The sequence below is a fragment of the Paenibacillus montaniterrae genome, from assembly GCF_018403185.1.
GTDB lineage: Bacteria > Bacillota > Bacilli > Paenibacillales > Paenibacillaceae > Pristimantibacillus > Pristimantibacillus montaniterrae.
In genome coordinates, this window is record NZ_BOSE01000005.1 from 1 (window position 1) to 57671 (window position 57671).

Below are 57671 nucleotides of genomic sequence, written 5' to 3' on the forward strand. Positions count from 1 at the left end.
TTTAAAAAGGTATCCTTCACAATTATTTAGGCGATTTTTATTTGTCAAGTATTTTTTTGAATGATAACTGTTCATCTATTAAAGTCTTGCTCTTACAATTGTTGGGGCGAACTGCATAAGTCCTGTAACTAAGCACCGACACCCACTTCGATATTAGGATGTCTTAACCTCTCAACGCTCTCCCTCCAATCGCAACAAAAAAGCACCGCATTGCATGCTGTCAAAGGACAACATGTATACGGTGCTTCCGTCTCTTATATTTGTCACCCATTTTTTAGAGATAGTTCAAAAAGTTCGACTTTGATGACGATGCAATACTTCGTTGCTTAGTCGACAGCGAATCTTGAACGCTAGCGAAAAGATTATGCTTTATAAGCATGTTACCTGCGGAAATATTTGAGGTGCTCACGTAGCTTTGTTTTAATCTAGTTAGTTATGTGAATATATCATCTTACCGTATTCGTCGTATATTATGACATTTGAATAGGACGTAGAGTCTTGTTTATCATAAGGGATAATTATACCTTTATTTGAAATTTGATCTTTAATTGTCGTTTGACTCTCTAATACAACTTCAACTGAATGTGCTGATTCAAGTAGATCATTATCTTTAATGATTAACGAAACAAAGGGGATAGCAGAAGCTGTTGCATATATAATAACGGGTTTGGTACTATTTGAAAGTCCAAAAGCTAATTTATTTTTTAAGGTATTATCCTCGTTTTTGTAAAGTAAATAATAACCAGTTCTCACTTCATCTTCAAAAAGAATGATCGCAATATCTCCAACTAACTTGAAATCAAGTGCTTGCAAATAATTGTCGGCAATAAATTTATTTATCTCCTGATAAGTAACAGGCTGTATTTTTGTTTTTGCGCATCCAGATATAAGGATACAAATAAATAAAAAAATAAATATTTTTTTCATTGCAGACTCCTAATTTGATTATATTCAAATTAATAATTATGATTTAATGGTGAGATCCAATAAATTACATTTTCAATTATTACTAGAGTAGGAGCTGATTCTATTGATTCATCCAATTTTAAAAGAGATACATATTTTCACAGATATTGACACTAATTCAGATAATTTTTGTATTGCTTTAGTTTTAGATATTGGTATCTCTCATGAAAATGAAGCCATTGATCAGTTTTATTGTAGTGTCATGTCAACCAAAGCGTTAAAGGAGATATTAATCTCCGAGCTTCACTTCTCAGGTAGAGGTTGTATTTTTATGGAGAAATTTATTTTATCTGACATAAAGAAAGTAATTGAGGATATTTTATCAAATATAAAAGGTGAGACATGGGAACAAGTTGCACACAACATAAATAAGTATTTCCCATGGGAGTATGACAATTATAACATGACTAAAATGTGACTGTGCCAAATTCCCAAAATAAAAAGGATGGTCGAGAAAACGTAAGGTTTTCCAACCATCCTCTTTGCACGCAGCGAAAGAAATGTCTGTCACGTTTACTTTTAGCTGTAAAGAACGGGCCCCAGCGGAGGAGCAAAGCAATCCGAAAAACGCTAGTGCGTCGCCTTTAACATCGTAATGCTACCTTAAAATTTAAAATAAAGAGCATTACGATTTAAAAAGCGACTGGAGGCTGCTTTGCTCCGCAGCGCCGAAAAACGCAGTGCGTCGCCTTTAACATCGTAATGCCACCTTAAAATTTAAAATAAAGAGCATTACGATTTAAAAAGCGACTGAAGGTTGCTTTGCTCCGCAGCGCTGCAAAAGCTCAACTTCTTTGAGTACGCAACAATCGCTTCGTAGCATACTCAAAAAAAAATGCCCCAGCGGAGGAGCAAAGCATCCGAAAAACGCAGTGCGTCGCCTTTAACATCGTAATGCTACCCATAAAAATTTAAATAAGAGCATTACGATTTAAAAAGCGACTGAAGGTTGCTTTGCTCCGCAGCGCTGAAAAACGCAGTGGGTCGCCTTTAACATCGTAATGCTACCTTAAAAATTTAAATAAGAGCATCACGATTTAAAAAGCGACTGGAGGTTGCTTTGCTCCGTAGCGCTGACTAACCTACCCAAAAAAGCGTTCGATCTCGATCTCAGCGTTTTCTACCGAATCGGAGCCATGAATCACATTATAATCGACAATTAGCGCATAGTCGCCGCGGATCGTGCCTGCTGTCGCCTCAATCGGATTGGTGAAGCCGATTAGCGTGCGGGCATTGCGAACGGCCTCATGCCCCTCCAAAATCATAGCGAATACAGGTCCTGACGTAATATATTCAACAAGCTCGCCGAAAAACGGCTTGGATTGCAGATGCGCATAGTGTACGCTGGCAAGCTGCTCATCAATCGTCATCAGCCTGGCTTCCGCTATTTTAAATCCCTTTTCCTCGAAGCGTGTTACAATTTTACCGATCAAGCCGCGTCTTACGCCATCAGGCTTAATCATGACAAAGGTTCTTTCCATCATAATCTCCTCCTGTTTCATGATCTTTCATTGAGCTATTGCTCGGTTAATTCAAGGAAAAGCTTGACATCCTCGGCAACGAGCGAAGCCGCCTCCTCCCAAAAATGCGGCTTGGTCAAATCAACGCCAAGATGCTTGTGCGCCAACTCCTCCACCATCAAGCGTCCAGTATCCTGCAGTAAAGCATCATACGCCGCACGGAAGCTCTCTCCTTCCGCAAGCGCACGCTTGTAAATGCCTGCACTAAATAAATAGCCGAAGGTATACGGGAAATTATAAAACGGTACATCCGTCAAATAAAAATGAAGCTTTGCCGCCCAGAAATGAGGATGGTAATCGGACAGCAAATCAAGAAACGCCTGCTTCTGTGCACGCACCATCAGCTCGTTCAAGGACTCGGTAGTTAGCGGCGCTTCAGCGCGTCTCTCGTAGAAGCTGCATTCAAAAATAAATCTGGCATGAATATTCATGTAAAAGGCGATCGCCCGCTGGATTTTATCATCGACAAGCGCCAGCTTTTCCTCCTTGCTTGGCGCGCGCAGCAGCGCCTGATCAGATACGATCATTTCGGCAAATGTGGAGGCGGTCTCTGCTACATTCATCGCGTATTCCTGAGTCAGCGGCGGCATATCCTTCATCACATGCTGATGATAGGCATGGCCGAGCTCATGAGCCAGCGTCGATACGTTGGACGCGGAGCCGGAAAAGGTCATAAATATCCGTGTCTGCTTGCTTTTTGGCAATGAAGTGCAGAAGCCTCCTGGACGTTTGCCAGGGCGGTCCTCCGCTTCAATCCAGCTATTTTCAAAAGCCATTCGGGCAAAGTCGGCCAGCTCCTTGCTAAAGCTGCCAAATTGCTCAATTATAAAAGCAGCTGCCTCGTCAAAGCTCATCGTTGTGCTCGAAGCCGCGAGCGGCGCTTCTACATCATGCCATGCCAGCTTATTTACGCCAAGCAGCTTGGCTTTGCGCTCGAAGTACGGTATAAGCAGCTGCTTGCCTTTTTCTACAGCCTGCCACATCGCATCGAGCGTCTGCTTGCTCATGCGGTTCATTTGCAGCGGCTCGTCAAGATAAGAATGCCAGCTGCGGTTTTTGTACCATTTGAGGCGAAAACCGGACAGATGATTCAACGTATCGGCACACAGATCCGCCTGCTCGCTCCAGCCCTGCTCCCATTGCTGAAAGGCTGCCTCTCGCTTGCTGCGGTCGCTTTCATCCAGCCGATTCGCCATCTGGCCTGCCGAAAGCTCGCTGCCATCCTCAAGCTTAAAGCTCATGCGGGACACAACCGTATTATAAAAGTCGCCCCAGCCATGATAACCATCTATCGCCAAATCAGCTGCTAATGCTTCGAGTTCTGGCGCCATCTTATGCTTGGCCAGCTCTCTTCGCTCATTTAAATTATAAGCGACTGGCTCAAGCTCTGGCTGTGATAAAAATCTCTCCCATTGCTGATCGGCAATTTGACTAATGGTGTGATCGAACTGAGTCAACACTGAGGTATAGGCTGCACTCAGCTGCTTTAGTCGATCATTCAGTTGAACGGCGCGCTTGTCAAACATATTTTGCGCCATTAAACAGGAAACAAAGGACTCTGCTTCCCGCAACGTTGCGAGCACTGCTTGAACCAATGATACTTGCTCATGTAAAGACTCATATGTAATGCTGTCAGCTTGCAGTGATTGAGCGAGCTTCTGAATTTGCAGCTCGACATTCGCTAACTCTTCTGACAGCTGTGTGGAATCGGAGCCGCCGGCATAAATGCTTTCCAGCTCCCATTGCTGCGAATAGCTCATAGCTGATCCCTCTTTCTATAATAATTGTGAAAGGAAGGCAACCTGCTGCTTCCAGCAGCAAACAATTGCCATATCGCCTTGTAAAGTGTATAACAATAAGTATACCGATTTTGGAGGTGCAACACCATGCTAAAGCAATTGTCACCTGAAACTGCGATCAAGCTTGCCAAGGAGCTAGGCATTCCAATCGAACAGCTTGTGCACACGCCAAGACATATTGTGCTGGCTAAGCTTGCCGAGCTGGCCAAGCGGCAAACTGATGAGGCTGACCAGGAGAATACCGGCAAATCTGACCAGGAGCAAGCAAATAAGGCTGGTCAAGAGCAGACTGATGAGGCTGACCGCAAGCAAGCTGGCGACACAAGCAAAAAGGAGTCTGAATAGATGATTCCTTTTGAAAATACATTGCCTTATGACGTTATTATGAATGATTATTATGTACAGCAATGTCCATTTTGTAACGCTGAGCACGTATTATTGCCATTGAAGAAAAAAGAAATTCCCGATATCCAGAGCGGCAAGAAAAAACTGCTGGTGTTTCCCTGCTGCTATTCCAGGCTGACGATCGTCAACATTGATGATGATTACCTGCTGGCCGACAGCAGCGTGCGCAAGCAAGCCTAACGAGGTTAACAAGCAAGCATCGACTTGCTTCCTTTACAACCGATGGCTGCCCAGCTAAATGTAAGAAAAGCTACAGAGAATCGCGATCCCGTTTTGACGTCTCGATTCTCTATAGCTTTACTGCAATTTTATTGGGTATAACAAATATGAAGCTTTAACCAAGCAAATCCAAAGCAAACCAAGCCAGGCTGGCTTCTACATACTGCGCTTTTCACGCTCACGCGCTTCAGCCAGCTTCTCTGCAATTTCCTTCCACCGCTCACGGCTTTCCCTGATCATGCCTGCATCTACAATAGACTGATCATTGACAACACGCGAGAACCATTTCACCGCTTCATTATAATTGCCGATCCGGTTGTTCAGCTCGCCAATCATATATAGCAGCTTGGCGTTTTTATCGCTATTCGTTTCCAGCTCGTAAACGATAACGTATTGGTCAAGCGCGTGCTGTAGAAAACGCTGCTCGTTTTCCACATCCTTCATCTCGCGGTATAGCCATGCAATATGGTGGAGAAAGCCGGCAATAAGCCGCGGATCCTCTTTAATTAGCTGGGCAATCATCAACGCACGCTTGTACGTAACGAGCGCCTGCTGGACTGTTCGTTCGCCGTGAAAAAATTGCTCATTCCAATGCTTCCCGATTTCACTGAAATAAAGCTGCTTTTGCTCTTCTGTCAGCTGCTTTTTGCCATTTTCAGAAAAGGCGTAGCCGCATTGCGGGCATATACGGATTACATAATAATCCGGATTGACTCCATTTTTATAATGCCCGCAAAAATCAGTGTCCATCTTCGATGGATTTTTGAAGCTCGGACGAACTCTAGTAATTTTAAAAGTAGCTGCACAACAACGGCATTCAGCAGTTGAAAGATATAAAGGATCCACTTGGTTTCACTCCTATTCGGCTGTATTAATAAAATGATATGCAGGTCCTGCCAGCTTCTCCAATACAAGCGCCCGAAGTGGTTCAGACAATTCGATTTCCGCCAATGCTTCATTCATACAGCTTAGCCATGCCTTTGCTCTCGTTTCCGTAATTTCAAAAGGCAAATGGCGCGCACGCATCATCGGATGACCAAACGCATCGGTATAAAGCGCTGGTCCACCAAAAAATTGCGTCAAAAACATATACTGCTTCTCCATCACCGGAGTAATATCCTCTGGAAATAAATGCCCGATTTCTTGATTCCTCTGAACTTTAGGGTAAAAAGCTTCAACCAGCTTGCGAATTGTCTCTGCTCCCCCAATTAACTCATATGTACTCTGTTGGGCCATTCTGATCAACTCCTACCTGGGTATGACTTCTATTATAGCATAACAATTGCAGCACAATATGAGACTTGACCGTATTGTCACAATAGCGGCAAACAAAAAAGCTGCCTAGCATTAGCACTAAGCAGCGTTAAAAATGAGCTCTACTTGTAATCATAGTCTTTTGAATTGGCTGGGGTGGAAACCGCTTCTCTGATTACATAAACAAAGGCACATACAAGAATACCTGTTAGAATGCTCATCGTCATCACTCCATCATTTCATATAGGTATAGTATATCACAATACGCGGCTTTTAAGATTTAATTTTACACGCAGCTTCAATTTTTTTGTTGGTAATAAACGGTATGCTTGTACTTTTTATTTCATATACATGTAGCAGCAAGCAAAATAATGAGAATAGGACGTACAAGCATGTTCAAAAAAATACTCCAACCGTTGACAATTCTCGCCTTATTATCCTTTGTGCTAATGCTGCTTATGCTGTTGTTTCCGACACATGCATTGTCTGCAGCGCTGCGTGGTCTCGCGATATGGTGGGAAGTGCTGTTCCCTGCACTGTTCCCTTTTTTTGTAATTTCCGAGCTAATGCTTGGCTTTGGCGTTGTTCACTTCTTTGGAAAAATGCTCGATCCTTTAATGCGGCCTTTATTTCGCATTCCCGGCATTGGCGGCTTTGTTGTCACGCTCGGCTATATTTCAGGCTATCCCGTTGGCGCCAGGCTTACCGCACAATTGTATGAACAGCGACTGCTGAATCAGCGTGAAGGCGAGCGGCTTGTTGCATTCACAACTTCATCCGACCCTATTTTTCTAATTGGTGCGGTTTCGATCGGCTTTTTTGGCCAAGCCGAGCTGGCAGTTGTTCTGGCGGCTGCCCATTATATCGGCGCACTTATTGTTGGCATTCTTATGCGGTTTCATGATTGGCGACACGAGTCATCAGAGCAAGAGGCCAAGCTGCAAATTAAAAGCGTGGCAAGCGGCTATAAACGAAGCCTGCTGAATCAAGCTCTGCGCGCAATGCACGAAGCAAGACTGCTGGACGGGCGTTCCTTTTCGGTCATTTTTCATCAAGCGATCAGCACAGCAATCCGTCTCATGATTGTCGTAGGCGGGCTTGTCGTCTTTTTCTCCGTAACGCTACAGCTGTTATCCGACGCTCAAGTGTTGTCTACGCTTATTATTGGCTTAAAGGAGCTGTTTCAATGGCTGGGAATTTCTCCCTTAGTTGCCGAGGCCGTCATTCCTGGTGTTTTTGAGGTTACGCTTGGCACACAGCAGGCGAGCCAAGCTGCACTTCCGTTGCAACATCAAGCGGCAATAGCGGTTGCAATCTTATCGTGGGGCGGTCTATCCGTGCATGCCCAGGTAGCCAGCCTGCTTAGTCAAACAAGCATACGTTATGCGCCATTTCTTATCGCGAGACTCGCTCACACCATCATTTCCGTTGCACTGCTGTATGCGCTCTGGAATTGGCTGGGACCGCAATAAAGAAGTCGCAACAAGCTTGAACATTGCTTTCATTTCCGCTATGCTCATATAAGTACAAGGAAATTGCAAAGGAGCTTATGACATTGAAATATGCTGTAATTGACCGCGGAGATTCTCTATCAAAACAATTGTCGCAACGCTTTATCGAGTTAGCAGGAACAAAAGGTCTTCAGCATGATCAGCAAGAGCCTGATATCGTTCTATCCATCGGCGGTGACGGAACACTGCTGCAAGCGTACCATCATTACATTGACCAAATTGACTCGCTTTCCTTTGTTGGCGTCCATACGGGCCATCTCGGCTTCTACGCTGACTGGAAGCCAAATGAGCTGGAATTGCTGGTTGACAAAATGAGTACGATCGAGCCGACAATCGTTCGTTATCCGCTTGCCCACATTGAGCTTGTCACCAAATCCGGTACTTATAACTACTTTGCCTTAAATGAGTTTACGCTTAAAGGCGTTGACAATACGATGGTGGCGCAAGTCAATATTAATGGCGAGCAATTTGAAATGTTTCGCGGTGACGGCATCGTCATTTCCACTCCGACTGGCAGCACCGCATACAATAAAAGCTTGGGCGGCTCAATCGTGCATCCAACGATTGAATCGCTGCAAATAACAGAGATTGCCTCAATCAACAACATCGTCTACCGTACACTCGGCTCGTCCGTGCTGCTGCCAAAGCATCATTACTGCGATATTATTTGCATGAAGCAGCAGCGTATACAAATCCATGTTGATCATATCGGCAAAATGTTCGATGATGTTGTTTCCATTACGTGCAAGGTTGCTTCCAAAAAGGTCAGCTTTGCCCGCTATCGACCATTTCCTTTCTGGAACCGCGTACGCAATGCCTTTATTGGTGTCGATTCGTTAAAATAATCTAAGACAAAGAGGGATTGTCCAGAAAGTCAGTACAAACTGACAATTTGAACAATCCCTCTTCTTATATAGATTCAGGCTAGGATTTGCTTCCAGAGCTCATTTGCTCGGATTGATTCTTGTTTGCCTTTGCTTTTTTATCCTGATAACGATTGCCTTTACGGTAAAAATGATCTTTCCGCTTCGACTTGCCTTCCTTCTTATTGTCCTGCTTTCCTTCAGCAGCGGCATTATCGAGCTGGGATGTCTGCTGCTTGGCGGCGTTTTGCTTCTGACCATTGCGCTGACGCTGCTTCTCATTGCCAGCATCCTGTGCTTGATCGTTTTGCTTGTCACGTTGACCAGACCGCTTGCCGCGCGAGGAACTATCCTTTTGATTAGAAGCCGGAGCTTCTTCAGCTGCGCTAGCCGAAGCTGCTGATTTCGTTTTCGCTTCCTTAACTGCAGGCACAGGAATCGTTCTTGTATACTCAACTTCCTCTATATAAATGTCATCATCGCTTAGCTCAACGCTTTCATTGCCCTGCTTTTTTTCCAGCAAAAAATAAGCACACCCGAAATTGCAATACTCATTAATATAGTCGGTTATATAGGAGAAGGTTGAATCCTTCGTAGCCTTTTGATGGCCATCCTTGAAAAAGCCTTTCAAGCGAAGCTGATTGTAGCCCCAATCTCCTACAATATAATCATAACGCTCTAATACTTCACTGTATCGATTGCGAAAGGCTTCTACATTCCAGCCATTTCGATTTTCAATAATTAATTCATAGGTATTACCCGCAATATGAATTAATGCCATTACAGCACCTCTTCCCTGGCTTAGATCAACATACTGGAGCAAGCGCCAGTTGTAGGCGTTTCTGACTGTTCCGTTGCTTCCAGCGCTGATTTGCTTGAGGGATCAGCGGCGATAGAGGCATATGCGGAATCCGTTTGCTCATGCGCATGGTACGAGCTGCGAACAAGCGGGCCGGACTCAACATGTCTAAATCCACGCTTTAACCCTTCCTGCTTCAGCTGTGCAAATTCGTCAGGATGCACATAGCGTTCAATTGGCAAATGCTTCGGTGTTGGCTGCAAATATTGACCTAGTGTCAGGATATTGCAATCAACCGCCCGCAAGTCATCCATCGCTTGCAAAATCTCATCCCATTGCTCGCCAACTCCAAGCATAATGCTTGATTTGGTAGGAATTTTAGGCTTCATTTCTTTAGCGCGCTTCAGCAGCTCCAAAGAACGCTCATATTTCGCTTTGGCACGAACACGATCAGATAAGCGTCTAACCGTCTCAATGTTGTGGTTCAATATATCTGGATTAGCATCCATCACGATTTGAAGCGCATCCCAATTGCCCATAAAGTCAGGGATAAGCACTTCTACCCGACAAAACGGCAATCTTTTGCGAATCGCTTTAATAGTCGCAGCAAAAATCGAAGCTCCGCCATCTGAAAGATCATCGCGAGCAACGGAGGTTACGACACAATGTCTCAAATCCATCTGCTCTGCTGCTTCAGCTACACGCTCCGGCTCCTGCAGGTCAAGCTCAGTAGGCATTCCTGTATTAACTGCACAAAAACGGCAAGCACGAGTACATATATCTCCCAGGATCATGAACGTAGCTGTACGATTGGACCAGCATTCATAAATATTGGGGCAGCGCGCTTCCTCACAAACCGTATGTAATGTCTTGGAACGCATCATATCTTTGATTTCGGAATAATTTCCATCAGTAGTTAATTTAATTCTAAGCCAGTCTGGCTTTTGCAATTTTTCACGTTGTTTCATTGACTGTACCTGCTTTCAATTACTTTTGTTTAGAAAGACATTGACTTTTAAGGTGGACATTGACCTTATTATAACATAAATTCTGAAAATAGAAGTGCCTAATGCGCGAGAAGAAGGCATAGTTGGATATTTTTCAGCAATCGGAGAACAATAAGCTTAATGCTTTGTGAAAGGATGGATTACATGACGAGGCTTCGTTCAATCATGCTTATTGTAATCATACTGCTTCCAAGCTATGCCTTTGCAGCTACAATTGCTCACGCCGAAGAAAAAAAGCAGCGCAGCGCCGAGGAAATATTCGCAACTAGATTCGAGCTATACAACAGTTTATCGGTCATGACTGAGCTTCCCTGGCAATGGATAGCCGCAATTGATCAATACGAGCGAACGTTGTCCAAGGCAAAGCCCAAAGCTCGCCCGCAGCTCGGAGAACTGACGGGAATATTTGTTGACGAAAGAAAATGGTCAGGTCCGCTTAATCCTGACACTGCCGATGAGCAGCCTGCATCAATTACACTTTTTAATGGAATTGGTCGTGACGGGGATGGCGACGGGTTGGCGAGTCGGAGCAATGATATTGATTTGCTAAGCTCGGTGCTTCATTTGGTTGGTCAACACGGACACAATAAAGACAATATTTTGATCGGCTTGTGGGATTACTATCAAAATGCGCGCGCAGTCAAGCGCATCGAGCAATTCCATCAGCTATACGAGCATTACGGCAAGCTTGATCTATTCGAGCATGCCTTCCCACTGCCGCTTGGCTCAACTTATTCGTATCGCGATACTTGGGGGGCTCGGCGTGGCTGGGGCGGACGCCGTATTCATGAGGGAACTGATATTTTTGCCGGACATGGCACTCCGGTGCGCAGCACATGCTATGGCGTTATTGAGGTTAAAGGCTGGAACCGTTATGGCGGCTGGCGTGTCGGAATCCGTGATTTAAACAACCATTACCATTACTACGCCCATCTTTCTGGCTTTACGAAGGAGCTACAATCCGGCCAAATCGTCGAGCCTGGTCAAGTAATTGGCTGGGTTGGCAGCTCGGGCTATGGCAAGCCAGGCACATCTGGTAAATTTCCGCCGCATTTGCATTATGGCATGTATAGCGACCGCGGCTTGATCGAATGGGCATTTGATCCATATCCAAGCTTGAAGCGTTGGGAAAATGAAGAGCGCAGACGACTTCGCAAGTAGCGATCGTCTAAGGCGTGTCTGAGAACTCCAAAGAACAGCTCATTTTGCCGAATTTTCGTTCCATGCAAGGCGCGTTTGGGAAGGCGTAGCGGGCCTCGGCCTGCGCAAACGAAACGAAGCAGGACGAAAGGCATGAAAGTGGCTACTGATCGGGTTTTCAGACGCGCCCTGGCGCTCTTTTTGTTTGTATTCATTCTCAAAGCATAGATTGTCTCCAGTTGCTTTATACGAGATAGCTCTCTGAGGGCAATTGCCATTTGTTGTGCAGCCCTATGGCGTCATGAGCAAGCCCTTACCTTCTTGCTGCTTCTCCAGCTCATTAAACCCCTCTTCAGTTCCATGAGCTTCTTCCTTCTGCTCGGCTGATCCACTTGAAACTCCCTGGCCTTGCTGAAGCGGCACCGAGATATTCGGCGCCTGTGGCGCTGATTCGCCGATAGGCTGGCCTTTGCTGTCATAATAGTACATCGGCACATCTCCTACAACGAGCAAATACGAAATTGGAATTTCCGTTTCCACTATTTCAGGCTCCATATCAAATGGAATAATGATCGCAACCTCTGTAATGACTTTAATATATACCTCCACGAGCACCATATTGATCGCCGCATTTTTTTCTCTAGTGTTTAGCTCGACCTTGACGGCGCCAAGCGGCTCAAAGGAAACGGGAATTTTAGGTCCATAAGTCGAAATGATCGCACTGTCGAGTGCATGGCCTAACGGAATGCGCTCCGGCATATGCTGCAAATCGGTTAGCGTGCCCTGCACCGTTTCAATCGTTGAAGAGGTAATCCGCATATGCTCATTGTAATTAAGCATAAAGCCGGATATTTTTCCATTGCTGTCCATTTTCCAGTCAATCAATGATTCTGAAGCAACACGCTGGGCAACCTGTTCGGTTACCGCACCATTAATAGCTTGTGTTGCTACCTGCTTGACACGAATTTTCGCTACATGCATAAGCGGCTCGCGAATGTTTTTCTCCACGAAAACAAAGGCCGGTATAATAATCGCCAGCAAGCCAATGAGAAAGAGGATGACGACTCGCTTCCAGACGCTGCGCTTGCCAGTATTTGCGGGCTTGCTCAAGCGGTTGAGCTTGAAGCCTTGAACGGCATCCTTTCGCTCTGTTGAAAAGGCTACTGCTGAGCGGTTTCGAATGGGTCGAGTTGTTTTTTTAGCTTTAAACATGCCGTAGCTAGGCTTGCTTTTCCGAACGAGCGGCTTCGGCTGCTCCAGCCATTTACGCTTTGCCCAGCCAGTAGAAAACGGTGTTGGGCGCTGCTCCCTCCCGTCAAGCCATTGACTAATATACCAGCTCAGTCCTCTACGCCCCCATCTAGCCACAGTCTCACCTCCTTCACCTTGTTTGGCTCTGCTTGCTTCTACTCTGATCTTTACGCAGGGCAAGCTATAACCGTTCTTAATAATACGTATGCTTGCCCAAGCCGAAAAAGACGAGCAGCTTGAACTTAGCGTCGATATGAACTTGCGTGACCACCAAGAAGATGGCACGATACTAGAAGGCGAGGAGCGTAGCGTAGGCACTTGCTACGTGAGCACCGCAGCCTTCGGTAGCGTGACATATTCGCCGTCGAATCCACTACACCGCAATTACATCGTCATCAAAGTCGATCATTTTAAACTACCTCTTCCAATGAGGTTTAAAATGTTCGGCTTTCAGGACCAAGAAGATGGCACGATACTAGAAGGCGAGGAGCGCAGCGTAGGCACTTGCTACGTGAGCACCGAAGCCTTCGGTAGCGTGACATATTCGCCGTCGAATCCACCACGAAGCAACACATCGTCATCAAAGTCGGACATTTTAAACTACCTCTACCTCAATAAAAAAAGATGCAGGCTTTAGAGGTCCCCCCCAAAAACCTGCATCTTTGCCCTTCCTTTATTAATCCGCTCACACTTCAGTCACTAGAATTAATATCTACCACTCTGCTAAAGCAAGCTTTTCAAATACTCCATATGATGCTTCAGCGTCTCTTGCGTTGATTTTGACATGCTGAAATCCTCGATGCTGAGCCATCCGTCGTAGCCGATGGCATGCAGAGCTTCAATTACCTGCTTCCAGTCGGCCTGCCCTTCATCAATTGCACTCCATTGCACCTGCCAAGCAGGAGAGCCCTGCTCATTGTGACGAGGACGCGCGTTTTTAACATGCACATGCGCCAAATACTGGCCGAGAATTTCCAGGCCCATGCGATAGCTCTCATAGCCTTCATGCACCATATTGCCCGGATCGTAAATGATTCCGATATGTTCAGGATCAAAGCCCTCCACAAGTCGTCTAGCAGCGGAGGCGCTGCAGGCAATATTGCCGTGATGTGTTTCCACTGCACCTTTTACCCCATATTGCTTGCTCAGCTTCTCAACCTCGGCCAAATACTGTCTGCCTTCCTGCAAAGCCTGCCAATAGTTAGTATTCGCACGATAGCCTGGCACTGCAATTCTAATAGATGGCGCTTCCAAAATGACTGCTGCTTTCATCGCTCGTTCTGTTGCTTCAAGATCGCCTTCCGCAATGTAAGCAGCCAGATTAGGAACCTGCAAACGGTGCGCACGAGTTAGCTCGGCAACTGCCTGCAGTTGTTCATCCGAGCTGTTTGCTGGCACTGTGGATAAATTATTGCCCCAAAAGGATGGCGCTTCATTGGCACGTGCTGGATCAGGCGTCGTGAATCTCCACTCAACTCCGTCATAGCCTTCCTGCTGCAATAGCTGCACCGTTTGCTCCAGCGTACAGTCAGGCATCATAACGGTAAATACAGAAAATTTCATCAGCTTTATCCTCCTGCAATCTTTATGGATTGTAGCAAAGCTTTGCGAGAAGACATGCACCGGAAGCTTTTGCTAGCTTCAGCTTAACATAAGCTGCTGGTGAACCGCTTTTCTCATATTGTTCATATTTGCATGTTCATTGATTGTAATTGACGTTATAATACAAATAACAGCTAAGCCAGAACAATATTAACACAATTATTATTCAACTATGATGGCTGGAAGGAGGCACTATGTCTGTACTGCGCAAATTAAAAACGGATGCGGATTTTCAAGCCGCTGTCGATAAAGAAAGCTTGATTCGCGTATTTCTTCACAATCAAATCGTCGAGCATCGGGCAATCATTGTCCGCTTTGATGAGCAAAAAATTATTACACAAAGCAATATAAGCGATCTAATGTACCATGATCGCAGCGAGTGCGAGTTCTTTCTGCTAAAATCGTAGCCTAAGCCGCCAAATTATCGTAAAGAAATGCCTGACAGCGAAGCGTCTCCCGCTGCCAGGCATTATAAGCTAGGACTGATCTGTAATAAGCAAAGGACCGTCTGCTGTAATCGCAAGCGTATGCTCGTATTGCGCAGACAAGCTGCCATCAACTGTTCTTGCTGTCCAGCCGTCATCATCAAGCTTGGCATGATATTTGCCGACATTCAGCATCGGCTCGATTGTAATAACCATGCCTTCTTTCAAGCGCGTGCCGCGGCCAGCTGGTCCATAATGGGGAACCTGTGGCTCCTCATGCATTTTGGAGCCAATGCCATGTCCAACAAAATCGCGTACAACGGAAAAGCCTTCGGCTTCAGCATATTTTTGAATCGCATGAGAAATATCACCGATGCGATTGCCAATTACAGCTTGCTCAATTCCTTTATATAGCGACTCCTTAGTAACATCCAGCAGCTTTTGCGCCTGCGGCTCAAGTGTGCCCACCGCGTAGCTCCATGCTGAATCGGCAAGCCAGCCCTCCAAATTAACCACCATATCAATTGTTACGATATCGCCATCCTTAAGCACCATTTCCTTGCTCGGAAAGCCGTGGCATATAACATCATTGACTGAAGCGCATGTTGCAAACGGATAGCCATGATACCCTTTTTGCTCAGGTGTGGCTCCGTGATCGCGCATAAATTTCTCGGCAAAGGTATCGATTTCCATCGTCGTAATGCCTGGTTTAATCATTTTGGCGATCTCCTTATGACAAGCCGCCAAAATTTCACCAGCCTTTTTCATCTTCATAATCTCTTCCATCGTTTTGATGACGATCATTCTGTATCCCACATTTCATTCATAATCTATGTTGAGCTTCCTTAATACTATACTATATCATATTTACGCATTCACTCGCACCCGGCAGTTCACTTCGCACTCACTGACTACAAATTTTTTTGCATATAAGCAACATCGAGAAAGCGGTCAAATTTGTAGGCGACCTCGGACAATATTCCTTTAAGCTGGTAGCCTTGACCTGCAAACAAGCGCATGCTGGCTTCATTCTCAGTGCATATCACAGCAATTAGCGTATGAAAGCTTAGCTCAAGCGCACGAGCTTCAATAAATTGCAAAGCTTGTCTGCCGATGCCTTTCGCCTTATACTGCGGATGCAAATATATTGTAACCTCCGCTGTTCGCTGACAGCTATGCTTTTTAATAAATGGGCTTAGCAAAACATAGCCGACAATCTGATACTGATCCAGTATGACGTAAGTACAATAGCGCGCGTCATGATGCTGCGTCAGCTCCTTCATTTTTTCCAGGCTTGCAGGATCAAGATCAAAGGATACCGTGGTGTGCGCGACATATTCGTTGTAAATTTCTCGTACAGCCTGCAAATGCTTGGCTTCAAGCGGTATAAAGTTTATCATGTAAAGCAGCTCCTATCCATATCTTGTGCAAAATGACGCGGTATAGCGCGCAACCGCCACAGGGAATTGTAATCATATGACGATACAAAAGGTTGACCGTTGCCACCATCATGCCGCATAATTGAAATAGTATTCGTTAATAATGGGATTTTTTTCAAGGTACTGATGATCAGATTAGGTTATAATAAATGGTCAGTATCTACTGGAATACAATTATTCAACGGGAGCAAACAGACGTGAAACGTAAACACATTGGACTTATGGTCGGTACTTTTTTTATTGTAGCTTTTATTGCTATTATAGTTGCCACAGCCTTAATCGTGCAAAAGGTAATTAAGGATGAGCAGGATAAGGAATCCTATTATGCTGCACAATACGGGCTGAATAAAGAAGACACAAGTCAAGCGAATACACCGGTCAAATTTCCTTCTCAATCCTATACTGCTGAACCAGACTCGCCGCAATTTAAAGCGATACAGCAAATTCGCGAATTGCATGCAGAGGCTGACTTCTTTCTGCTTGGCAGCAAGTTTTCCAATTACAAGCAAGGAAGCGACGAAGGCTGGAGCGATATTTTGAAATCCGAGCTGCTTGACCCAGCGCCGTATAATCAAATTATCGAAGCGATGACTGAAGAAGAGGATATCGTCAAGGACATGAACAATTTGCTGGCGTTGCTTGACATTGCCGTTACGCAATATGAGCCTGATGCGCTGCGATTTATTCATCGTATATTGCATGATCTTGACCTCTATGGCTATCCGGAGCAAGGAAAGGCTGCTTATGACTACTGGGGTGCAACCAATGCTGTTGCTTCCAGCAACCCGATGCAGCTTGAAGAAATCAATGCTTACATTGCGGAAAAGCAGAAAACGGAGTAGCAACCAGCTTCACAATGAAAAAAGCTTGCGGGCAAGGCTAACAATCTTTACGGATTGATGCCTGCTCGCAAGCTTTTTCATTGTTGGTTAGATAAAGCGGGTAACGAGTTTGTGTTATTTATTTGCTTGCAGCTTGTGCCAGCTTTTGGCGAACAGCTGCCGTTGCTTCAATCATATTTTTCAGCGCTGCCAGCGTTTCAGGCTCTTGGCGCGTTTTTAATCCGCAGTCAGGATTAATCCAGAACAAGCCTGGCTCAAGCACTCTTAGTGCGCGTTCAATTAACGATTCCATCTCAGCAACAGCGGGAACACGCGGGCTGTGAATATCGTAAACACCCAAGCCAATGCCAAGATCATAGGTTTGCTGCTCAAAATTGGCAATCAACTCGCCATGGCTGCGTGACGTTTCGATAGAAATAACATCCGCATCCATATCTCGGATCGAGCTAATCATATCGCTAAAATCGCAGTAGCACATATGGGTATGAATTTGCGTTTCATTTTGAACTCCGCAAGTCGTTAATCTAAATGCGCGAATTGAGAAATCAAGATAAGGCTTCTGCTCATCCTGCTTTAGCGGCAAGCCTTCACGCACTGCAGGCTCGTCAACCTGAATGATCGAAATGCCTGACTTCTCCAAAGCCTCTACCTCCTGCTTTAATGCAAAAGCAAGCTGGTAAGCAATCGTTTCACGCGACAGATCTTGACGAACGAATGACCAGTTCATAATGGTAATCGGGCCAGTCAGCATTCCTTTTACCGGACGCTTGGTGCGGGACTGCGCATATACGGTTTCCTTCACCGTCATCGGCGCCTCATACGTAACATCGCCATAAATGACGGGCGGCTTTACACAGCGAGAGCCGTACGATTGTACCCAACCGTTGGCGGTAAAGCAAAATCCGCCCAGTTTCTCTCCAAAAAATTCAACCATATCAGTACGTTCAAATTCTCCATGCACAAGCACATCAAGCCCTAGCTGCTCCTGATAGGCAATCCAGCGATCAATCTCCTCCGCTACAAATGCGTCATATTGCTCCGATGTCCACTCGCCCTTTCTCCAGCGGCTGCGAGCTGCGCGGACCTCTTTCGTTTGCGGGAAGCTGCCAATTGTCGTAGTAGGCAGCAACGGAAGTTGAAGCTTATTGACCTGCAGCGGATAGCGTTCTGCAAAGCTTGCTGCACGCGTCAAGCCTTGCTGCAACAGCTTGTCAATGCTTTGCTGCAGCTTATCCTTATAATTACGCTGCTCAAGAGCATTGAACGCTGCATATGCCTGCTTGCCTGCCTGCACAGCCTGCTCCCAGCTCTCAGCCTGACCGTTAAGCTTATTCGTCAGCTGCACAACCTCTGTCAGCTTTTCATCCGCAAACGCTAATACATCCTTAATAACCTGCGGCAGTTTATCTTCATATTGCACGCTTACCGGCACATGCAGCAGACTGCAGGAAGGCTGGATAATTAGACGGTCTGCAGTAACCAGCTTTTGCAGCTGCTCCAGCTTCGTATAGCTTTCTTCCAGCTCAGCGCGCCAAATATTTCTGCCATCGACTAGTCCAATCGCAACCAGCTTGTTGGCAGGAACACCATGGGCAAGCAACTGCTCAATATTGCCCTGCCAGCCATGTACACCATCCAGTCCTAGTGCAGCAATTGGCAAATGAATCAGCTCTGAGTAGCGTTCCACGCTTTCGAAATACGTTTGCAAAATGACCTTCACATTCGGTGCTGCCTCAGCTAATGCTTCATAAATGCGACGAACCTGCACCATGTCTTGCTCGCTGAATGCTGTTACAAGCGCAGGCTCATCAAATTGCACCCATTGCACACCTTCTGCCTGCAGCTCCTGCAATACTTGATAATACAATGGCAGCAGCTTTTCAACCCAGGCGCCCTGCTCATGTTTAGCATAGCCTTTAGCCAGCTTCACAAAGCTGAAAAGGCCCAAAATGACCGGTTTCCCTTCAATACCCAGCTCCTGCTTCGCCTCGCGATAAGCTGCTAGCGGCGCATTATGCGTAAGCTGCGGAGTAATATTATTGAACTCTGGTACAATGTAATGATAATTGGTATTAAACCATTTTGTCATTTCGCTTGCTGGCTGATCGTTGGAGCCGCGGGCGATTTCGTAATACAGCTTGGTAGAAACCTTGCCGCCCTCATACGAAAATCTTGGCGGTACGATGCCAAGCATTGCGGAAGTGTCCAGCACCTGATCGTAATAGCTGAAATCATTGACAGGAATGAGATCAATTCCAGCTGCTTGCTGCTTGCGCAAATGCGACAAGCGAATTTCCTTTAATTGCGCATGCAGCTCGGCTTCCTCCAGCTTGCCTGCCCAATATTGCTCAATTGCCTTTTTCCACTGCCGCTGGCTTCCAATGCGCGGATAGCCCAGATTACTTGATAACGCCATGTATAATCTCTCCTTAACTATTTCATTTAGCTCGTTGCTTACGCATTTCCGATGTGGCAAAGCTTTGCAAGTATTCGCATTCGCTTCAGCAACATTTGCTATCAGCTTATCATGGCTGCTCCATTCTAACTAATCTCGATTTCCTATATTTAGCTATAGCTAAAAGCTATAACTAGTGCAGAACATTGCTGCTCGTTTAGGTTGACTGCTTCTGTTGAATATTCTGTTTGCTTTTAGGTTAAGCTTATTTGGTTGATGTTGAAGATTTAAGAGAGAAATGAATAGAGGGTGTACAAGATGAAGCTGAAGGATAAAATTGCAATCGTTACTGGCGCAGCCTCAGGTATGGGAAAAGCGATCGCCCTTGATTTTGCAGCGGAAGGTGCCAAAGTCGCAGTCTCTGATTTGAATTTGGAAGGCGCACAGGCTGTTGTCGAGCTAATCAAGTCGAGCGGTGGAGAAGCATTTGCCATTAAGACAAATGTTGCTGACGATTCTGATATTAACGCCTTATTTATGGAAACGATGACGCAATACGGCCGCCTCGATATCCTTGTAAACAACGCCGGAATTATGGATGGAATGGAGCCCGTTGGCGAGCTTGCGGATGAGCGCTGGGACAAGCTGTTTGCCGTAAATACAACAGCCGTAATGAAAAGCATGCGCAAGGCGGTCAATATCTTTCTTGAGCAAGGACAAGGCGTCATCGTCAACAATATCTCCGCAGGCGGGTTGATGGGCGCTCGCGCAGGTGCAGCCTATACCGCCTCCAAGCATGCTGTAGTCGGCCTGACGCGCAACACAGCATTTATGTATGCAGGAAAAAATATTCGCTGCAATGGCATTGCGCCCGGTGCAGTTATTACCAACATCGCATCAACGATGACCAATATGAGCGAATTCGGCGCCTCCAGACAAGCACTAGGCTTGCCGATCAACCCTCGCGCAGGGCAGCCGGAGGAAATCGCCAAGCTCGCCGTTTTCCTAGCTTCCGACGATGCAAGCTTTATTAACGGTCAAGTCGTAACAGCCGACGGCGGCTGGACTGCCTACTAGAAAAAGGACGCTAGTAGAAAACGAGGAGCGCAGCGTAGGCACAAGCTACGTGAGCACCGCAGTTTTCGCTAGCGTTCAAGATTCGCCGTCTACAGAGAAGTCGCATCGTCATCAAAGTCCTGCTTTTTGAACAACCCCTTCCAATAAGAGTTCAAAAAGCAGGGCTTTCAGGACCAAGAAGATGGCACGATACTAGAAGGCGAGGAGCGCAGCGTAGGCAAATTGCTACGTGAGCACCGCAGCCTTCGGTAGCGTGACATATTCGCCGTCGAATCCACTACGAAGCAATCACATCGTCATCAAAGTCCTGCTTTTTGAACAACCCCTTCCAATAAGAGTTCAAAAAGCAGGGCTTTCAGGACCAAGAAGCTTGGACGCTAGTAGAAAACGAGGAGCGCAGCGTAGGGCAATTGCTACGTGAGCACCGCAGTTTTCGCTAGCGTTCAAGATTCGCCGTCGAATCCGCTACAACGCAACGCAACCACATCGTCATCAAAGCCCTACTTTTTGAACAACCTCTAAAGTTTGAACTGGCTTACTGCTTGGTTCAGCTGCCCCACAATCCCCTGCAGGGAGCTGGCTGCTTCGTGAATGCTTTGCACCTGAGCGAGCTGACTGTTAGTAACATGTGCAACAGAATTGGCTGTGCTGGCTACCTCCTTCGCTGAGGCTGAAGCGTGCGACATGCTGGCCGACACTTCCTGAGAGCTTGCGCTCATCTGCTCCGTAATTGCAGATGCATCATTAAGCTGAGCACTTACATTGCCTACAGCTTGTGCTATCGATTGAAAGCCATGTGCTGCTTCTACGACCAGCAAGCCGCTTTTTTCTCCTTGCTCAACCGTGCTGCTCATATATTGAGACGCCTGTTCAATCTCATTTCTCGTATCTGCAATTAATTCGGCAATATGCTGCGCTGCTGTTAAGGAGTTAGCTGCCAGCTTGCGAATTTCAGCGGCAACAACCGCAAAGCCTCTTCCCATTTCCCCTGCTCTTGCAGCTTCAATTGACGCATTCAGCGATAAAATACTCGTTTGATTTGCTATCATTGATATATTTTCTGTTATTTCTCCTATTTGGCCTGATTTCTTATATAGCTCTGTAATTCGTTCATTCAATCGCTGAATAGCTGTTAGATTGGCTTTCATCTGCTGATTCAGCTGTTCTATAAGCTGTGTCCCCTGCTCTGCTTCATGATTGGATTGGAGCGCCAACTCGGAAATCGAGGTTGTAGCTTCGGCAATTTTTTGAATGCCGACTGCCATTTCCTCCATTGCCTGATTAACCTCGATTGAAACAGTTGCCTGTACGGCAGCCTGATCGCTGACGTCATTTATATGGGAAGCAACATTAGTTGTCGCGGTGTACGACTGTTCTGCACTTGTCGTAAGCTGAACAGTAGCTGCCGCCACTGTTTGAGTGCTCGCAGAAATATTGCCAACCAGCTCGCGCATTCTGCCAATCATCTCATCAACCGCTTGCAAAATTTGCCCCAGCTCATCCTTGCCATAGCTCGCTCGTTCAACAAGCCGTAAATTACCTTCAGCCACTTGTTTCGTTTTTGCCAATACTTGCGAAACCGTTTTGCCCATATGATGAATGAGCAAGCCGCCAACTGCTGCAATAATTGCGACAATTGCCGCAAGCAGCGAGTAGGTGATCACTGCTGTTGTCCGATTGTCGGCATTTATTTGCTCTATGACAACAGCAACATACTCCTCCAGCATTTCACCGAACAGATTAACATCGCTTCGCGCTACATCAAATTGCTCGTGCAAGCCCGTATCCGCATAGCTTTTATTTTCAATATTATTTCTTGCCTGATCTGCCCATTGATTAAAGCTTTGCTCCATATCATGAAGCAGCTCTGTGATCGACTGGCCGCTTATTTCGTTAATCAGCGCCTCCTGGCTGGCTAACAATGCCTGTGCTGCATTTATCCGCTCGGCAACCTGCGTAATGTTCTCTTCAAAATCGTGCTGCAGCGCTTCCTGATTGCTCTGTCCTGAAAGACCGCCAATATGTAAAGCTTGATAGTCAGTCATTGCCTGGTACATATCCCGATCTGCATTAAGCACGTACGATTGGGCTTTATAGCTCGTATCATACAGAGTTCGCTGCAATTGCTTCACATCAGAGTTGCTTTTATTGATCAAATAAATAGAGGTTACCGCGAATGAAGCAAGCGGCACAAGAAAAATAAGCAGCAGTTTGAGCTTAAACGATACATGGTTTAACATAGGCGATGAGCTCCTTATCAGGTAGAGTTGTAGAATACAAGGGTTTCAATAATATGATATATCGGCTGGAAAATTATAAAAATGAATATATTAACATCGCTCATGCTTATATTCTTTTGCAAAGCAAAACAGGGCTTGTCCAGAAAGCCAGTAAAAACTGACAATTTGGACAAACCCCTTTTTTAGCTATGATGATTCAGCGCCTCGGAACTGCCTTGCTCCTTTTGCTGCTACTTCTGGCATAGCCTTAGCTGCAATCATGCTCCACGTATTTTAAATAATCGAAATCAGCATGCTTCATCGTACCGGACAAATCCTGCGCACATAGCCCAATAAAGGTTCCGGTAAAGCCCAGCTTCCCTTCATACTCGTCCGACAGCTGCCCCAGATCCAGAACAGGGCCAACCTTCTGCCAGTCCGCACCATTAGACGAACAATAAAATTGCACCTGCTCATAATCAATCGTCACTCTCAAATAGCAGCGGTCCCAGCCTTCTGCACAGACCACAGCATCGTCCGGTTCATCATACTGCCCCGATCGAGTCGTAATCAGCCCGATATGCTTGCCTTTCTCTTCATCGTAGCTGACCCGCAAGTAAAAATGGTCCGACTCGTCATAATATAGCGTCAGACCAGCCATCTGATTAAAATGCTCAGGAGCAAACTCGACACAGGTCTCTGCCTCGCAGCGATATTCCGTTAATCGTCTGGCAACCATGCTTTGACGGAACCAGGAATAGAGCGACTCTCTTCCCCGCAATCTTAAATAACCCGGGCGCTCGGACAAGCTGAGCCATTCCTCGTCGGCAGGTACGCGCAGCGTAAAATACTGCTTGCCGAGCTCTGCGCTGTCGAAATCATCAAGCTGCGGCAGTGGTGGAAACCGATGCGGCGGCAAAGCCGGAGCTGCAACGATTCGCTGCGGCGCTTTGCCTCCACCGACGAGGCGAAGCCATCCATCCTCTGTCCATTCCACAGGCACAAGCCCTGTTTCGCGGCCAAGTGGACTTAAGCGTCGTCCAGGAAGCTCGCGTGCGCAAATAAACGACAAGTACCACTCGCCGTGCTGCGTTTCTACCAGCGAAGCATGGCCCGCCTTTTGCAGCGGATGATTTGGCGCATCAATCGTCGTAATCAGCGGGTAATCGGGATCATATTCATAGGGACCTTCAATGCTGCGCGAACGCGCCAAGGTGGCAGCATGATTCCAGCCTGTCCCGCCTTCTGCCAGCAGTAAATAATACCAACCATTTCGCTGGAACATCACTGGCCCCTCGGTTACGCCGAGCGAGGTTCCTGTAGCGATCTTTCGCACTGGGCCGATCAGCTTGCGTTCATCGGGAGAATACTGCTGCAGCACGATACCACCAAATCTGTTTTTGCCTTTGCGAAAATCCCATTCCATATTCAGCAGCCATTTTGTGCCGTCATCATCATGGAATAAGAAAGGATCGAAGCCGCTGCTGTTCAAATAAAGCGGCTCCGTCCATGGACCGGCTATATCCTCTGCCGTAAGCAAATAATTGTGCAAATCCTTATAGACGCCGCGACGGCCCATCACTGTTGTAATCATCAAATAGAAAACCCCGTTATGATAGGTTAGCGCCGGCGCCCAAATTCCGCCCGAGCTCGGCACGCCGTGCAGGTCGAGCATAGCAGCCGTATGCAGCGGTCGTGATATAACCTGCCAATGCACCAAATCCTTAGAGTGATGAATCTGAACCCCGGGAAACCATTCAAAGGTCGAGGTCGCAATATAATAATCATCGCCCACGCGCAGCATGGAGGCATCTGGATTAAAGCCTCGCAGCACTGGATTAATGATCGTCGTCATTTCCTTCCCCTCCTGTTCCGATAAACAGACTTAAGTGTATCCCTATGCTATACTGAAGCTACCAGCAACTTGCGGAGGGAACTATGAATTATTTATTTGAAGCCGTCACCTTCAAAGACAAGCCAATGCTCTTCGAAACTAATATTCATTCAACAGATGCCTTTTCGGGCTACTATCACTGGCATCAATGCTGTGAAATGCTGCTTGTTCACGAGGGAAAAGGAAGCATCATCGTCAATCAAAAAGCGTATGAAATGCGCCCGGGCCGCCTCTTCTTTTTCCAGCCCTATCAGCTTCATCGGGTTACGGCCGAGGTAAGCGAGGCGACCCCCTACATAAGAACGCTGCTCTTTTTCGAGCCGCATCTGCTGGACAAGTCTTTGCTTTCCTTGCCGCAGCATCATGCGATATTCCAGACGTTATGGAAAAGCCGTCATGCGCAAACTGTCATCGACCTGCAGCCTGAAATGAACTATCTCCATCATATTTTTGCAAAATATGCACCGCGAACGGCAGCCGCTAACAATCTGGCGCAAGACGAGGATTTGACGATGCTTATGCTTCATATGCTGGAGGCCATTTCATTTTCAAGCAAGCGTGATGCAGAGCACAGCCAACAGCCGAGCGAATATCGTCCCTTTTCCTACTCCGAGCAGGTGATGAATTGGATCGAGGAGCATTACGCCGAGGATATCCAGCTAGCGGATATCGCCAATTCGCTTCATCTATCAAAATATTATCTTTCAAGAATATTTCAGCGCGAAACTGGCGGCAGCTTGTCTGAATACATCATTGCTAGACGCATCAAGCAAGCGTGCAGGCTGCTGTACAGCAGCTCGCTTTCTATCGAGCATATCGCCGCGCAGGTTGGCTATCCAAATGCCTCGTACTTCATTCGCTTATTCAAAAAAGTGATGGGCACAACGCCGCTGCAATATCGCAGCGCTGCACGCAAAGCTGCAACGGATTAGCTTGCCATTACCACAAATATAGATCATTGCCTTTAAGCTTAAAGATCGCTTCAATAAAATAGTAATCGCCGTAAATAATCGGATGATGATGAGCTGCTGCATGATATGCTGCAGAGCCTTGCTGCAAAATCGCATCAGATTGCGCTGTCCAGTCGCTGCGTTGCTCGTCCAGCGTTTTCAGCAGCTTCAGCGCAGCCTTCAAGTACAAGGAATGCTCATGCTGTCCAACTGCCTTGGCGATTTCAATTAAGCCGCAGGCTGCAATTGCAGCAGCTGTGTCGTCCTCGCGGCGCGGCTCAGCCGGCTGCCTGAAATCAACTGGAATGACCCCATCCTCAGGGATGTTGGCGATAAAATAATGGGCAATGCGCTTCGCTGTTTGCAAATATTGCTGCTTGCCAGTATGAATATAGCTCATCATAAAGCCATACAGTGCCCAGGTTTGCCCACGGGTCCACGAGGAGCCTTGCTCGTAGCCTTGCCCGCCGTACGTTTTTACAACGCCGCCATTAATCGGATCAAACTCCACTATATGATTAACCGAGCCATCCTCGCGCACGAAGGCGGTCATCGAGGTATCGGCATGCTTCATCGCAATTTGCTTGTAGCGTGGATCGCCTGTTTCCTCTGAAGCCCAGTACAGAAGCGGAATATTAAGCATGCAATCGATAATCGCCCAGCCTCTTGTATCACTTCCCTCAATATCATTCCAAGCTCTAATAAAGCCGCCCGCCAAATTAAATCGGCCTGCCAGCAAATTAGCAGCATGCAGCGCTCTTTTGCGCGACTCCGGATTTTTCGTCACACGATAATTGGCGACGCTGGTCGGCAGCCACATAAAGCCAACATCATGATGCAGGCCATAATAGTCCTGAAAGCATTGATCCAGCTTCTCTTCAGAAATTCCAGCGATCTCCTTGTACTTCTCATCGCGCGTCTCATGATACATCAACCACATCATGCCGCCCCAAAAGCCATTCGTCCACCAGCAAATCCCGTCAGCAACATCGCCTGATGGATTTTCTACAGAGCGGTCATCATAGGCTCCATTTACCGTTGTATACGGAATTTTGTTGCGGTTCTTCTCGCTCACCCAGTCCATCTTATGTGTAATTCGTCCAATAACCTCTTGCAGCCAGGCTTGCTCTGTTTCATTCAACATCATATAACCTCTTTTCTCTCGGACGTGTCTGAAAAGCTCATCGTGTTCAGACACGCTCTGGTAATAGCTTGATGCGATTATTATAGCGAGACTGATCACGCTAAAGTTTTCATTTATTGTTGCAAAATGTTGTTCTATTGCGCTCTTCTATATGACCTTCAAGCTGAGCTAGCCTTTGATCGCGCCTGAAGAAACGCCTTTGACAAAATATTTTTGCAGCGATAGAAAAGCGAGTAGTACCGGTACTAGCGACATTGTAGTACCCGCAAAAATCATATCCCAGCGCGAGGAAAATTCGCCTACATAGTAGAACAGCTCAACGATCATTGTTTTGGTCTGGCCTGAAGGCAGCACCAGCATCGGCATAAGGAAGTCATTCCAAATACCAAGACCTTGCAGCACGACCATACTCGCCGTTACAGGACCAAGCAATGGAAACACAATTCTCCAGAAAATGCCGATCCGCGAGCAGCCGTCGATTTCCGCAGACTCTTCAATTTCACGCGGAACTCCCTTCAAAAAGCTGGTATAGAGCAGGACGCCAAAGCCTACCGAGCCGGCAATGTAGATCATAATTGGACCTAGCAAATTGCCGAACAGCCCCATCATATTGAGCTGCTTGAATAGCGGAATCATATACACCTGAAACGGAACCATCATCCCGAACAGGAAAAACACATAAATCGCATTGGTCCAGCGATTATTCGTGCGCTCAATCGCGTAAGCTGCCATCGGAATAATGACAACCATCGCAATAATCGAGCCAACTGTAAGAATCGCACTGTTCAGCATCGCTTTCGGGTAATCAGTTTTGGTTAGCAAGTATTTAAAGCTTTCTGTATACAGCTCGGTAGGAAATGCCAGGGCATCTCTTAAAATGTCTGCGTTAGATTTAAAGGCTGACATAATGTTAAAAAAGATTGGAAAAACAAAAATAACAGCTATGACAAAAGTGATAACAAATATAATGATGTTGCTCGATGTTATCGGTGTTTTTGTACGTTTCTTCATCTTACATTTGCACCTCTCTTTTGCGCAGCAAACGAATTTGAATAAGTGAAATAATCATTATGAGGATAAACAGCACAATTGCCAGCGCCGTACCAAAGCCTTGACGGCCTTCGCCGAAGGCTACCTTATATATAATGTAAGTCAACGTTTCAGTGGCAAAGCCTGGACCACCATTGGTCATGACCGCGATTTGGTCAAACAGCTTCAAGGAGTTGATCATCGACAGCATAACGCAGACCGTCGTCGCACCGGCAAGCAATGGGAAGGTAACATGCCAGAACTGCTTCCATTTGCCTGCTCCGTCGATGCTTGCTGCCTCAAGCAGTTCCTGTGGGATGCCCTGCAAGCCTGCCAAATAAATAATCATATAATAGCCAGAAGCTTTCCAAACCGTTGACAGTATAATCGATAGCAATGCATAATCAGGATTTCCCAGCCAATCTGTCTTCAGTGCGGACAAGCCTACTAAATCGAGCAATTGATTGACAACGCCGAAGTTATAATTAAGAATAATCATCCAAATAAAGCCCATAATAATGCCGCTCATTAACACAGGGAAATAAAAAATGCTGCGGAACAAATTTTTCAGCCAACGCACCTGATCGACCAGTATCGCTAATAGGAGTGCGACTACATTTTCCAAAATAACAAGGGCTATTGCCACAATAATCGTGTTCGTCAACGCATTGTGCACCCTCGGACTGTTCCAAATTTCTTTAAAATTTTCAAAGCCAATATAGCGAATATTGTCGCTTATGCCATCCCATGAGGTGAAGCTTAAATAAATACTGCTAAAGGTTGGGACCATGACAAATATGCAATAGAGTAAAAAGGCAGGCAATATAAACCAGATTGCATAGCTCCGCCACCATTGTTTTCTTTTAATGCTTGAAGTTGAGGCATTCATATGTCTTTCTCCTCCTGCTCCTCTATATGGATGTAGAGTAGAAAACCTCCGTGGATCAAACGGAGGTTTCCCCAAACGATTAGCCTTTGCTTGCCATTTATTGAAGATTAGCCTTTACATTGCTGTCATATTCGGTATCCGCCTGCTTCATATAGTCAGCAACATCGCCATCGCTGACAACAAGCTCCTGCAGCAGCTTATAGAACCAGTTGCGGAATTGAGGCGGAATCGCATTTTCACCATACCATTGGTTGATCATCATAGATTTAGGAACAGACTCGTCACTCATTAGTCTTAGAACCTCTTGCATTTGTTCATTCGTCTCATAAGTAACCTCTTGCACTGTTGTAGGAATGCCGTTTACCGTTTCCAAATACGGTCCGTATTGCTCAGGATCGAAGAAAAATTTAATAAACGCTGTAATCGCTTCAACTTTATCCGGATCTTTAGAAGCCTCGGCAGATAGCGACCAGCCTGCCAGAGTAGGCAAACCATTCACAATAACAGAGCCGTCACGGCTTGGCAGCGCATAGAAGCCAAATTCAAAACCAGGATCAGCTTCTTCAATTTGGCCAAACATCCATGGACCAGAGTAAAGCTGAGCTGCTTTGCCCGTTACAAGCATTGATGCTGTTTGGTTGTCTCCTGTACTCAGCCAGCCTTTATCTACATATTTGGTAAACAATTCCTTATAATCTGTAATCGCTTGCACTGGAGCGGCATCAGTAAAGCTTGCCGTTTGAGCGATGCGCTTGGAATTCCAATCTGGATCGCTGCTATAAACATTGCTAATCAAGAAATAGTTAATCCAGAATCCCATATGGAACAAATCCTTGCCGCCCACTACGATTGGAGAAATGCCGCTTGCAAGCAGCTTCTCTTGAATTTCCAGAAACTCATCATACGTTTTAGGAAGCTCAGTTACGCCCGCATCTGCGTAAGCCTTTTTGCTGTAAATAATGCCGTTAGGATTATTGCCTGTTAACGGTGCGTTATAATATTTTCCATCATACTCAGGCAAAAATGTGAACAAGCTGTGCAGCTCTTCAGGCAGCTCAGCCAGCTTGCCTGCATCTGCGAAAATTTTCGTATCGCGCATTTCAACAAGATCCGGGAATTCCCCAACCGCTTCTTTCGTTTTCAGCCAGTCCAAGTAAGATTCACTCGTAGTCTCGCTAATATTTTTAATCGTTACATGCGGATAAGCATCCGTAAAAGCATCAATCGTAGTCTCAATTGCTTGTTTCGTTGCCGGGTCTCCCGTTGCATACGCAATTGAGATCGTAACCGGATTCGCCTGATTGCCTCCAGCCTCTCCCTCTGCTTGAGAATTGCCGCCATTATTGTTCCCGTTAGTCGTTGAGTTCGTATTCGTGTTGTTTCCTCCACAAGCCGTAAGCACCAGCATAACTGCTACTATTCCGGAAAAAAGCTTAAAGAATGATTTCTTTGCCATCTGTATGTCCTCCCTTTTTAATGAAAATCAAGGATGTCAATTTCCTTGAATTAAAATTACCATTGCTGCGCTTTGTTATAAATGAAGTTTTTTAAGCTCGGTATGCTAGTTATTTAAGCTGTTTACAGCGCTCCGGAGCAAAGCATCCTCAACGCTACGGAGCAATGCATTCTCCAGTCGCTTTTTAAATCGTAATGCTCTCTATTTGATTTTTTAAGGTTGCATTACGATGTTAAAGGCGACACACGTTCGTTTTTCAGCGCTCCGGAGCAAAACATCCTCCAGCCGCTTTTTAAATCGTAATGCTCTATTATTAAATTTTATAAGGTCGCATTACGATGTTAAAGGCGGCACACTCCGTTTTTCGGATTGTTTTGCTCCTCCGCTGTAGTTTTTTGAGTGCAGGACCAAGAAGATGGCACGATACTAGAAGGCAAGGAGCGCAGCGTAGGCACTTGCTACGTGAGCACCGGAGCCTTCGGTAGCGTGACATATTCGCCGCCGAATCAATTCCGAAGCCTGGCATCGTCATCAAAGTCCGGTTTTTAAACAACCTCTTTCCAATCGAAGTTTAAAAACTGGGCTTTCAGGACCAAGAAGCTTGGACGCTAGTAGAAAACGAGGAGCGCAGCGTAGGCCAAAAGCTACGTGAGCACCGCAGTTTTCGCTAGCGTTCAAGATTCGCCGTCGAATCCGCTACAAAGCAACTACATCGTCATCAAAGTCCAGTTTTTAAACAACCTCTTTCCAATCGAAGTTTAAAAAGCTTGAACTTCAGGACCTAGAAGATGGCACGATACTAGAAGGCGAGGAGCGCAGCGTAGGCACTTGCTACGTGAGCACCGCAGCCTTCGGTAGCGTGACATATTCGACGTCGAATACGCTACAACGCAATCGCATCGTCATCAAAGTCCAGTTTTTAAACATCCCCTTTCAAAGGGAAGGTTAGCTTGATTGACGTTCCTATACGCTCCACACTACTAATTTCAAGACCATATTGCTCGCCACACAGTGTTTTGATGCGATCATGCACATTTTTCAAGCCAACGTTCTTCGCTGGTGCTTTAGGGTCGGTCAGGCTGGCCTGCAGCCTTTGCAGCTCTTCCTTGGCAATGCCAGCACCGTCATCATAGATCGTGACCGCAAGCTGCTGCTCAACGGCCTCAACCATGACCAGCACGCTTCCTTTTCCGCCCTTGGGCTGGATACCGTGCTGTATCGCATTTTCAACAATCGGCTGCAGCGACAGCTTCAAAATTTGATAGTCAGGTTTAACCGTGTCGTCCATCGCGACTCGCAGCTCGATTCTGTTTTCAAATCTGACTCGCAAAATATAAAAATAATCCTCAAGATGGTTAAGCTCGTCCTTGATTGAGACCCAGTCCTCTCCGTAATCTATCACGTATTTTAATTGATTGGAGAGCGCAAGGATCATCTCTGCTACCTCTTCATCGTCGTTATAGACTGCATTCATACGGATGACCTCTAGTGTATTGTATAAATAATGCGGCCGAATTTGGCTTTTCAGCGCATTTAATTCCGCTTGCTTCTGTTTGATTTCTGCCACATAAGCATCATTAATAAAAATTTTCAGTCTCTCCACCATGCGGTTAAAGCCAAATGCAAGCCTGCCTATCTCGTCTTTACTGTAATGTTTAATTTGCGCATCCAAATTTCCCATTTCCACCTTATTCATATGCTGCAGTACAACGCGAATCGGCGAGGCCAGCTTTTTGGAAAACAACGTCCCCATAGCCAGCAGCACAATCGCACAAATGACAATTGCAATATAGACTGTTGTTTGCGTAGCTGTCAGCTGATCGAATAAATTCTCTTTGGAAACCTTTATTAAAATGCTGCCATTAATATAAGGAATTTCATCACTAAAAACTAAAAAGCCACTTGCTTCCTTGTTCAATCCGCTGGGCTGCTCCGTTTCTGTTTTGTCTGGCAAATTGCTGTAATAGATATGATCTTCACCATCAAGCACATAGAGCTCATCTGATTTGCCAAGATTCAATTCTTTAAAGTAGTTGCCCAAAACCGCAGCATCCACATCAATAAACAAGCTGCCTACCACTTTATGCTCCTTCGTCAGCTTGCCCGATATATCAATCAAATTTCGCCCAAATGTAATCACTTTTTGCTCGGGAGCGTTGTAATAGTGCTCCCCGTGTGTCGGAATAATCGTTAACTGATTGGGTCGATCCGCTAATGTTTCTCTCCACTCGACAGTAGGAAGCTGCTCGGCTTGAAGCGGCTTGCTTTGCCGGGTCTGATAGTAAAGTTTAGAGTCTTTGGCCCGAATAAAATAGACACTGCGAATATGCTTGTCGCTGTACAGCAGTGTTCTTAAAAAAGCATCGATCGGCACATTATTGATCTGCTCATATTCGTTGACATTCGCGGTCTGATCAATCGAAATCGTATGCGAGTAGCCTTCATACCTGCCTGTATACATGAGGCGAGTAATTTCATCGTAATCTGAGAAGAAGTTGTTAACGTTGTAGCTCATATACATTGACATTTGCTTCAAATTGTTCAGCGTAAACTGCTCAACATGACCTGTGAATGCTTGAAGCGAAAAAATGCTCAATGAAATAAGCGGTATTAACCCGACCAACAAAAATGCCGTAGAAAATTTAACAAATACACTGCTCCACCATTTCCTCATCGCCATCATCGGAGATCCCCCTCAACTTTCCAGCACTTCATATATGAAAACAAACTCTCTCGCGGCCAGCATTTAAGACCGGAGAGAGTTTTTAAATTCCTGGGGCAGCTTGCCTGTATGCTTTTTGAACATATCGCTGAAATGCCGCGCATTTTTGTAGCCAACCTTTTCTGCAATTTCGTACACCATCATATCGGAGTGCTTTAGCAAGGAAATCGCCTGGTTCATCCGCAAATCGGTTACATATTGTTTAAAGTTTTGCTTCATTTGCTTTTTAAAGAAGCTGCTGAAATAGTACGGATTCATAAAGGCGATAGCTGCCACTGTTTCTAAAGAGATGTCGTCCATATAATGACTTTCAATGTATTGAATGACCCGTTCAATTAGCTTCTGCTCCTTATTGATCGGATTGTCTCCGATTCGGTTGGACAGCTCTTGCAGCATGTTGTAAACCTCGTCGCACATTTTTTCATAAGTTTCGTATTGACCCAAGCGGTGCTGCAAATGCTGAATGTCAAAGCCTAATTCAGACATCGGTACATCGGACTTTTTTACCTCCTGCACAATATACAGCACAGAGGAAAAACAAGTAGCTACTGCCAGCTGTCGATTGCCAATCGTTGCTTGCTTAATAATTTGAAGCAGCGCTTTCATTTTTTCCAAAGCGATGTCCAGTTCATTTTCCGTTAACGCTTTAACAATTTCAGATTGCAGCGCAAACCATTCATGCTCACTGTTTTTTCGCTGCTCAAGCCGCTCGTAACGCAGCACTTGATTCAATCCTGAAAAATAGGTTAACCCCAGCGCTTCCTCAGCCTGCTTTTTAGATTTTTTCAGCTCGGCCAAGCGCTGGACAGGCTCTCCGACACCAACAGACACCTTTAGCTTAAGAAATTGCAAAATATTATTTTTAATTGCATTGCCGAGCAGCAGCAGCGTCTTGTCCTCCTCATAGCTTATCGCAAAAATAAAGTGATTGGATTTGATGCAGGTATATCCTTTGCCGTGTGTCCGAATGCTTTCCTGAATTATATTGTGAACAGCAAACTCTACCAGCTTTAATGTTTGCGCTGGCCAGCGACCATTGTCGTGCTCCATAGGATCGAGTGAAACTATCCCGACAGCATGCTTGGGACCTTTGAGCTCCTGCTGCAAATAGATGTAGCCCTCTGAGCTTTCAGCAAGAAGCCCCTCTGTCAATTGCTCAAGCCACAACTCAACCTCACTGTCGCGATTTATTCTTTCCAAATGATCAAGCTTGTTGCGCCGTAGATCCTCTTCATTCTCCTCATGAATTAAAGAAAGCGTTTTAGCAACAGCTGACTCGAGATCAGATTTTTTAATTGGCTTTACCAAATATTCTACAGCTCCATAAGCGATCGCATCCCTTGCATAGGAGAACTCCTGATAGGCGCTAATAAAAATGATTTTGCTTGGCAACTCTCGCAGCTTCGCCTCCTTAATTATGTCAATACCGCTATAGTGCGGCATGCTAATATCGCTAATGACAATATCAGGACTGTGCCGCTGCATCAGCTCCAAAAGCTCCTTGCCGTCATATGCATATCCGACAATTTCAATGCCAAGCTCTGACCAGGGCAGCAATTTGCTTAGGCCTTTTACAATTAGAGGTTCATCATCCGCAAACAATACCGTTATGTTTCTATTCATCGTTCCACCTCATTCTTTCGCTCAGCCCCAACTTAACACAACTTTTAAAGATTGTTAATAACCTTTTTTAAGGTAAAATACAGTTTTTTTAAGCATTAGAAAAAGCCTGCTTATCCAACAGGCTCTTTCCTAATTACATGGTATACGGCGTATAGCTTGCTACAAAGGAATGTATAATCCCCATAAATAATTGCTGTCTGCGAGTCTGAGTGGATAGAACTACACTATTCAGGAAGTGCCTGGTATCGCTAGCCAATGTATAAGCATATTTGCTGTCCGAGGTTATAGCTAATCCATTTTGAATCTGAGCGAAGGAAATCACCTTTCCCGGTGGAGTCGAAGTGCCAACGGGCACAACCGGGTAAATCACTAAGCCTTGACTGCTTTCAAATTGGTCTCCAAACGTCACACATACCCATTTTTCATCGGGAGAAACCGCTATGCAATTTTGTGCCGAAATATTAGGAGTAAGATTTTCGATCACCTGATTTCCATTCATTCTCAGTACAGGAAGCGGAGTTTCATATGTTCCATCGGTTTGAGTCACGTATCTGGTATTGTTGGAAAGCACAACTGGCACCGTCGGTGATATAATATCCGGCCCCGTCAAAACTTGGCTGTCGGTTAAATTACTTACAAGAGAATAATAAATCCCTACACCGTTATTATTACTACCACCATTACCAGGGATAATTAACGGGTTCATACTCTGAATCTGATCTCCCCCCATGCCTTTGACAATTGCAAGCTGACTTGGTCCACCATAAGGCCAAGGATAGCCATAAAGATCACTGACATGCTTAAAAATATTTCTCGTAATGGTTTGAGAGCCTATTGGTGTTGCATCCACAATCATTTGTAGAGTCGCATCCCCAAAACCTGAAGTCGCAATAAAAACATGTCCTGCTCCAGTTGTCATTCCTTTAACTCCGTTTGAAACATCCAGTGAATAAAGCAACTGGTTGCTAACTGCATCTACAACTGCAACAGTATTATTCAAGTACCCCAGATAGACATACAAACTATCTGGAGTCACCAAAATATATTCTACAGGATAGCTCGTCTTCATGCTGGATAAATCAATCGTAGTCACAATCCCCGGATTAACGGTATTAATAACGAATAGAGTTTTAAGATGACTATTGCTTACATACACCCGAGTCCCTTCCGGGTTGACTCCTACTTTTAATGGTGGATATAAATTAGGCGGCGTAGTACCGACTGGAACTGAAGCTACTGGCTTGTTCGTATCAGGGTCAACAAAGCCAAGAAAAGCGTTGCCGCTATAGTCTTGATAAGCCACATAAACATAATTGGTTACCATCTTTTGAATCAATCCTTTCATATGGATTATTTTGTTCAATGATGACTGACAGTGAACCCTAACTCTATGAGTGTCAGAAGTTCAGCATCGTCAAGCATTGTACAAGTTAATCTATGAAAGGTCCGTTCCAAAATTAACGGCTAATTGTCTCCACTTTTCTCCAAATTTTGTGCTATCGGTAAACCGTATACGCTTGTTAAAAACAAGTGAATGTATAGCAGCTAGCTGCTTTCCCGAATTACCTTCAGCTTACTCAACATCAAAATCAAAGTATTTCTTCGGATACGGCTCATTTTTCAACGTATAGTGCCACCATTCTTTACGATAAGGCTCAAAGCCTGCCGCCACCATTGTTTCCTTTAGCAGCAAGCGCAGCTCGCTTTGCTCTTTGGTCAACCCCGCTGCTTCATGGGCAGAAATATCACCAAAAAAATCATACGGCCCGCCCATATCGAGCGATTCGCCTGTCTCCTTATCAGCCAACGTCAGATCGACCGTGCTGCCGCGCGAATGCCCCGAGCGTCGAGCTAGAAAACCGAGCTCAAATACATCGCTTTTATCTACATCAGGGTAAAACTGTTCCTTCATCCGTTCATCCTGCTCATCTTTCGCCCATCTGCCAAAATGCGCTACTGCCTTTTGCGGGCGATAAGCATCATATATAAGCAGCACATAGCCGAGCGGCTCCATCGCTTGTTCGACCTTTTTCAGAGCCGCTGCAGCCTTTTCGCTTAAAATTGCAAACGGCGCGTTATAACCATCAATTTGCTCGCCAACAAAATTGTATTCACCGTAATAGCGAATATCATAAAGCGCATGCTCCAGCACCTCATCGACGTATACAAAGCCCTCTGGAAGCTCTCTTTTCTTGTCGAATTCTACTTCTTCAGCGGACTGAGCTTCTATAGATTCTGGTTCAGGTTCTATAGTGGATTCTGGTTCAGATTCTTTGGCGGATTCTGTGAGAGCTTCACTGTGAGACTCCTGTTGCAGCGCATCATCTGCTGGATCGCTGCCGTTGGAGTCGGTGCCAAAAGCTGATTCGATTCCCTCAGAATCAGCTACTGAAGAAATCTCATTTACTGATCCATCCTTGTCTTTGTCTGATCCCTTCTCTTCAGCGCTGTTCGTAACCTGCTGCTGATTGTCGGCCGATGGACTGGATGCAGCACAGCCTGCCAGTAATACAACGAAACATAACATCAACCATTTTAAGCGCATGTTGTTCCCTCCTTGCTCTACGACAAATGATTGATCGAAATTCTTAATCTATGAATCTATGAATCTATGAATGAGCAAGTGCAGCAGTTAAACGCTCAACTACTATCGCTACTCCATCTTCATCATTGCTGGCTGTTACTTCATCAGCAAGCTGTTTAAGCTCAGGGATGGCATTGCCCATTGCAACAGCATGTCCGCATGCTTCAAACAAGCCGATATCATTGGTATCGTCGCCAAATACGATAACTTCATCAAGACCTATGCTATAGACATCACAAAGCCGCTGCAGCGCAAGCTCCTTGGATACCTGCAAATGAGCAATCTGCACAAGCTGGCCTTGATCTGTGACAAGCACATTTACTTCATCGCCAAACTGCTCAACCAAGCCCCGCCAATTGTTTAGCCCGGCAGCTATTATTTTCGACGGGCTTACGGTTTGCATTTCCTCCAAGGATTTCAATATTGGCTCCCCGCCAACAGCCTGAACAACCGAAGCATCAAACTCGCTTATTGTAAACCATTGGTCTGCCACCTCAATACTAATGTCAGCATTCGGCTCCTGCATAATAAATGATAGTATCCGTGCAGAAAGCGTGCTGTCAATCGCTTGATGATACGTAAACTGGCTGTGACTGCAGTTTATCATCGCGCCGTTGTAATAAATATAAGCGCTTATCCGCTTTAACGCCTCAGGCAGCAGCATTTCCACAGCACGCGGCGGTCGTGCAGTAGCTACGATCAGTTTCAATCCCAACTGGTGTGCGCGAAGCAAAGCATTGCAGCTTCGTGCTGACACCTGCTTGCTTGAATTAAGCAAGGTTCCATCCAAATCTACAGCAATCGCTTTTATTGCCATACTATCACCCTCTCGTTTGATTCATTTGAGCTTGCAAACTTCTAAGCTTCACTCCTGCTGGATTGTCAGGCCTTGGACCAGGTGGCCCGCGTATATCCGATCCTCATTCCGACACGTTCCATATTGCGATGACTGGCGGAGCAGTATGTACATTGCCCTACTACAAGCTTGCAGCCGTTCAAATAAGCATCGTTAATTCTGCGTTGCAGCAGTCTCGTTTGCAATCCTTGCTGTCTGTACTGCGGCAATGTCGCTGCAAAGGTTAATGAAGCTACACCTTCCTCCATATGCATAACTGCAACGGCAGCAGGTGCATTACGATAAAATCCAATATAATAGCGCCAGTTTGGACGAATAAATAATACCCGATTGTTTTCAGCTACCGCCTCTTTTCCGTTCAATGAAAGACCAGTGCCAAGGCAGTGGATTTCAGCATAGGTGTCAAGCTCGTCAGCACTAAGCTCGCGAACGCTAATCTCCTCATGATCGTCAAACACTACTTCTCGTGACTCGCAATATAAGCTGGTATGAAAGGCTGATTGATAAAAGCCTGCACGATGCAAAGCCTGCAGAACAGAACGATTCGCTTTACTTGGAATAATATGAAACTCAAAATCTCGTTCACGTTCGCGATAAAATTGGAGCAGCTCAGGAATATCCGCTTCTTGTACCAACCCTTTTACATTGTTAAATAATCCCCATGGCATCGTCTTGCTGTAAAATGCGACACAGTCTGCTACCCGCTTGATTTCAATTCCTTCCGGGTTGCCTGTCCGCTCGCCTATTGCATTCATACGATCTGTCATATAGTGGATTTCGCTTTTTTCCAGCGTATCTGCCAGTGCTTCGTTAACCATTCTGCTGTCCGCCTCCTCGCATTTTATTAAACTATCAATCTAGATATATTACCATAACGTACCAGAAAAAAGACTGTAGATCAACTATGCTCGAAAGCTAAAGTTTCTCTACAGTCTGTAGGTCTGTCAAATATAGGCTAGTCGAAATAAATGGCTTTGCCGGTTTTCGAAGACTCGTAAACCGCCTCCAAAATTTCTGAAACAACACAAGCCTGCTCTGGTGTAACGAGCGGCTCACTGTCCTGCTCGATAGCCTGTAGCCAAAGTCTCGCTTCCAGCTCCGCAGGATCATCCTTGCTGCCATCATAGAAATCAACACCGCCAGCCTCAAGCTCGATGCGGTTCGTGAACAGCTTGCTGTTTTTCTCGCCGTTAATGCGCAAGCCATCCTCCATATCCGCTCCACCTTCTGTTCCACACAGCGTAGTTTTCGCTTCGCCAGTGTGCAGCATATTGATCGCCCAGCTTGATTCGAGCATAATCGTTGCACCATTTTGCATCGTAATCATTGCCATTGCCGAGTCCTCCACCGTAAACTTCTCAGGGTCCCATGAGCCCCACGCATTTGCGGCATTCGCTTTTTTCGACAGCTTATGAAATGCTGTGCCAAGCACGACCTTCGGCTTATAGTTGTCCATCATCCAAAGCGTTAAATCAAGCGCATGCGTCCCAATGTCGATTAGCGGGCCTCCGCCTTGCTTTTCCTCATCGAGAAACACGCCCCAGGTAGGCACTGCACGGCGGCGAATTGCATGAGCCTTGGCATAATAAATTTCGCCAAGCACTCCTTCCTCACACAGACTCTTTAAGTATTGTGAATCAGATCTGAAGCGATTTTGATAGCCGATTGTCAGCTTTTTGCCTGTACGCTTGGCAGCTTCAACCATGCGACGCGCATCTGCCGCCGTTTTAGCCATCGGCTTCTCGCACATCACATGCTTGCCCGCTTCCAGTGCAGCGATCGAAATATCGGCATGCGAGTCGTTTGGCGTACAGACATGCACGATATCGAGAGAGCTGTCGGACAAAAGCTCCATATAATGGGTATACACCCTTGCATCTGATGAACCAAACTTTTCACTGGCTTCTCTTGCCCGTGCTTCATCAATATCACAGAAGGCAACCATCTCAGCATTCGGCTGCTTTTGCAAGGCTGGCATATGCTTGCCAAACGCAATCCCGCCACAGCCTATAATTCCAATTCGATGTTTCTGTGTCATTTGCATACCTCCAATAGGTAAACAGCATCATTCTGCTTACCGTTTTTTCTTACTTTAATCGTGTGCCAAGTACACAATAGAATTGACACCTACTCTCATTGTACCGTTTCACATCGAGTACATACAACTTGTCCTTTAGGATGTTTAAAGCGGTATCTTTGTTCTTGAAATTACACCTTAATTTTGCTATCATTGAACTTGTCCTAAATTCAGGATGCTTTTAAGTCTCTAACTCTTATTGACATAACGAAAATATTGGTCTCATCGTTATGGTTTTAACAGATGACTCGAGCTTGTTGGCTGTTAAATTATCCATGTTAGAGATATATTGTCTACAGAACAATTAAACCCATCGCCATAAAATAAGGGCGAATGAGTTGACATGTATTTTTATCTATAAGGTTTGGAAAAGGAAATTAAATGCGGGCGCCCAGAAGCTCTGCAAACGTCGTTTGCACAAAGGGTGCGAAGTTAATTAGATTCATATCTCGTTAACAAGCATTTTATATGAATGCTCACTTGGAACACCAATTCGTAGTGACTTCATTTTGTTCCTTTTCAAAACCAAGGTAAAGGTATGTGCTCATCTCGTTCACCCTTTTTTGCTTTTAAATTTAAAACAGGAGAGTGTTTGATGTATGAAAAAGAAGAAGAAAGTGGAAAAGTTGATTCGAGAAACGCTTTATGAAGTTGAACTTATCAACATCGAGTTTAAACAAATCATTGATAAGACAAAAAAACAAGGAAAAAACAAATTGAGAGGCTTTGAGCTGATTTCCGATAATGACCTGGTAGATATTTATACAAAACGAAAGGATAGAAAATATGCTGCGCTAATTATCGAACTGTATGCGCTAGTGGAACAGCTCCTTAAGGATAGTTACTCAATCTTACTTGATAGAAAAGAATATAAAAAGGAAGAGGATCTAAATATCATTGTAGATTTACAAGAAAAGCTTAAGGATTCAATTCAGTTTGATTCTAGCTTCAATATTAAGCAGCTTGCAGACCTCAGGAATTATATTATTCATGATACATTTTCTTTAAAGCAAGCAAGAAAAAGTTTGGGGATTTACAGCAAAAACAACAAGGCACTGCTCAAGAGACTGTTAAAAAACGTATATCAATATGTGAATAGTATTGCAGTTCAATAAGTATTACCGTACTTTATAACGTACAGCTGTTTAAACAATAAAAGACTGGAGGGAGCATGTTGAGCATGAAACTTCCAGTCTTTAAGCTTGCTTTACCAGCACAGCATGTAAACAATTTTTCAGATGATTTAATTGAATAAAACTGCCATAATCAGCTATATTGCCGTTGACGTAGCGCCTCATAAAGCAATACTGTCGTCGCCATCGCTACATTCAGCGATTCGCTTTGCCCTGCCATCGGTATAATCACCGTCTGATTGACGAGCGCCTCCACTTCGGCTGACAGACCATCGCCTTCGCTGCCCATGACGAGCCAGGAGCCTTGCTTCCAGCTATATTCATAGCAATTTTGCGTTGCTTGCAGGCTTGTGCCTACGATATGAATGCCCTGCTGCTTTGCCTGCTCGATTAACGGACGCAGCTCTCCTTCTATAATGGGCAAATGGAACAAGGAGCCCATTGTAGAGCGTACTGTTTTGGGATTGTAGAGATCGACGCAGCCGCTCCCCAATATAACGGCATCGGCGCCAACCGCATCGGCGCTTCTTATAATGGTGCCGACATTTCCCGGGTCGCGCACGCCATCAAGCACGACGACAAGGCCATTGGGCTTGAACAACGCAGCGTCGTCAGCTTGCGGCTTGGCCAGCACAGCAAAAAGCGGCGGCGGCGAGTTCGTGCCGGTGCATTTGGCTAGAACATGCGGTGTTGCCTTGTACCATTCTGTATATGAATCCACCCTGGATTGCAGCGCGGCAATTTCCCCAGGCAGACCTTTTTCAGCATCATAAATTATCGCTTCAATTACAGCTTGAGCCGCAATCGCTTCCTTTAGCAAATGAATCCCTTCAATTACAAATCGCTGCTGGCGATCGCGATGTTTTTTTTCCTGCAGTGCTGCCCATTGCTTTACGCGATCATTTTGCACGGATGAAAGCAGCAAATGCTCTTTAGTCATACCTTTCACAAACCTTCCTGAAATCATTGCTAAGTGAATGATACATTACTCTTCTGGGCAAAGTAAAGCTATTACCAATCAAATACATAAGGAGGATATTAAGAATGCAAAATCTTGATCTTCGCCAAGCGATCATAAACCGTATTCAAAGTAATAGCAAAAATGAAATTCATGAAACGATTGACGGTTCATGCGATGCTGATGAGCGCGCATTGCCAGGACTAGGCGTATTGTTCGAAATTATTTGGAAGGACTCCAGCGAGGCTCAGCAATCGGAAATGGTTAACACGCTATATGAGCATTTGCATGCTGATCCATCCAAAGCCTCGCCTTCCTATTAAGCTTGATAATACGGCTGAGAGGTATAGACGATCCGGCCGTTTACAATCGTTTTTTCCACATAGGGCAGCCCATGAAATTGGTCGACTATAATGAGGTCGGCCTTTTTCCCTTTGGCGATGGAACCAACCTGCTCCGCGATCCCCATTGCCTGCGCAGGGTGCAATGTCGCCAGCTTTACCGCATCCTGCAGCGGCATATTCGCTTCCTCTACCAGCTTGAAAATAGCTTGCAGCATTGAAGCAGGATGATAATCGGAGCAAATAATGTCAGCGCCCGCTTCGCAAATGGCATCAATTGCCCGCAAATTATGATCATGTGATGCTCCGCGCACGACATTTGGAGCGCCCACGCATACATGCATCCCGCGAGCCGCCGCATGCTTGGCAACCTCTAATGTAATTGGAAACTCGCTTACGTTAATGCCGCTCGCCACTCCACTCTCTACCTTGTCCAATGTATCATCGTCATGGGAAGCCACCGCAATCCCTTTGCCGCGCGCACGCAGCACCAGCTTGTTCAGCTTGTCCCAATCAATCGCTTGCCTGCGCCGCAGCAAATCGTCTACAATCTCTTTTACCTCGCTTGCTGTTACGCCTTGATTTTTCATAACATAGCGCTCAAACGAGCCTTCCTGGCGATACTGACCTTGGCCCGGAGAATGATCCATATACGATAAATAATGAATGAGCCCTTCGTCAATAAAGTGCTCCACCATCGGCAGCCCATCAACATAGGAAACCTCAAACCGCAAATGAATAAGGTTGCGCACCAAGCCTCGTTCAGCATTGTAGCGATGGATCAAATCTATTAGCTCAGAAACGAGATGATAGCCGCGCAAGCTCAGACCCACTCCTAGCGAAAGAGAGTGATACATCGTCGTAATACCATGTACAGGCAGCTTGCGTTCAAATTCAAGCAGCGACATTTCCAAAGGGAATAAGGTGTTCGGCCGCGGCTGCACTTCTTTTTCGATTGCATCACAATGAATATCAATTAGCCCGGGCAAAATCATTTTGTTGGTAGCATCCATAACTTCGATATGCTGCACATTTTGCTGTTCATAGCTTGCAATAATGGTTTCAACTGCGACCTCGGCAGAAATAATTTGCTCAATAATGTTGTTTCGTATGACGACAGAAGCTTGTATGGATGTTTCCTCCGTCACCACGGTGCCAGAGGCCAGAATGAGCAGCCGTTCTTCCTCAGACTGCGTTATGTTGGAATCCGCAATTTTACTCATAGCGGCGCCTCCTTAATTAGTTGCATTTTATTCATTGTAAATCGTTGTAAAACATTTGTAAAACAGAAAGGCAAAAGCGCCTTTCGACACATAACAGCTTGCACTGCTACGCATCAAAAGGCGCTTGTTCATTTGCATATTAATACACTACGAATTAAGCACCTGGAAGCTTCGTTTGCCAAGCGGCATCAGCTCAGGCTTGTCGCAGCTGCTGCTCATCATATAATGCTGGCCGCTGGATGCCGCATCGTGAATGCCATGCATCGCCTCCAGTACATGATAGCCAAGCTTGCCGCTCGCTCGCTGCGCTCTGCCTTCCAATATTGCCGCAGCCATTTCGGCAGCGCCCAGTCCACGGCTATTGTCTGTATTGCCAAACAAATGCGGAATGCTGCTCCATTCCTTTGTACCGGCACGGTGAATTTTAATTTCGCCGCCAAACATGTTTGGATCCGGCACAACCAGCGTACCATGGCTGCCATGCACTTCAATGCGTGGAAGCGTTGAAAAGCCAGGGATATCGAAGGAGGTAATGATCGTACCGATGGCGCCGCCTGCAAAATCCAAAATACCCGCCACATGCGTCGGCACCTCAACCTTAATCTTCTGACCGTATTTCGGCTGGCTCGTAATCGTGCGTTCCGGATGGGAAATGTTAGCAGCCCCCGTTACCCGTGTAATCGGGCCAAGCATCGCTACCATCGCCGTCAAATAGTAGGGTCCCATATCGAACATCGGGCCGCCGCCAGTCTGATAATAAAATTCCGGACTAGGATGCCAGCTTTCATGTCCGCCCGATAGCATAAATGCGCTCGCGCTAATCGGCCTGCCGATCCAGCCATCCGCAATCGCTTTCGCGGCTGTCTGAATACCGCCGCCAAGGAATGTATCCGGCGCACTGCCTGCATAAAGCCCTTTCTCTTCCGCGAGTGCAAGCACCTGCTGTGCTTCCTCGCGTGTTACGGTGAACGGCTTCTCTACATAGACATGCTTGCCTGCCTCCAGCGCCTCCATGCTGACGCTGGCATGAGCTTGAGGAATCGTCAGGTTAATAACCATTTGAATTTCAGGATCTGCCAGCAGCTCGGCCACAGACAGCCCGCGGATCCCGTGTTTCTCCGCCTTCTCCTGAGCGCGCGCGACGTCAAGATCGGCGACAGCAACAACCTCCATGCTGTCGAATTTGCTGCCATTTTCCAAATAAATGCCGCTAATATTGCCCGCACCGATAATTCCGACTTTTAATTTATCCATTGACATCGTCACCCTATCCGCTACATAATCTAGTTCACTTGATTGTCCTGCATGCCTGTGTAAGTACCTGCCAGCACGCCTGCTTCTGCGGCAAGCGACTTGCCCTCTGCGCACCATAAGAAGCCGCGGCGCATCATTTCCTGCACCTCTGCGATTTCCATAATATTCGCTTGATGGCCAAGCGAGTTGTAATAGACTCTGCCCAAGCCCCAGCGCTTCGTCCACGCTACTGGCATATCTACTGCCTTATTAAAGGCATGAGGCCCGTCTACCGTTGGGAAGCGTGTTGTCGCCAGCACTTCAACGGCTGGATCAACATGCAAATAATATTGCTCGGACGCTACTTCAAAATTTGCAATGCCTTCTACAAGCGGGCTGGAGCTGTTGCACATTTCCACAGTATAACGCACACCGTCATTGCCCGGATGAGCAACCCATTGACCGCCCGTCATAAACTGCCAGTCTACGTTTTTGCGGAAAGCGTCGCACATTCCGCCATGACAGCCAGCAAGCCCAACACCGCTTTGCACGGCTGCCGATACGTTATTAACAAGCTCCTGCTCAATTTCACCCATCGTCCATACCGGAATAATCAAATCAAGGCTTTTCAAATATTCAGCATCGCCAAATGCCTCCAGCTTATCCTGAACGTCAACCTCAAATCCTTCTGCTTCAAGCTGCCGTTTAAAAATGTGAGCGACCTGCTCCGGCTGATGACCGTCCCAGCCACCCCATACAATTAGTGCTTTGCGCATCCTCTATTCCTCCTCTATTCCATTTCGCTAATCGCAACCCAGCGGCGCTGCTCAATTGAGCGCTCTACCGCCTCCAGCACCTCCTGGCATTTCACTCCATCCACAAAGTTCGGTACAGGCTGGCGATCATTAGTGATAGCGTCCATCAGCTCTACCATTTCATGCGTAAAGGTGTGCTCGTAGCCGATTGTATGCCCAGCCGGCCACCAAGCGTCCATATAAGCATGCGCTGGATCTGTAGCCAGCACGCGACGGAAGCCCTGCACATCTGCTGCATCGTCGCTGAAATAAACCTCGAGCTCATTCATGCGCTCAAAGTCAAAACGAACACTGCCCTTGCTGCCGTTGATTTCAAAGCCGTTCGTACAGCGATGGCCGCCAGCAAAGCGCGTTGCTTCAATGCTGCCAAGCGCGCCATTTTCAAATCTGGCCATCATGAGCGTTGCATCGTCTACTGTTACCTGTCCCATTTCCGTATTTTCGCCGCTCGCAGTGGCGCTTAGCCCCGTCATATTGGAGGCGATTGGACGCTCCTTAATAAAGGTTTCACTCATCCCGATCACTTCGGCAAATTCACCGACCAAATAACGAGCCATATCGACGACATGAGCACCTAGATCGCCCCAAGAGCCAGAACCGGCAATTTCCTTTTGCAATCTCCAAACAAGCGGGAATTGCGGGTCCATAATCCAGTCCTGCAAAAATTGGCCGCGGAAATGATAAATTTGTCCAAGTCTTCCTTCTTCAATCAGCTTTTTCGCCAATTGTACAGCTGGCGCAAAGCGATAGTTGAAGCCAACCATATGCTTGATGCCAGCAGCCTCGGCTGCAGCCAGCATTTCGCGGGAATCTGCAAGTGTTAGCGCCAGCGGCTTTTCACAAAAAATATGCTTGCCTGCCTGGGCCGCTGCAATCGCAATTTCCTTATGCGCATTGCTCGGCGCATTAATATCGATCAAGTCGATATCGTCACGCTTAAGCAGCTCGCGCCAATCCGTCACCGCTTCCTCCCAGCCAAACTGCAGACGCGCTGCTTCAAGCGCCTCGGCATTGCGTCCGCAAATCACCTTCATCTGCGGTGCGGTGCTATTAGGGAAAAACATCGGCAGCACACGATAAGCATTACTGTGCGCCTTACCCATAAATTTGTAGCCAACCATTCCAATACGAACTTGTTTCATCACAAATTCCCCTTTCTATTTTCAAATTGAAGATTGCCTGATTACTAAGGAAACCGGCATGATTGCATGCGATTCCTCGCGATGCTTATCGTCAAGCAGCATCGTAGCCGCTTTTACTCCCATTTCGTAAAACGGAACCGATATACTCGACAGCTTGGGAGTCACAATTTTTGCGCCATCGGAGTCATCATAGCCAATGATGCGGTAATGCTTGCCTGCTTCAAGCTGATGCGCAGCCAGCCCCTCCATTGCACCAATCGCCATCCGATCATTGGCTGCAAAAATGCTGTCGATCTCGCCCGCCTCGATTAAGCCTGCCAGCTTTTTGGCGGCATTCATCCCGCTTCTGCGGCTATAGTTCCCTTCGACAAGCCACTGCTCCTGGCAGTGGATATCGCGCTCATGAAGCGCCTTCAAGTATCCGTTATAGCGATCAATACTGTTGGAATACTGCTTAGGCCCATTCAGCAGCGCTACTCGCTTGCTGCCCTGCTCCAGCAAATGCGACACAGCTAGATAGCTGCCATACACATGATCGCCATCAACAAAACGAAACGGCATGCCAGCATAGCGCTGATTAATAATAACAAACGGATAGCTGTGATCGGTCAGCTCCTGCAGCGCTGTGCGTTCTTCCTCGCTGTCAGTTGATCCTAAAATGATGCAGGAATCTATCTTTTTAGAGCGAAATAGTTTAGTATAGTCTCTTTGCTTTGCAGGGTCCTGAAACACCATCAGCAAATCAATATTTTGCTTGCGTGCAACCTCTGCAATTCCGCTTAAAATTTCTGAAAAGTAATAGGTTGAAAATAAATGAACCTTAGGCACATGCGGCAGCACGACACCAAGGTTTCCGCTTTTTTGGCGAGCAAGCTGTTGAGCTAGCGCATTCAGTTCATATCCGAGCTGTTCAGCGGCTCTCAGCACCTTTTCACGCGTCTCCTTTTTGATCGGACCGACGTTGTTCATAACGCGCGATACAGTCGCTTCAGACACCCCGGCTAGCTTGGCAACATCTTTTCTGCTCATTCATTAACCTCCTTTTCTTAAGAAATTTACCAATACAATCACGATGTACACGCGTACATTATTTCATGTAATCGTTTACTTGTCAATCCTTTTTTATAACTGATTATGTTTGGGCCAAATTACTTACGCCGGGATGAACTAAGGGGCCGCCTGAAAGGGAAGACTCATGCCGATTTCCCAGACAGCCCCAAACAAAGCAGCCGCGCCTTATAGCGCCCAGTCGATTTCCTGCTGACCGATGCTGCGCAAAAACTCATTCGTTTTAGAATAAGGGCGGCTGCCAAAAAAGCCTCTGCTGGCAGACAGCGGGCTCGGATGCGGTGACATTAATACAAAATGGCGATCGCGATCAATCATGCGCAGCTTGTCCTGTGCATGTCTGCCCCATAAAATAAAAACAATCGGCTGCTCGCGTTCATTCAATACTTCAATAACACGATCCGTAAACAGCTCCCAGCCTAGCATGCGGTGGGAGTTTGGCTCCCCTTGCCTAACCGTAAGCACGCTGTTAAGCAGCAGCACTCCCTGCTTGGCCCATTTCTCCAGGCAGCCATGCTTAGGCAGCGGAATGCCCAGATCATCCTGCAGCTCCTTCAGCATATTGCGCAGCGATGGCGGAAACGGCACGCCTTCTTGAACGGAGAAGCTTAGCCCATGCGCTTGACCTGGTCCATGATACGGGTCCTGTCCCAAAATAAGCACCTTCGTCTCCGCATATGGCGTCATATGCAGCGCATTAAAAATATGATACATATCCGGATATACCGTCGCGCGGCTATATTCCTGCTTCAATGCTTGCCGCAGCTTAATATAGTAGTCTTTCTCAAATTCAGCCTCCAAATAGTGCGCCCAATCATTTTGTAAAATCTTCATGCCTGTCCTCCATTCCGTTCATAGCACTCTAGCAATCTACCTTCTAGCAATCTACTATCTACTATCTACTATTTACTATCTACTATCATCCAAATCTATTGTAAGTTGTTGAATTTATGCAGTCAAATCGCATACGGAGCCAGCTTGCCAAGCCCCGGGACGAAGCTTCATGCATGAACGGTATGGCGGCTTGCAGCTTTTACAGTTGCTGTTTAGCTTCCTTCTTCTTTCCTCTCGTAAATTTGCCCTCCGACAATAACAAGCCCGCTAGCGCCAGCAGCGTGCCGATTCCAACAGCAGGCGTAATGTTTTCCTTGAGCATAATCGCTGAGGCGATCACCGTTACAACCGGCACCATATAAATATAAACGCTTGTTTTGACCGCCCCCAGCATTTTAACAGCGGAGTTCCAGGTAACAAAGCAAAGCGCGGAGGCGCCCAAGCCAAGAAAGATAAGATGGAAAAGCGGAAGCGGCTCGACAAGCTGCCCCCATTGCGGCTTAAAGCCGTAAATCGCTAAAACAGGCAGCATAAAGATTAAACCGTAAAAAAACATTTTGCGTGTAGCTTGAACGGTGCTGTACGGAAACTGGCTGATCTTTTTGGTCAAGACCGAATAGACAGCCCACACTACAGCGGCCGCTATTGCAAGCAAGTCGCCCAGCGGATTAAGCTTTAGATTATAATTGCCGTTAAAGCTAATTAAAAAGATTCCTGCCAGTGCTATCGCAAAGCCAACGAAAAACTGCAGATTCAGCTTCTCGCCATCCAATAAAAAATGAGCAAGTATGGCAGTAAAAAATGGTACGATGGAAACGATGACGCCAACGTGAGAAGCTAGCGTGTAGGTTAGCGCAATATTTTCCAGCAAAAAATACAGAGTAACGCCGCATAGCCCAGCAGCGGCAAAATACCATTCATGCTTTATTACTACACGCTTAAACGCAATCGGTGCAAGCAAACATAAAGCAATAAAGCCAATAGCAAAGCGCAGAAACAAAATTTCAACTGGTGAAATCGTCTCCAGCAATAGCTTTGTAGAAATAAAGGTCATCCCCCACATTAGAATCGTGATCAAGGCCAAGGAATGCCCGATAAGCTTTGGATCTCTGTTCATATCTGTCCTTTCCACTGCAAATTGCTAGCTTTTGTAAATATTCATATACTGCTTTGGCGTCAGCCCAATAAATTTCTTGAAAAAGTTGGAGAAATGACTTTGATCGGAAAAGCCTGTCTGCAGGGCTGCGTCAATCGGCAAAACGCCCTGCTCCAGCAGCTTCTTAGCTTTGCCGATTCGTATCGTCTCCAAATAACTATAGGGCGAGATACCCTTCTGCTTTGTAAAGCTGCGCAGCAAATAATATTTGCTCAGTCCGGCAAGCTTGCTTAAATCATCCAGCGTAATGCTATCCATATAATGCTGCTCCAAATAATCGCAGATCGCTGTAATTGGCTCGCTTTGCTCTGAATTCGCCGATCGTGCATCCTGAATCGCATGCTCCTCAATCAGCTGCTGCAGCAAGAAATAGAACAGCTCTTCCTTTCTAAATTCCTTTTCCTTGCTCATAATCGCTAGATGCAGCTCTTTTAACAGCGGGACCAGTTCGCTGCCGAAAACAACATTTGCAGAGAAATACGGCAGCTCTTCCTTGCCTGTAATCTCCAGAGCTGCTTTGCGCATCGTTTGCGGCTGCACATTAATGCAGCGATAATTCAGCGCTTCTCCCTCCACCTGCTCGCAAGCATGATTGTCGAGCGGATTAAACAGCAGCAGATCGCCGGGCATAATGGTATACGTATTATGCTTGCAAGATAGATAGCGCTTGCCGCTTTCTATAAACCCGATCACATAATAATCGTGAAAGTGATTGGGAAACTTCTGCATAATGCCCGCAAAATGATATGCTTCAAGCTTCAGATCAGCATCGTATACAACTGATCTCATTTCTTTGCCCATAACCTCTTCGTCCTCCTCGCCATGCTTGCAAGTATAGCAGCTGTGATAGTCGCAAATCTTGTATCATATTGCTCCCATTATATAAAAAGCCGCTCCTTTACGGAGCGACCTCTAAAAATTTCGTATTCGGATTTTTTTCCATTGCTGTACGCATCGCATATTCATTTTCAAACAACGCTACATAGTTGTCTTTTTTGTCCTTCACTAGCGTGGAGTTAATGCGGAACTTGCCTGGGTCAATATTGTCATCCACAATCCAGCGGGCAAATTGATAGGTCATGCGATGCAGCTGTACATCAACCCCATACTCTGCCTGCATCCGATACTGGAATACTTCGAATTGGAGCTGTCCGACTACTCCTAAAATCGTCTCATTAAAGCTTGTGGAGTAGAACACTTGAATCGTGCCTTCCTCGGTCAGCTGATCGATGCCTTTTTGATATTGCTTTTGCTTAAGCGCGTTTTTAATCGTAACCTTCGCGAAAATTTCAGGCGAGAAGGTTGGCAGCTCATTGTATACAATATCCTTGCCTTGCGAAAGCGAATCGCCAATGCGGAAAATACCCGGATCGAATAAGCCGATAATGTCACCAGGATAAGCGACGTCAACAATATCGCGATCCTGCGCTAAAAATTGCTGCGGCTGCGCAAGCTTGATCGTTTTCCCATTGCGCACATGCTTGACGGACATGCCGCGCTCAAAGCGTCCCGAGCAAATACGCAGAAACGCGATGCGATCACGGTGAGCCGGATTCATATTCGCTTGAATTTTGAACACATAGCCGCTAAATTTATCATCTGTTGGATCAATTGGCCCTTCTTCGCTTACTTTCGCACCTGGCTTTGGAGCCATTTGCAGGAAGTTTTCAAGGAAGGTTTGCACACCGAAGTTATTGACCGCACTGCCAAAGAAAATTGGCGTCAGCTCGCCTGCGCGAACCTTTTCATAGTCAAATTGATCGCCAGCAACATCAAGCAGCTCCAAATCACCGATCAATTGATCGGTCAGGAAATCTCCCGCCATCTCGCGAATTAACGGATCATTATAATCTTCTACCTTTCTTACCTCAATGGTAGAATGATCATCCTTTCCTTGAAACAGCTCGACCTGATTTTTCATGCGGTCATAAACTCCGCACAGCTCGCGTCCAGAGCCAATCGGCCAGTTCATCGGAACAGAGCGGATGCCTAGCACCTGCTCTAATTCTTCCATTAAATCGAACGGATTTTTACCTTCGCGGTCCAATTTATTAATAAACGTAAAAATAGGGATTCCGCGCTGCCGACAAACCTGGAATAGCTTGATCGTTTGCGCCTCGACCCCTTTGGCTACGTCAATCAACATCACTGCACTGTCTGCCGCAGTAAGTGTACGATAAGTATCCTCGGAGAAATCCTGGTGACCAGGCGTATCAAGAATATTGACGCGATGTCCATTATAGTCAAATTGCATAACGGATGAGGTTACCGAAATTCCGCGCTGCTTTTCAATTTCCATCCAGTCGGAGGTTGCATGACGGTTCGCTTTGCGAGCCTTTACAGAGCCAGCAAGACGAATGGCTCCTCCAAATAGGAGGAGCTTCTCTGTCAAAGTCGTCTTACCTGCATCGGGATGGGCAATAATTGCAAACGTCCGTCGCTTGTCTACCTCTTGTTTTATCTCTTCACTTAGACTCATACTTGCCTTCCCTTCATTACAAAACATTCTAATTAAGTTGAATCAGCGCTACGGAGCAAAGCAATCCTCCAGTCGCTTTTTAAATCGTAATGCTCTTTTATTATATTTTTAAGGTTGCATTACGATGTTAAAGGCGACACACATTCGTTTTTCGGATTGCTTTGCTCCTCCGCTGATGCTCTCTCTTGACTGGTACCAAGAAGCTTGTACGCTAGTAGAAAACGAGGAGCGCAGCGTAGAGCAAAAGCTACGTGAGCACCTCAAATGTTTCCGCAGGAAACATACTTCGGAAGCATAATCTTTTCGGTAGCGTGACATATTCGCCGTCGACTATGCTACAAAGAAGCGGCATCGTCATCAAAGTCCAGCTTTTAAACCAACCTCTTACAATGAAAGGGTTAAAAGCTGGGCTTTCAGGACCAAGAAGATGGCATGAAGCTAGGGAATGAGGAGCGCAGCGTACGGTTTTTGGTACGTGAGCACCGCAGGCTCCCGATGAATGCTATCTTCGCCGTCGAATCCGCTACAAAGAAGCGGCATCGTCATCAAAGTCCAGCTTTTAAACCAACCTCTTACAATGAAAGGGTTAAAAGCTGGGCTTTCAGGACCAAGAAGATGGCACGATACTAGAAAGCGAGGAGCGCAGCGTAGGCGCTTGCTACGTGAGCACCGCAGCTTTCGGTAGCGTGACATATTCGCCGTCGACTATGCTACAAAGAAGCGGCATCGTCATCAAAGTCCAGCTTTTAAACCAACCTCTCAACTAGCGGCTATTGGTTACCCATATTACGTTGTCTTCCTCCTGCCCATTCACCGGCCACCAATGGAAGCCGTCTGCAGCAAGCAGTTCCTCTGCCGATTTTGGTCCCCATGTGCCGGCAGGGTAAAATTGCAGGTCGGAAGTGGATTCGCGCCACGCTTGGGCAATACGGTCGACAAATGACCAGGCATGCGCAACCTCGTCCCAGCGTGTAAAGTAAGTAGAATCGCCGCGCGCAGCATCGTGGATAAGACGCTCATACGCTTCCGGCGTGTTAATGCCAACCTGGCAGCTTTGACAAAATTCCATATTTACCGTCTGAATATCCGTGTCGGAGCCCGGCTTTTTCGCGTTCAGCTTAATGTAGATGCCCTCCATCGGATTGACGCGAATAACGAGCAAGTTCGGCGCCAAATCATGACGGCTGCCAAACAAAATATTGTCTGCAACAGACTTGAACTCGATAACAACCTCTGTTGTTTTAACCGGAAGGCGCTTGCCGGTACGGATGTAGAACGGCACGCCAGCCCAACGGAAATTATCAACAAACACTTTTGCAGCAAAATAGGTTTCCGTTGTCGACTCAGCATCAACGGACTCCTCCTCGCGATAGCCAGGCAGCGCCTTATCGCCAAATTTGCCAGCGCTATATTGTCCGCGAATTACATTGGCGCGCACATCATCGCTTGAGCTATAGCTGCGCAGCGAACGCATAACCTTTACCTTCTCATCACGAATATCCTCGCCAATCAAACGGCTAGGCGGCTCCATTGCAATCATCGCCAGCATTTGCAGCATATGATTCTGCCCCATGTCACGCAAAGCGCCTGATTTATCATAATAACCACCGCGCTCCTCTACCCCAACCGTTTCCGAAAGGGTAATTTGCACGTTAGCGATATGCTTGTTGTTCCAAAGCGGCTCGAAGAACGAGTTGGAAAAGCGCAGCACTTGAATGTTTTGCACCATTTCTTTGCCAAGATAATGGTCGATGCGGAAAATTTCCTCTTCCTTAAACACCTGGCATAGCTGCTCATTCAACTGCTGTGCAGATTCAAGATCATAGCCAAATGGCTTTTCAATAACAAGTCGGTGCCAGCCTTTAGACTCCAGCATGCCGCCGTCGCGCATATTAAAGGACACCGGGCCGAACAAGGATGGAGCCAGCGCCAAATAGAACAAGCGGTTTCCAGGAATATTAAACTGCTCATCAAGCTCATCTGAAAGCTTGTTCAACTGCTTAAAGCCTTCCACGTCATTAATGTCCAGCGACATATAGACAAAATGCTCGGCAAAAGCATTCCACATCGTTAAGTCCTCTACTTTGTAGCGGCAAAACTCATTGATGGAATCGTAAAGATCCGAGCGGAACTGCTCATTTGTACGAGGACGGCGAGCCAGTCCAACTACAGCGAAGTTTTCAGACAGCTTGCCTTCTTTGTACAAGCTGAACAATGCTGGAAACAACTTGCGGCGGGCCAAATCTCCTGTCGCACCAAACAAATAATAAATAGCGCCCTCAGGAGCGGCCGATTCAATGGTTGTATTGTACGTCATTTATCTCATTCTTTCTATTTATAATTTTATACACAATTACATGTAATGTAGTTTAGCATATTCACTTTAAAATCGCCATGAAGTTTCCATAAAAATTACTAATAAATTGTACAAGCATTGCTAATCAACAACCTCACCAAACTCACCGCTAATTAGAGGAACACCTATCGTTAGCGTATATTCTCCGTCAACCGAGCTCTCATGCAGCGCAGCTTGAATGTTAGCCATCTTTTCATTATCGACCCAGCGGTATTGTTTAACCTGGCTCGAGAACAGTGTAGCGCTTTTCGTGCCGCGATCCATATATTCATCGATCGTTTGTCCAACTGTCAAGCTCTTTAAGGAAGAGATTGCTCCTTTATCCTTAGCTTTCCCGAAAACCTTCATGCTCATTTGTACATTTTGATCTTTTTCTCGCAGCCATTGATGCATGTTGCGTATGTAGTTTTGCAGTTCTGCAGCTTTGCTTACTTTTGTACCTTCGACCTGCAGCAAAATTGTAATTTTTTCAGCGATTTTATCTTGGTCCGTACGGATTAGCTTAATATAGCTTCCCGACAATTGAGCTTCGCCATCCACAACATTGCCATGCGCTCGAATATTTTTTGGCAGCAGCTCGCCCTTTTCTGTGCGAAACAGTTCATCTGCAAGCTGCTCAAGCGAGCCGTACATAAGTGTCAAATCCCAGCGGAATGACCATTCGCCCGAAAGTGCGCCTTGCAGCAGCAGCTCGTCTGCCCAGCCGGTAAGCAATGCAAAATCTTGAATGGCTGCATCCTCGGCACGCTGGCCGGCAATCGACTTCTCCTGTATCCACGCTGTCAGCATAAGTGCTGCGACGAGCAGGATGCTCAGCATAAGCTTTAAGCCGGGCTTGCGGTTTGCTTTGTTTTGTTTTTTACTTTGCTTTTTCTTCTGCGGCTCATAGTTAGGTGTCATCATATAAATCATGGCAATGCCCCCTAATCCGTATTCCCCTATACATATACGCGATAAATAGAAGGCTTCCTGCTGACAAACGGGCAGATTCGTACGACAAAACCAAAGCAAATTCCGCTATCTTTTTTCATTTTGACAGCCAATCCATCATTGCGACAAAGCTTGCTGACAACAGGGCAGCAGCCAACTCTGCTCGACAGATGTTGGCCTGTCATTCTACAAAAAAATGCGCTGACATTATATGCAAATGCAACTGCACACAACGCCGGCGCACGCCGATCACTCGTAGCTATTCCTCTGCCAGTCCATGCTTGTGAGCATATATGGCCGCTTGTGTCCGATCCTCAACATCTAATTTGTTAAATATGTTCGTAATATGGAACTTTACCGTCTTAACACCGATAAATAATTCATCTGCAATTTCTTGATTCGACATTCCTTTTGCTACTCGTTTAAGCACATCCATTTCTCTTTCGGTCAATTGCTCATGGAGCATTGAGGCAGGCTCGCTTTTCGGCTGGCGCAAACGGTTCATCATTTTTGCTGCCACCTGCGCTTCAATTACCGACTGGCCGCGTACAGCTGCTCGAATGGCGTTGGCGATTTCGGTAGCTCTAGAGGTTTTAAGTAAGTAACTAAACGCTCCGGCTTCAATGACAGGGTATAGCTTGCTGTCATCAATAAAGCTTGTAAGTACAATAATTTTACAATCAGGGTGAACCTCTAAAATTTGTCTCGTCGTTTCTACACCGTCAATCGGCTCCATCACAAGATCCATCAATACGACATCAGGCTTGTAGCTGCTCGCAAAACGGATGCCATCATGCCCGTTGCTAGCCTCTCCTACAACCTCGATTCCATCCTCCGTATCAAGAACTGCCGCTAGTCCAATTCGAACCATTTCATGATCATCTACTAATAATACGGATATCGGTCTTTCCATTCTTTTGCTCCTCTCCGTTAAACCTTGCTTCCTACCATAGGAGGCTCATAAGGAATCGTCACATAGATGGCCGTTCCTTCGTCTATCTCGGATATTAATCGGAACTGTCCCCCCAGTTCAATGACCCGTTCCTCCATCGTAAGCAGTCCATATGAGCCCTGCTTGCGTTTGTTGACATCAAAGCCCGCCCCGTCGTCTTGAATGACGAGATGAATGTTTTGATCCAACCTGTATAGCTTAATGATCATATTCTCTGCTTTCGCATGACGCAATGCATTGGACAACGCTTCTTGTGCAATACGGAACAGATGATCCTCGTTTTCTTGACGCATCACAATCGAATTATCGACATCCATCTCAATATTCATTGGAATTTTTTGCTGCAGCTCGCTAACGAGCGTTGTCAGTGCATGTCCCAAGCTTTTTCCATCAAGATGAGCTGGACGCAGATGCAGTAAAAGCGCACGCATTTCCGACTGGGCAACCGAGGCCATCTCCTCGATAAGCTGAACCTGGCGACGCGCCTTCTGCCAATCATGCTCAATCGTACGCCCGACTGCTGTCGCGGTCATCGAGATCGCAAACAACTGCTGGCTAACTGCATCGTGCAGCTCGCGGGCCAGACGCTGTCGCTCTTCAATGACGGCATTAAAGCGGACCTGCTCCCGCCACAGCCGTTCTTCCTCATTATCCTCTGTCGACTCGACTTCCTCTTTTTCGCCATTTGCAATCGTAATGAGCGAGTATTTATTTTTCTGCTGTGTCAGCTTCTTGATGGCTGCCTTTAATCTGGAGTTCATATAGTACTGATATAACGCCGAAACTGCAAGCCCTATCCCAACTGCCGCCAAGCTGACAATAACCCATATGCCCTGCAAACGCAATATATCCAGTATGCCGACAGCCTGCAAAATAATGATTAGAAAGCATCCAATAATTAGCAGCCATAGTGCGGTTTCCAGCAGCTTGCGTCTTTGATACAGCTTTTGCTCGTTTTGCGTCGTCTCATTATTTTTCACAGCGCTTGCGCTCCTTACTCACGATCAGCAAATTTACACAGGAAATAGCAGACCGAACATCGGTCCGCTTTTCCTGGTCTTACATGTAGCTTGCTCATTATTCTGCTTTGTTAA

53 protein-coding genes (1 of these 53 running past the window's edge) are annotated in these 57671 nt (G+C 46.1%); 13 read left to right on the forward strand and 40 right to left on the reverse strand.

From position 1 onward, the window contains the following. Positions 1-429: 429 nt before the first annotated feature. Positions 430-927 carry a hypothetical protein gene (locus KJS52_RS13905; protein ID WP_213516193.1) on the reverse strand — a complete coding sequence of 166 codons (498 nt, stop codon included), beginning with the start codon at positions 925-927 and terminating at the stop codon, positions 430-432. Positions 928-1030: 103 nt separating this feature from the next. Between KJS52_RS13905 and KJS52_RS13910 the strand changes: the two genes are divergently transcribed. Next, positions 1031-1384, forward strand: a complete 354-nt coding sequence (locus KJS52_RS13910) for an Imm8 family immunity protein (RefSeq protein ID WP_213516195.1) — start codon at positions 1031-1033, stop codon at positions 1382-1384. Between the two features lie 664 nt (positions 1385-2048). On the opposite strand, the gene ndk is transcribed toward KJS52_RS13910, so the two are convergent. Then, positions 2049-2450 carry a nucleoside-diphosphate kinase gene (gene ndk, locus KJS52_RS13915; protein ID WP_246563556.1) on the reverse strand — a complete coding sequence of 134 codons (402 nt, stop codon included), beginning with the start codon at positions 2448-2450 and terminating at the stop codon, positions 2049-2051. A gap of 32 nt (positions 2451-2482) precedes the next feature. Beyond that, positions 2483-4246, reverse strand: a complete 1764-nt coding sequence (locus KJS52_RS13920; RefSeq protein ID WP_213516199.1) for a M3 family oligoendopeptidase — start codon at positions 4244-4246, stop codon at positions 2483-2485. A 126-nt stretch (positions 4247-4372) separates the two neighbouring features. Here KJS52_RS13920 and KJS52_RS27905 point away from each other — a divergent pair, with 126 nt between their 5' ends. Then, positions 4373-4630, forward strand: coding sequence for a YycC family protein (locus KJS52_RS27905; RefSeq protein ID WP_213516201.1), 258 nt, complete (start codon positions 4373-4375; stop codon positions 4628-4630). Beyond that, entirely contained in the window at positions 4631-4870 is a 240-nt protein-coding gene (locus KJS52_RS13930; RefSeq protein ID WP_213516203.1) for a hypothetical protein, read from the forward strand. A gap of 195 nt (positions 4871-5065) precedes the next feature. Here KJS52_RS13930 and KJS52_RS13935 read toward each other — a convergent pair whose 3' ends face one another. Further along, a complete protein-coding gene (locus tag KJS52_RS13935; protein WP_213516204.1) occupies positions 5066-5755 on the reverse strand; it encodes a DUF2225 domain-containing protein in 690 nt (229 codons plus the stop codon). Between the two features lie 12 nt (positions 5756-5767). Beyond that, positions 5768-6145, reverse strand: a complete 378-nt coding sequence (locus tag KJS52_RS13940) for a globin domain-containing protein (protein WP_213516206.1) — start codon at positions 6143-6145, stop codon at positions 5768-5770. A gap of 410 nt (positions 6146-6555) precedes the next feature. On the opposite strand from KJS52_RS13940, the gene spoVV reads away from it, so the two are divergent. Both spoVV and KJS52_RS13950 read left to right on the forward strand, forming a co-directional pair. After that, positions 6556-7635, forward strand: coding sequence for a dipicolinic acid transporter SpoVV (gene spoVV, locus KJS52_RS13945; RefSeq protein WP_213516208.1), 1080 nt, complete (start codon positions 6556-6558; stop codon positions 7633-7635). 83 nt (positions 7636-7718) lie between these two features. Further along, entirely contained in the window at positions 7719-8519 is an 801-nt protein-coding gene (locus tag KJS52_RS13950) for an NAD kinase (protein ID WP_213516210.1), read from the forward strand. 79 nt (positions 8520-8598) lie between these two features. Here KJS52_RS13950 and KJS52_RS13955 read toward each other — a convergent pair whose 3' ends face one another. Both KJS52_RS13955 and lipA read right to left on the reverse strand, forming a co-directional pair. After that, the gene (locus tag KJS52_RS13955) at positions 8599-9318 is read right to left on the reverse strand and encodes a YutD family protein (protein ID WP_213516212.1); all 720 of its coding nucleotides are present in this window, start codon (positions 9316-9318) and stop codon (positions 8599-8601) included. Between the two features lie 20 nt (positions 9319-9338). Then, positions 9339-10304 (reverse strand): lipoyl synthase, encoded by a 966-nt coding sequence (lipA, locus tag KJS52_RS13960; protein WP_213516214.1) that lies wholly within the window; start codon positions 10302-10304, stop codon positions 9339-9341. Positions 10305-10478: 174 nt separating this feature from the next. On the opposite strand from lipA, the gene KJS52_RS13965 reads away from it, so the two are divergent. Then, complete coding sequence (locus KJS52_RS13965; protein WP_213516216.1) at positions 10479-11504, forward strand: M23 family metallopeptidase; 1026 nt, start codon at positions 10479-10481, stop codon at positions 11502-11504. A gap of 270 nt (positions 11505-11774) precedes the next feature. Here the strand turns inward: KJS52_RS13965 and yunB are convergent, their stop codons facing one another. Then, positions 11775-12851, reverse strand: a complete 1077-nt coding sequence (gene yunB / locus KJS52_RS13970) for a sporulation protein YunB (RefSeq protein WP_246563559.1) — start codon at positions 12849-12851, stop codon at positions 11775-11777. Positions 12852-12939: 88 nt separating this feature from the next. Between yunB and KJS52_RS13975 the strand changes: the two genes are divergently transcribed. Next, positions 12940-13371, forward strand: coding sequence for a hypothetical protein (locus KJS52_RS13975; protein WP_213516218.1), 432 nt, complete (start codon positions 12940-12942; stop codon positions 13369-13371). An 86-nt stretch (positions 13372-13457) separates the two neighbouring features. Here KJS52_RS13975 and KJS52_RS13980 read toward each other — a convergent pair whose 3' ends face one another. Beyond that, positions 13458-14297, reverse strand: a complete 840-nt coding sequence (locus tag KJS52_RS13980; RefSeq protein ID WP_213516220.1) for a sugar phosphate isomerase/epimerase family protein — start codon at positions 14295-14297, stop codon at positions 13458-13460. A gap of 233 nt (positions 14298-14530) precedes the next feature. Between KJS52_RS13980 and KJS52_RS13985 the strand changes: the two genes are divergently transcribed. Continuing rightward, positions 14531-14743: a hypothetical protein gene (locus tag KJS52_RS13985; protein WP_213516222.1), complete on the forward strand. Its 213-nt coding sequence runs from the start codon at positions 14531-14533 to the stop codon at positions 14741-14743. A 69-nt stretch (positions 14744-14812) separates the two neighbouring features. On the opposite strand, the gene map is transcribed toward KJS52_RS13985, so the two are convergent. Further along, complete coding sequence (map, locus tag KJS52_RS13990; RefSeq protein ID WP_213516224.1) at positions 14813-15565, reverse strand: type I methionyl aminopeptidase; 753 nt, start codon at positions 15563-15565, stop codon at positions 14813-14815. A 107-nt stretch (positions 15566-15672) separates the two neighbouring features. Beyond that, positions 15673-16161 (reverse strand): GNAT family N-acetyltransferase, encoded by a 489-nt coding sequence (locus KJS52_RS13995; RefSeq protein WP_213516226.1) that lies wholly within the window; start codon positions 16159-16161, stop codon positions 15673-15675. Positions 16162-16397: 236 nt separating this feature from the next. On the opposite strand from KJS52_RS13995, the gene KJS52_RS14000 reads away from it, so the two are divergent. Further along, positions 16398-17042, forward strand: a complete 645-nt coding sequence (locus tag KJS52_RS14000; protein WP_213516228.1) for a hypothetical protein — start codon at positions 16398-16400, stop codon at positions 17040-17042. Positions 17043-17160: 118 nt separating this feature from the next. Here KJS52_RS14000 and metE read toward each other — a convergent pair whose 3' ends face one another. Beyond that, the gene (metE, locus tag KJS52_RS14005; protein ID WP_213516230.1) at positions 17161-19458 is read right to left on the reverse strand and encodes a 5-methyltetrahydropteroyltriglutamate--homocysteine S-methyltransferase; all 2298 of its coding nucleotides are present in this window, start codon (positions 19456-19458) and stop codon (positions 17161-17163) included. Positions 19459-19755: 297 nt separating this feature from the next. Here metE and KJS52_RS14010 point away from each other — a divergent pair, with 297 nt between their 5' ends. Next, the gene (locus tag KJS52_RS14010) at positions 19756-20514 is read left to right on the forward strand and encodes an SDR family oxidoreductase (RefSeq protein WP_213516231.1); all 759 of its coding nucleotides are present in this window, start codon (positions 19756-19758) and stop codon (positions 20512-20514) included. Between the two features lie 518 nt (positions 20515-21032). On the opposite strand, the gene KJS52_RS14015 is transcribed toward KJS52_RS14010, so the two are convergent. Further along, entirely contained in the window at positions 21033-22754 is a 1722-nt protein-coding gene (locus KJS52_RS14015; protein ID WP_213516233.1) for a methyl-accepting chemotaxis protein, read from the reverse strand. Positions 22755-23001: 247 nt separating this feature from the next. Beyond that, entirely contained in the window at positions 23002-24588 is a 1587-nt protein-coding gene (locus KJS52_RS14020) for a glycoside hydrolase family 43 protein (RefSeq protein WP_213516235.1), read from the reverse strand. 83 nt (positions 24589-24671) lie between these two features. On the opposite strand from KJS52_RS14020, the gene KJS52_RS14025 reads away from it, so the two are divergent. Continuing rightward, positions 24672-25559, forward strand: a complete 888-nt coding sequence (locus KJS52_RS14025; protein ID WP_213516237.1) for an AraC family transcriptional regulator — start codon at positions 24672-24674, stop codon at positions 25557-25559. A 7-nt stretch (positions 25560-25566) separates the two neighbouring features. Here KJS52_RS14025 and KJS52_RS14030 read toward each other — a convergent pair whose 3' ends face one another. The 11 genes from KJS52_RS14030 to KJS52_RS14080 all read right to left on the reverse strand — a co-directional run bounded on the left by KJS52_RS14030 (position 25567) and on the right by KJS52_RS14080 (position 39918). After that, positions 25567-26721 (reverse strand): glycoside hydrolase family 88 protein, encoded by a 1155-nt coding sequence (locus KJS52_RS14030; protein ID WP_213516239.1) that lies wholly within the window; start codon positions 26719-26721, stop codon positions 25567-25569. A 168-nt stretch (positions 26722-26889) separates the two neighbouring features. Then, positions 26890-27732, reverse strand: a complete 843-nt coding sequence (locus tag KJS52_RS14035) for a carbohydrate ABC transporter permease (RefSeq protein WP_213516241.1) — start codon at positions 27730-27732, stop codon at positions 26890-26892. Position 27733: 1 nt separating this feature from the next. After that, positions 27734-28639, reverse strand: a complete 906-nt coding sequence (locus tag KJS52_RS14040; protein ID WP_213516243.1) for a carbohydrate ABC transporter permease — start codon at positions 28637-28639, stop codon at positions 27734-27736. A gap of 97 nt (positions 28640-28736) precedes the next feature. Continuing rightward, the gene (locus KJS52_RS14045) at positions 28737-30095 is read right to left on the reverse strand and encodes an ABC transporter substrate-binding protein (RefSeq protein WP_213516246.1); all 1359 of its coding nucleotides are present in this window, start codon (positions 30093-30095) and stop codon (positions 28737-28739) included. A gap of 919 nt (positions 30096-31014) precedes the next feature. Then, positions 31015-32778, reverse strand: coding sequence for a cache domain-containing sensor histidine kinase (locus KJS52_RS14050; protein WP_213516247.1), 1764 nt, complete (start codon positions 32776-32778; stop codon positions 31015-31017). 63 nt (positions 32779-32841) lie between these two features. After that, entirely contained in the window at positions 32842-34440 is a 1599-nt protein-coding gene (locus KJS52_RS14055) for a response regulator (RefSeq protein ID WP_213516249.1), read from the reverse strand. Positions 34441-34573: 133 nt separating this feature from the next. Next, on the reverse strand, positions 34574-35785 hold the full coding sequence (locus KJS52_RS14060; protein WP_213516251.1) for a YncE family protein: 1212 nt from the start codon (positions 35783-35785) through the stop codon (positions 34574-34576). A gap of 228 nt (positions 35786-36013) precedes the next feature. Continuing rightward, entirely contained in the window at positions 36014-36985 is a 972-nt protein-coding gene (locus tag KJS52_RS14065; protein WP_213516253.1) for a M15 family metallopeptidase, read from the reverse strand. A gap of 64 nt (positions 36986-37049) precedes the next feature. Beyond that, positions 37050-37841, reverse strand: a complete 792-nt coding sequence (locus tag KJS52_RS14070; RefSeq protein WP_213516255.1) for a Cof-type HAD-IIB family hydrolase — start codon at positions 37839-37841, stop codon at positions 37050-37052. 65 nt (positions 37842-37906) lie between these two features. Then, positions 37907-38698 (reverse strand): GNAT family N-acetyltransferase, encoded by a 792-nt coding sequence (locus KJS52_RS14075; RefSeq protein ID WP_213516257.1) that lies wholly within the window; start codon positions 38696-38698, stop codon positions 37907-37909. A gap of 137 nt (positions 38699-38835) precedes the next feature. Continuing rightward, positions 38836-39918 (reverse strand): Gfo/Idh/MocA family protein, encoded by a 1083-nt coding sequence (locus tag KJS52_RS14080; RefSeq protein WP_213516258.1) that lies wholly within the window; start codon positions 39916-39918, stop codon positions 38836-38838. A gap of 638 nt (positions 39919-40556) precedes the next feature. On the opposite strand from KJS52_RS14080, the gene KJS52_RS14085 reads away from it, so the two are divergent. Further along, a complete protein-coding gene (locus tag KJS52_RS14085; RefSeq protein ID WP_213516265.1) occupies positions 40557-41072 on the forward strand; it encodes a nucleoside-diphosphate sugar epimerase in 516 nt (171 codons plus the stop codon). A gap of 151 nt (positions 41073-41223) precedes the next feature. On the opposite strand, the gene KJS52_RS14090 is transcribed toward KJS52_RS14085, so the two are convergent. Continuing rightward, positions 41224-42030: a TrmH family RNA methyltransferase gene (locus KJS52_RS14090; RefSeq protein ID WP_213516267.1), complete on the reverse strand. Its 807-nt coding sequence runs from the start codon at positions 42028-42030 to the stop codon at positions 41224-41226. Between the two features lie 104 nt (positions 42031-42134). Between KJS52_RS14090 and sspI the strand changes: the two genes are divergently transcribed. After that, positions 42135-42371, forward strand: a complete 237-nt coding sequence (sspI, locus tag KJS52_RS14095; protein WP_213516269.1) for a small acid-soluble spore protein SspI — start codon at positions 42135-42137, stop codon at positions 42369-42371. Here the strand turns inward: sspI and KJS52_RS14100 are convergent. The 14 genes from KJS52_RS14100 to KJS52_RS14165 form a co-directional block, all read right to left on the reverse strand. Continuing rightward, complete coding sequence (locus tag KJS52_RS14100; RefSeq protein WP_213516271.1) at positions 42368-43612, reverse strand: alpha-D-ribose 1-methylphosphonate 5-triphosphate diphosphatase; 1245 nt, start codon at positions 43610-43612, stop codon at positions 42368-42370. The two genes, sspI and KJS52_RS14100, sit on opposite strands and share 4 nt — an antisense overlap. A 147-nt stretch (positions 43613-43759) precedes the next feature. Beyond that, on the reverse strand, positions 43760-44866 hold the full coding sequence (locus tag KJS52_RS14105; RefSeq protein WP_213516273.1) for a Gfo/Idh/MocA family protein: 1107 nt from the start codon (positions 44864-44866) through the stop codon (positions 43760-43762). A 29-nt stretch (positions 44867-44895) separates the two neighbouring features. Beyond that, a complete protein-coding gene (locus KJS52_RS14110; protein ID WP_213516275.1) occupies positions 44896-45621 on the reverse strand; it encodes a ThuA domain-containing protein in 726 nt (241 codons plus the stop codon). A gap of 14 nt (positions 45622-45635) precedes the next feature. Further along, the gene (locus tag KJS52_RS14115; RefSeq protein ID WP_213516283.1) at positions 45636-46802 is read right to left on the reverse strand and encodes a Gfo/Idh/MocA family protein; all 1167 of its coding nucleotides are present in this window, start codon (positions 46800-46802) and stop codon (positions 45636-45638) included. Positions 46803-46823: 21 nt separating this feature from the next. After that, complete coding sequence (locus KJS52_RS14120; RefSeq protein WP_213516285.1) at positions 46824-47831, reverse strand: LacI family DNA-binding transcriptional regulator; 1008 nt, start codon at positions 47829-47831, stop codon at positions 46824-46826. Between the two features lie 207 nt (positions 47832-48038). Continuing rightward, the gene (locus KJS52_RS14125) at positions 48039-48704 is read right to left on the reverse strand and encodes a uracil-DNA glycosylase (RefSeq protein WP_213516287.1); all 666 of its coding nucleotides are present in this window, start codon (positions 48702-48704) and stop codon (positions 48039-48041) included. A 199-nt stretch (positions 48705-48903) separates the two neighbouring features. Beyond that, positions 48904-49821, reverse strand: a complete 918-nt coding sequence (locus tag KJS52_RS14130) for a DMT family transporter (protein WP_213516289.1) — start codon at positions 49819-49821, stop codon at positions 48904-48906. A 24-nt stretch (positions 49822-49845) separates the two neighbouring features. Continuing rightward, positions 49846-50661 (reverse strand): AraC family ligand binding domain-containing protein, encoded by an 816-nt coding sequence (locus KJS52_RS14135; RefSeq protein ID WP_213516291.1) that lies wholly within the window; start codon positions 50659-50661, stop codon positions 49846-49848. A gap of 97 nt (positions 50662-50758) precedes the next feature. After that, complete coding sequence (locus KJS52_RS14140) at positions 50759-52339, reverse strand: peptide chain release factor 3 (RefSeq protein ID WP_213516293.1); 1581 nt, start codon at positions 52337-52339, stop codon at positions 50759-50761. A gap of 763 nt (positions 52340-53102) precedes the next feature. Further along, positions 53103-54656, reverse strand: coding sequence for a glucose-6-phosphate dehydrogenase (zwf, locus tag KJS52_RS14145; RefSeq protein WP_213516295.1), 1554 nt, complete (start codon positions 54654-54656; stop codon positions 53103-53105). A 120-nt stretch (positions 54657-54776) separates the two neighbouring features. Further along, positions 54777-55607: a YwmB family TATA-box binding protein gene (locus tag KJS52_RS14150; protein WP_213516297.1), complete on the reverse strand. Its 831-nt coding sequence runs from the start codon at positions 55605-55607 to the stop codon at positions 54777-54779. 277 nt (positions 55608-55884) lie between these two features. Further along, positions 55885-56538, reverse strand: coding sequence for a response regulator (locus KJS52_RS14155; protein WP_213516299.1), 654 nt, complete (start codon positions 56536-56538; stop codon positions 55885-55887). Positions 56539-56555: 17 nt separating this feature from the next. Further along, positions 56556-57557 (reverse strand): sensor histidine kinase, encoded by a 1002-nt coding sequence (locus tag KJS52_RS14160; protein ID WP_213516300.1) that lies wholly within the window; start codon positions 57555-57557, stop codon positions 56556-56558. 97 nt (positions 57558-57654) lie between these two features. Then, positions 57655-57671 carry the end of a PspA/IM30 family protein gene (locus KJS52_RS14165; RefSeq protein WP_213516301.1) on the reverse strand. 673 nt of this gene lie beyond the right edge of the window, so the window shows 17 of its 690 coding nt (coding positions 674-690); the start codon falls outside the window, past its right edge; the stop codon is at positions 57655-57657.

Bases quoted from the DNA above. Each gene is read 5' to 3' on its own strand.
- KJS52_RS13905 (WP_213516193.1), bottom strand. From the start codon at position 927: ATGAAAAAAATATTTATTTTTTTATTTATTTGTATCCTTATATCTGGA.
- ndk (WP_246563556.1), bottom strand. From the start codon at position 2,450: ATGATGGAAAGAACCTTTGTCATGATTAAGCCTGATGGCGTAAGACGC.
- KJS52_RS13920 (WP_213516199.1), bottom strand. From the start codon at position 4,246: ATGAGCTATTCGCAGCAATGGGAGCTGGAAAGCATTTATGCCGGCGGC.
- KJS52_RS27905 (WP_213516201.1), top strand. From the start codon at position 4,373: ATGCTAAAGCAATTGTCACCTGAAACTGCGATCAAGCTTGCCAAGGAG.
- KJS52_RS13930 (WP_213516203.1), top strand. From the start codon at position 4,631: ATGATTCCTTTTGAAAATACATTGCCTTATGACGTTATTATGAATGAT.
- KJS52_RS13940 (WP_213516206.1), bottom strand. From the start codon at position 6,145: ATGGCCCAACAGAGTACATATGAGTTAATTGGGGGAGCAGAGACAATT.
- spoVV (WP_213516208.1), top strand. From the start codon at position 6,556: ATGTTCAAAAAAATACTCCAACCGTTGACAATTCTCGCCTTATTATCC.
- KJS52_RS13955 (WP_213516212.1), bottom strand. From the start codon at position 9,318: ATGGCATTAATTCATATTGCGGGTAATACCTATGAATTAATTATTGAA.
- lipA (WP_213516214.1), bottom strand. From the start codon at position 10,304: ATGAAACAACGTGAAAAATTGCAAAAGCCAGACTGGCTTAGAATTAAA.
- KJS52_RS13965 (WP_213516216.1), top strand. From the start codon at position 10,479: ATGGATTACATGACGAGGCTTCGTTCAATCATGCTTATTGTAATCATA.
- KJS52_RS13975 (WP_213516218.1), top strand. From the start codon at position 12,940: ATGCTTGCCCAAGCCGAAAAAGACGAGCAGCTTGAACTTAGCGTCGAT.
- KJS52_RS13980 (WP_213516220.1), bottom strand. From the start codon at position 14,297: ATGAAATTTTCTGTATTTACCGTTATGATGCCTGACTGTACGCTGGAG.
- KJS52_RS13985 (WP_213516222.1), top strand. From the start codon at position 14,531: ATGTCTGTACTGCGCAAATTAAAAACGGATGCGGATTTTCAAGCCGCT.
- map (WP_213516224.1), bottom strand. From the start codon at position 15,565: ATGATCGTCATCAAAACGATGGAAGAGATTATGAAGATGAAAAAGGCT.
- KJS52_RS13995 (WP_213516226.1), bottom strand. From the start codon at position 16,161: ATGATAAACTTTATACCGCTTGAAGCCAAGCATTTGCAGGCTGTACGA.
- metE (WP_213516230.1), bottom strand. From the start codon at position 19,458: ATGGCGTTATCAAGTAATCTGGGCTATCCGCGCATTGGAAGCCAGCGG.
- KJS52_RS14010 (WP_213516231.1), top strand. From the start codon at position 19,756: ATGAAGCTGAAGGATAAAATTGCAATCGTTACTGGCGCAGCCTCAGGT.
- KJS52_RS14015 (WP_213516233.1), bottom strand. From the start codon at position 22,754: ATGTTAAACCATGTATCGTTTAAGCTCAAACTGCTGCTTATTTTTCTT.
- KJS52_RS14020 (WP_213516235.1), bottom strand. From the start codon at position 24,588: ATGACGACGATCATTAATCCAGTGCTGCGAGGCTTTAATCCAGATGCC.
- KJS52_RS14025 (WP_213516237.1), top strand. From the start codon at position 24,672: ATGAATTATTTATTTGAAGCCGTCACCTTCAAAGACAAGCCAATGCTC.
- KJS52_RS14030 (WP_213516239.1), bottom strand. From the start codon at position 26,721: ATGTTGAATGAAACAGAGCAAGCCTGGCTGCAAGAGGTTATTGGACGA.
- KJS52_RS14035 (WP_213516241.1), bottom strand. From the start codon at position 27,732: ATGAAGAAACGTACAAAAACACCGATAACATCGAGCAACATCATTATA.
- KJS52_RS14040 (WP_213516243.1), bottom strand. From the start codon at position 28,639: ATGAATGCCTCAACTTCAAGCATTAAAAGAAAACAATGGTGGCGGAGC.
- KJS52_RS14045 (WP_213516246.1), bottom strand. From the start codon at position 30,095: ATGGCAAAGAAATCATTCTTTAAGCTTTTTTCCGGAATAGTAGCAGTT.
- KJS52_RS14050 (WP_213516247.1), bottom strand. From the start codon at position 32,778: ATGATGGCGATGAGGAAATGGTGGAGCAGTGTATTTGTTAAATTTTCT.
- KJS52_RS14055 (WP_213516249.1), bottom strand. From the start codon at position 34,440: ATGAATAGAAACATAACGGTATTGTTTGCGGATGATGAACCTCTAATT.
- KJS52_RS14060 (WP_213516251.1), bottom strand. From the start codon at position 35,785: ATGAAAGGATTGATTCAAAAGATGGTAACCAATTATGTTTATGTGGCT.
- KJS52_RS14065 (WP_213516253.1), bottom strand. From the start codon at position 36,985: ATGCGCTTAAAATGGTTGATGTTATGTTTCGTTGTATTACTGGCAGGC.
- KJS52_RS14070 (WP_213516255.1), bottom strand. From the start codon at position 37,841: ATGGCAATAAAAGCGATTGCTGTAGATTTGGATGGAACCTTGCTTAAT.
- KJS52_RS14075 (WP_213516257.1), bottom strand. From the start codon at position 38,698: ATGGTTAACGAAGCACTGGCAGATACGCTGGAAAAAAGCGAAATCCAC.
- KJS52_RS14080 (WP_213516258.1), bottom strand. From the start codon at position 39,918: ATGACACAGAAACATCGAATTGGAATTATAGGCTGTGGCGGGATTGCG.
- KJS52_RS14085 (WP_213516265.1), top strand. From the start codon at position 40,557: ATGAAAAAGAAGAAGAAAGTGGAAAAGTTGATTCGAGAAACGCTTTAT.
- KJS52_RS14090 (WP_213516267.1), bottom strand. From the start codon at position 42,030: ATGACTAAAGAGCATTTGCTGCTTTCATCCGTGCAAAATGATCGCGTA.
- sspI (WP_213516269.1), top strand. From the start codon at position 42,135: ATGCAAAATCTTGATCTTCGCCAAGCGATCATAAACCGTATTCAAAGT.
- KJS52_RS14100 (WP_213516271.1), bottom strand. From the start codon at position 43,612: ATGAGTAAAATTGCGGATTCCAACATAACGCAGTCTGAGGAAGAACGG.
- KJS52_RS14105 (WP_213516273.1), bottom strand. From the start codon at position 44,866: ATGGATAAATTAAAAGTCGGAATTATCGGTGCGGGCAATATTAGCGGC.
- KJS52_RS14110 (WP_213516275.1), bottom strand. From the start codon at position 45,621: ATGCGCAAAGCACTAATTGTATGGGGTGGCTGGGACGGTCATCAGCCG.
- KJS52_RS14115 (WP_213516283.1), bottom strand. From the start codon at position 46,802: ATGAAACAAGTTCGTATTGGAATGGTTGGCTACAAATTTATGGGTAAG.
- KJS52_RS14120 (WP_213516285.1), bottom strand. From the start codon at position 47,831: ATGAGCAGAAAAGATGTTGCCAAGCTAGCCGGGGTGTCTGAAGCGACT.
- KJS52_RS14125 (WP_213516287.1), bottom strand. From the start codon at position 48,704: ATGAAGATTTTACAAAATGATTGGGCGCACTATTTGGAGGCTGAATTT.
- KJS52_RS14130 (WP_213516289.1), bottom strand. From the start codon at position 49,821: ATGAACAGAGATCCAAAGCTTATCGGGCATTCCTTGGCCTTGATCACG.
- KJS52_RS14135 (WP_213516291.1), bottom strand. From the start codon at position 50,661: ATGGGCAAAGAAATGAGATCAGTTGTATACGATGCTGATCTGAAGCTT.
- KJS52_RS14140 (WP_213516293.1), bottom strand. From the start codon at position 52,339: ATGAGTCTAAGTGAAGAGATAAAACAAGAGGTAGACAAGCGACGGACG.
- zwf (WP_213516295.1), bottom strand. From the start codon at position 54,656: ATGACGTACAATACAACCATTGAATCGGCCGCTCCTGAGGGCGCTATT.
- KJS52_RS14150 (WP_213516297.1), bottom strand. From the start codon at position 55,607: ATGATTTATATGATGACACCTAACTATGAGCCGCAGAAGAAAAAGCAA.
- KJS52_RS14155 (WP_213516299.1), bottom strand. From the start codon at position 56,538: ATGGAAAGACCGATATCCGTATTATTAGTAGATGATCATGAAATGGTT.